Source organism: Streptomyces sp. NPDC048473 (genome assembly GCF_043200155.1).
Classification (GTDB): Bacteria; Actinomycetota; Actinomycetes; order Streptomycetales; family Streptomycetaceae; genus Streptomyces.
Map to the genome: position 1 here is coordinate 1 of NZ_JBICXE010000018.1, position 55,948 is coordinate 55,948.

Consider the following 55,948-nt stretch of genomic DNA (forward strand, 5'->3'; position numbering starts at 1 on the left):
GTAGAGAACTCCATGATCACGCGGGCCTGTGCCCGTTCTGCTGCCACCCCTCATCGCGACCGTGCTCCGCCACCTACTGCCGGACGCTCTTAATCACCTGATGGACACCCACGACGCGTATCACCTGTGGGCCGATGCCCACGCCTTCTACGACACCCCGCTGTTACCCGACACCCGCGACCAGGCGGGGCCCCTTGCCGAGCAGTCCGCCCGGTGGGAGCAGCGGCTGGCCGATGAGACCCCCCACGGCGCGCTCCTGCGGACGAACGCTCTCTTCGACACCCTCAACGGGGATGGTCCGCTGCACCTGCTACATGTCACCCACGCCCTGGAGGAGATCAGCCAGAACGGCTTCTTGTACCCGTCGGGCGGGTGTCTGGTCGGCAGCATCTACTGCGCGCCGCTGACTGTGCACGGCAGCGGGTTTCGGATGCACAACCTCGCCGAGTACGTCCTGAACAAGGAAGCCCCGGCGTTCGTGGCCAAGGGCGGCGAAGGCCGCACGCCGACCCCGCTGATCTTCGAGATCACCCGGCCCCGTCGCGCGTACCGCGGCCTGGCGGGCGTGGACTACCTGCGCCTGGGCGCGATCCACCTCAGCATCTACAGCGACCTCGAATACCTGCTGTCCAACGCCGAGCGGTCCGCACTGCGCGAGACGATCGTCAGCCGCATCAAGAACAGCACCGCCTTTCTCGCCCTCGCGGCAGCCATCGTCTACGAAGGCGCGGACGTCGCCGCCCCGTCCTTCCTTGAACTACTGGACGAGACGATCCCGCGCCTGCCGATCCTCGGATACCTGTACTTCGAGGCCCTGGCCGAGTACCTGATGCTCCACTCCACCAGTGACCACACCCAGCAGCTTGCCGAGCGCGGCGAGTTCAACAACTGGCTCTACAAGGAAATGCTGTTCGCCACGTTCCCCGACATGGCCGGCAGATTCGACCTCGCGAAGTTCCGCCCTGCCCCCGGCAAGTTCGACGTACTCCTTGCCGGCGTCGACACCACCGTGGATCCCGTGCACGCCCGCGCCTACCTCCGCGACCGGATCAGCTATCTCGTCGCCGCGCGCCTCTTCACCACCGGCCAGATACCGGAAGCCTGGCGCCACACTCGCTGGGAGTTCGACAGCCTGGCCACTCAGATGGGGCCGCTGCTCGGCCACCTCATCCACCGGGAACTGCGGACCTTTGGCCGCTACCCCGACTTCTACTTCTACTTCGATCAGCACAAGGCGCTTCAGGCGTGGAACTACTGGAACCACATGGACATCATCGCGCCGTTCAACGGCACGATGCCCAAGGGGGAAGTCGGCATCAACCCGGCTTACCCCGACTTGGAGTACAGCATCTACCGGGCCGTCCGGGACGAGGCCGGCCGGGTGCACCCCGTCGAGAAGCTGGACCTGACTATCGCGCCTCGGCTCGTGGACATCAAGTACACGCTGATGCGCAACAACAAATGGTCCGTTCCCCAACCCTCACCGAACTGATCCGCCCGTCAGGAGACGACATGACCGTGCACCCCGCCGCGCCTTCGCTCGAACTCCTCCGCGAGCAGATCGCTGCCCTTCTGCAGGACCCCGCGACCGGCCACGGGCTCGCCCGGACCCTGCGGGCCACAGCCAAGGAGATCGAGATCAGCCGCTACCACCAGGCCAGCAGCCTGGCCTGGCCGAACGGCCGTATCGACACGACGCCCGAGAGGGTGCAGATCGGCGGCGGCGCCCACCGGATCGACGGCTTCTTCAACATCGAAGCCGTCCCGCCCGCCGACCTCCTGTGGGACATCCGGGAAGGGATCCCCCTGCACGATGCCAGCGTGCAGCTCATGTTCTCCGAGCACTTCCTGGAGCACATCGACTATCCCCGTTCCGTCAAGCACTACGCCCGCGAAGCCCACCGCGTACTCACGGACGGCGGGCAGCTGGTCACGGGCGTGCCCGACGCCGCGTTCCTCCTGAGGCACTACCCCGCCAACCCCGAGCTGGCCGCCGAGATGGTGGAACGGTGGTACTCGAAGCGGGACTGCCTCAGCGACATCAGCACCTTCCTCGATCTGATCAACTACACCTTCCGCGACCAGGACGACACCCCCAACTACACGCCCCACCTGTGGGCTTACGACGAGGAGAAGCTGATACATCTCTTCACCGAGGCCGGGTTCCGGGCCGTGGAACCGTGGGACTTCGACGCCACGATGGCCAATCCGAAACGGCAGTGGGGCAGCGTGTACCTGGTCGCCACGAAATAGCCCCAGCGCGAGCGCCATGAGGGTGAGCAGCACCATGAACGAGCTGACCGCGGTACTGCTCATCGGGATCAACTGCTCCGGCAAGACGAGCCTCGCCCAGGCCACGGCCGCGCGCGGCCTGATCCGCCTCAGTGTGAACGAGTAGGTCCACCGCCTTAACGGCCTCACGGTACCGACTAGCTCACTTGGACGGACGACTGAACCGGCGCACACGGCCTGGCTCAGGCGAAGGGGCCGACCCGCGAACGCATCGCAGGTCGGCCCCGCCTTGTCGTACCCTCAACCTCGACGGGGGCGAGTGACGGTCGGCGCGGACATCGCCAGGCCGATCATGTCGGTCCACGCTGCGTTGCCCACGTTGTCCTGGAGCTCCTTGGCCACGCGCTCGTCGGCCGTCAGCACGCCGAATTCCACCCGCGTGTCGTACGGCAGGAAGTCGAGCGCCAGACGCCGGCCGACGTAATCGAGAACGGATGTGGCCTGCTTGATCTCGGGGTCATTGGTCAGGCCCGCGGGCTCGAAGCGCATGCTGACGTACTCGCGCACGAACGCCTCCAGCGGGACCTGGTGCCGCAGACCCTGGGTGATGGTCGTACTGAAGCCGTCCATCAGGCCCGCCAAAGTCGAGCCTTGCTTGGCCATGAAGATTGTGACTGCGGCAGGACTGCCGTCCTCGGTGCAGGCGACCGTCAAGTAACCCTTCCCCTCGCCGACCTTGAACGACCGAGTTGTCGACTGCAGGCGCCTCGGAGATCGCGGGAGCACCTGTCCAAGGGAGTACTCTCCGACCCTCTGCGTACGCGCCATGCCGTCAACGGTTCGGTCCGCCATCGAATGTGTCCTCTGGGTGGTCGAAAAGGGCCTAACAGGTCCGACGCCTACAACCTATGGGTATCCGATGTTCGATGACCACAAGATGTGGGATTCCCACCGTAGGGGCGACAGCCGGTGGGCACCAATCGCGGCACGCCGAGCGCCTCCCGCCTTTCCTCCTGCCCTGTCTGACGGATGAACTGCAAACTCAGCCGCTGCTGCGCGGCAAGCGGTCTGGTTCCGGATCAGCTGCCCCGCCGGAGAGAATGGCGAGCAGTGACAACCACCAGATGAGAGATGCGATCAGGCCATCACCCATGCCCCGTGCGGCAGTTCGGTAGACCTCGTGCTTTCGTGACGTGCTGCTGCGAGATCTACACTCGGGGCCGGCTGCCCGAGTACGGCCGTTGGCTGACCGGGGTGCACGCGGCAGTGAGCCGTGATCGCCGGGTGCTGTGTCGCGTCCCGTTCCATCGCATTCAGGAGAGGTGCCCGTGCACGAGAAGGTCACCAAGGACAAGGTGCTGTGCTACGTCGTGCGCGCCGGAGAGCTGCTGGTGTTTCGGCACACCGACTACAGCTACGAGGAAGTCGGTATTCAGGTCCCGGCCGGCAGCATCCGCGCGGGCGAGACGCCGGAGGCGGCGGCCCTACGGGAGGCCCGCGAGGAGACCGGTTTGAAGGACTTCAAGATCGTGCGGAAGCTCGGCGAGGCCGAATACGACATCAGCCCGTACCGGTTCGAGATTCAGCACCGCCACGTCTTCCACTTGGAGCTGACCGAGCCCACACCGGAGCGGTGGGCCAGCCAGGAGGACCACGATTGCGAGCACGAACCCACCCGCTTCGAGTGCTTCTGGGTCCCGCTGGAGGCCGCCCACGTTCTACAGTCCGGCCAGGGTGCCCTGCTGGGACGCCTGTACGACTGATCCCCCTCCGGTCACGGCCCGCGCGCCGCTGGCCAACAGTGTCAAAGGCTGATCCCCACGGACACCCCTCCGAGAAGCGACGCCAGGTGTTCGGCCAGGGCGAGCAGGGTCCGGTCTGAGTAGGCCGGTCCCACGAGCTGCACGCCGATCGGGAGGCCGTCCACGTTTCGCGCAACAGGTACGACGAGGCTGGGCAGACCGACGTGACTGGTGAGATTGGCCCAACCGGTCTGGTCGAAGAAGCTCCGCTCGCTGCCGTCAACCGTGAGAACGCGGGAGCCAGCCGGGATCGCCGCAGTGGGAGCAGCGGGGATCATGAGGACATCGTGCTCGGCGTCGGCGAAGAATCGATGCCACGTCTCCCGGAGCCGGAGGCGCTCTTCGTTGGTGCGGAGCCAAGCGCGGTGTGTCTGCGTTCGGTGGCGGAGGAAGGTGGCCCGCGGGCTCGCGTCATCCTCGTGCAGGTCGCGCGCTGCCGCGAGTTCGGCCGCGCCGGCTTTATCGTCGGTGGCGGCCGTCGTGGTGGCGTGGAGGAGTCGCTCGAAAAGGCGGAGAGAGTCGGTAAAGCCAACCGGTCCCGTGGTGTGGCGGACGTTCGTGCCGGCGGAGGCCAGTGCCTTCTCGACGGTGGCGAGAGCATGGGCAGTCTCACGGTCGACGGGGCAGCTGGTGTCCTCGGCCCACACCGCCACGCGGAGCTGGCCGACCGCGCAGCGCGCCATGGGCAGCTTCACGAGCCAGGGGCTGTTCTCGCCGGGTGACGGTGTTGTCAGCGCGTCGAGGAGCAGGTCGAGGTCGCGGGGGTGGCGGGCCAGGGGGCCCGGGGTGACCATGTCGCTGCTGGTGATCCATCCCGGCGGGCGGGGGATGTGGCCGCGGGCTGGGATGAGTCCGTGCGTGGGGCGCAGGCCGTAGACGCCGCAGTAGTGGGCCGGGAGCCGGAGGGAGCCGGCGAGGTCGCTGCCCAGATCGGCGGGGGTCAGGTGGGCGGCGACTGCGGCGGCGGGGCCGCCGGAGGAACCGCCGACGGTGTACTTGAGGTCGTGCGGGTTGAGCGTGGGGCCGAACAGGACATTGTCGGTGTGCAGGTCCTGGCAGTACGCCGGGGTGTTGGTCTTGCCCATGATGACGGCGCCTTGGTGGCGGAGCCGGGCGACCGCGTCGGCGTCGCGTGCGGGGACGTGGTCGGCGAGCTCTTCGGCGCCGCTGGTGGTGCGCAGGCCAGCTGTCTCGAAGCTGTCCTTGATCGTGAGGGGAAGGCCGTCGAGGAGGCCGGTGCTCTCGTTGCGGGCGCGGCGTTCGTCGGCCGCGTGCGCGGCGGCTCGGGCCGCGCTGTCGTCGCGGGTGACGACGGCGTTGATCTGGCTGGCGTCTATCTGGGCGAGGTGGAGGTCCAGCAGTTCGCGGCTGGAGATCTCGCCGTGGTCCAGGGCCTGAAGCTGGGCGTGCGCGGGCTGGCGGGTGAGGTCGTTCGTCATGCGGAGACTCGCTCAAGGTGGGGGGCTCGTGCGGGCTGGCGGGGCAGGTGGCGGGCGACGTCGAGGAGAGCGTCGATGTCGTCCATGGGCCTCGTGGTCTGGCGTTCGGCGTCGGCGAACTCGGTGAGCTGCTCGGGCTCCGGGCGGGCGTCGGTGGCGCGGGCGGCGATTCCGGCGAGGATCTGGTCGGCGGTGACGGCTGCGGACAGCTCCTGGCCGTGCAGTCCTCGGGCCCGGTGGTGGGCTTCGCTTGCCTCGCGAACCGCGGCATCGAGATACCTGCGAATCACGAACCGGCCGTCCCGGATCTCGACGGCTCGGCGGTAGAGCCGGATCGAGATGCGGCGGAAGCGGCGCCGCTGGGCTGGGTCGACTCGGTCGATGGGCAGCTCGATCTCGGGTGCTTCGCTGTAGAAGGCCAGCCACAGGGGGCGCAGGCCGTAGTAGCAGCGGTACTGCCTGATCCGGTACTGGACGCTCTGGGTCTGGTCGCTGATGGTGGGCACGAGCCAGCCGATCAGCGTGAGCATGGCGCCGACATCGCCGCAGGTCCAGGCGAAGCTCTCCCATTCTGCGAGGGAGGTGTCGAAAGCGCCGGCGATCACGTTGCCGATGCGGACCGCGCTGTATCCGAGGGTGACGGTTGCGCCGAGGGCGACGATGCGCAGGCCGACCCGGACGGACTCCCGTTTGCTGCGGCGGGCCAGACGCCAGCAGGCGCGGGCGAGGAACAGTTCCCCGATGGTGTAGGCCGTGACGTACAAGGTGAGGTACGCGGCGTACCAGTCGTCGTGCGCGTAGTAGAGCGTGAAGTCGATGGGGTGCGGCGCGCTGGGCGTCAGCAGGGCGAACAGCACCAACAACCCGGCGATCACGGCAAAGCCGGCCCCGAGCCACCGGCGACTGCGCCGGCGGGCGACGTCGGGCGAAGACCCCCAGTACGTGAGAACCACCTGCTGACAGGCGAGGAGCGCGACTACGCACCCTTGGGCGAGGGGTACGGAGAGGTTGACGGTGCCGAGCACGCGGTCGAGGTAGTTCCACATCGGGGTGATGGAGAACAGGAACGACAGCCCTGACAGCAGGAAGACAGCGGCCAGCGCGGTGGAGGCGGGATCTCGGCGGCGGGTCGGCACGTCCCGCAGGAGGCAGAGGAAGCCGAGTGTGGCGACAACGAGGCTGATCGGATGGAGCAAGTCCTTCACGGCCGGGCCTCCCGTCGGCGCAGGAGTGTGTGCGTGACCCGGTCCTGGACTTCGTCCCCGGAGGACTCGTCGCTGCGGAGCCACCGGTCAATGATCCTGCGCTGGAGCAGCGAGGCGAGAAGCTCAGTGTCCCGCTCCTCGTCCTCGTCGTACTTCGTGCGCCCCAACATCATCTCCACGGTGGCCGAACCGACGCTGGTGAAGATCGTCGTGGAGAGCGCGGACGCCGGGCGGTTTTTGTGATGGCCGAGCAGCAGATGGCTGAACTCGTGGGCGATGATGTGGTCCTGGTGCAGACAGCTGGTCCGCGGGTCGTAGTACACGTAAAAGGCACTCTCCGTGACGGCGCATGCCCCGCACACGGAGGGTGCCTGCTCACGGGGCTCTAGGACCACATTCCGTCCCGTGCGGCGTGAGACCTCTTCGCTGAGATCGCGGATATTGGTGACGTGCGGGAGCCGCAGCTCGGCCAAGAGGTCAGGCCGGCGCAGCCTGCGTACAGACCACATTATTTTTCCTTGATCACTTACTGAACTAAGGCCGTCTTACGCGCCAGTTGAGGGTGGCAACCCCTCGGATTTTCGTACGCTCTCGACGATCCCCAGGACGGCGTCCTTTCCGTCCGCTGAGACGTCGGATAGGCGAAGAAGAACGTTCTTGATCTTCGCGTCGCGAAGCAGTGCGAGCAACTCCAGCTCCTGCACTGTCTTTTCGGCAACGGCATCATCGAACCAATAAGCGGGATCCACCCCGAAAAACCCTGCGAGCGCTTCAAGGTGACGCTTCGTCGGGTTATCGCGCTGCCCGGTCCGCAGGAGCCACAGGTACTGCGCGGACAACTTGCCCAGCCCTCGCTTCTCCATCAGCTCGGCCACTTCGGCGTTGCTAAAGGGGCCACGATCGGGCGGGTGCACCGTATCGAACAGGCGGTTTAGGCGGTCCATGAGCCCCTGGGGGGTCACCTGGTCTCCGGTTGGCTCTTCCATGATCCTTTTCTGGGTGGACTTCGTCGTCACTTCGACCACCACACTACCTCGCCATAAACACCAGTTGACGGCGCGATCCCGCGTATGGAAAGTTTCTTCCTCACCAGCACGTTTCCGTTGGCACGCACCGTCCATTCCTGGTCGGCCTGTCCTTTTCTACCGGCAGGAGCGCGCCGGGCGACGTGGCGCGAGCCACATTTCCCTTGCGGTATACGTCACGTCTGGCACCCCAGGATTGATCTTCGACCGGAAAGCGCGGAGTGACCGTGGAAACACCTCATCCACACCGTGTTCCTGTCGCGGGAGGTATCAGACACCCGCTGCAATTCGGACACAATGACACGCTCTCGACGTTCGGGGCAACCGCGGCAACGGTGCTCCTGAACACCGGGGGGCGGCCCGCACCGAGCCCTGCACGCGACTCCGGCGACCGATCACACGGTGACTTTCTGCTACCAGCACAGGGCTTAAAGACCGTGCCTGGACCTTGTCGCCGGTGCGTGCGCATGTACCCGGGCAGCCACCAGCACAGGCTTCGCTAGTTGGTCCACAAACCGTGGTCGCATGAGACGCGAGAGGGCGCTGCGGTGACCATTTCCAAGTCCGTCGGGGCGATCATGGCGCTGCCCGCGTCCCAGCCCGCCGCCCCCACTTGCAGGCGCAGGTTCCGGCGCCCTCCCACGCGACTTGTAGAGAGTCCTTTAGCAAGGTCTGGATCTTGCGCCACAGCCTGCATATGTTCGTCGTCCCCCGCCGGGCACCCCGCCCAGCAGCAGACGGCATAGGGAGCCATATGCGGAACGCGCGACCCAGCAGGGCTGCATAGCCCCGAAAACAGCGACGGCGCCCATGGAGCCACTAACTCCCGGACGCCGACCGCCTGACGGCACTCCCGCCCCGGCAAGGGCGGTGATTACCCACCTTTACCGCACCGGACCTTTCCTACGGGCACCCCGGCGCGGCTTTCACTACGGAGGAGAGTCTTACATGCCGCCTGCCCTGCGCAAAAGGCCAGCGTTCCCGGCCTGCGCGGCAGCCACCCCCGCTCACCTGTCTCCCGCGTCGTCGACACCCAATCTCACGCATCTCGTGAAGGCGGTGTCCCGATGAGCGGGCAGGCACGTAAGTGGGCCTGGGAGAGCAGTGCCAGCCGTGGCACGGCCCGCTTGGTCCTCCTGTCGATCGCCGACCGGATCCCCGACGAGCAATGCGTCGCCTATGCGGGCCTCACCGAGCTGATGGAGCGGACGCACGCCAGCCGCAACGCCGTGCGCGGCGCCCTCACCTCGCTGGTAGCGGCCGGCGACCTGGAGATATGCGTCGACTTCCAGGGCCCCCAGCACAGCACGGTGTACCGCATGCCGCGCCCCGCTGCCTGGCTCGCGAAGGTCGCGGCTGCCCAGAAGGTCGACCCCGAGCTGCGCGTCGAGGACGTCGAACCGCTGGCGGACACCGATCCCGCTCCCGACCTGGATGACCTGGACGAGGAGCGGCTGCGCAAGCACCGCATCTGCCGCAAGGCCGGGTCGGAATCGGGCCCCCCTCGTCAGAATCTGACCGGGTCAAAATCTGCACCCCCTCGTCAGAATCCGACCCCTCCCCGGGTCAGAAAACGACCCCCCTCCGGGTCAGAAACTGACCCCCAGAACTGTAGTGAACCGAAGGTGAACCGTAAGTACAGCAGCAGTAGTGCTGCCGACCTCACCTCGGCCACCGACTGGCAGGTCGACGACGCGAGTCTGTCCTGGGCCCAGCAGCAGGGACACCTGGAACGCCTCGGCGAGCAGGGCCTGCAGGCCGCCGACGCGAAATGGCGCCACTACCGCGCCGCCTGGAGCCCTCGCTCCGCCGCTGTCTGGGCTGCCGACTGGCGGTCCTGGATCGACCGCGAGCACACCCCCACACCACAGCGCCCGAACCTCTACGCCCTGCCCGGCGGCAGCCCCGCCCCACAGGCCGGCATGACCCGCTCCGAAGCGCACATGGCCGCCCTGCTCGCCGCCGTCGACGAACCGACTGGAACGGAGTAACTACCTTGGACCGCCGTGAAGTTGCTGCCGTACTCACCTACGTCGGCCGCCTGGACCCGCGCACCATCCGCACCAATGCGGGTGAAGCCCGCGACCAGCTCGCCATGTGGCACGAGCTGCTCGGCGAGGTACCCATGACCACCGGCCAGGGCTGGGATGTACGCGACGTGGTGCGCAAGCGCGTCGTCGCCTCCCCGTACCCGATCCTGCCCGCCGATGTGGCCCGCGAGTGGAACGCCCACTACCGCGACCGCCTGGGACGGCACACCGATCCGACGCCGATGGCCGACCCCGACGACCCGCAAGCCTGGCGGGCGGAGCTTGTCGCGACCCGCGACGCCGTCGTGACGGGGCGGATCGCCCCGTCGCCGCACCGCGGAGTGACGACCGGGGAACCCCACCCCGGCCTGAAAAAGATGCTCAAGGCCGTCGGCACCTACGTCCCGGACGCCGTACGAGCCGAACTGGCGCCCTTCCGTCCGGCCCGTGCCGCCCGCGAAGCCGCCATCGCCGCCGGCGGACCCGACATCTTCAGCGTCCCGTGCGAGAGGTGCCGCGCCCCGAAGGGCGAGCCCTGCCGCGAACGGAGCGGTGGAGGTGTCCGCAACCGGAACACCAAACCGCGCATCGAGCCGCATCCGACCCGCGTCGAGGACGCCCTGGCCGCTCAAGCCCAGGCCATACCTGCCTGACCCGGCCGCCACCTCCCCGCAGAAACGTTCCTCCAAGCGGTACGGCCCGCCGCCGTGCCCCAAGCCCGCCTCGCCAAGCTCCGCCGCACCCCGCCACCACCGGTGCCGAGCGAACCGCGCCGACCGAGGCGCCCTTCGGAGACTCCCTTGCGCCACATCACCACCAACGACTCCCCGGCCCCGACCATCCGTGGCATCGCCGACCACAGCTGGCAGGCCCGGGGACTGTGCCACAACATGCCGCCCAAGGTCATCGACGCGCTGTTCTTCCACGCGGCCCGCGACCGCGCGGCCATCGACGAGGCCAAGTCGATCTGCGGCCAGTGCCCCGTGAAGAAGGCGTGTTTCGACTACGCCCTCGACAACGAGATCCGGCACGGCATGTGGGGCGGCCTCACCGACGACGAGCGCCGCCCCTGGCACGCCAAGGTCAACAAGCGCCTGGACTACAGCCGGGTGAAGGCGGCCTTCGAAGGGCGCGACATCCACCTCAGCGACGCCGAACGTGAGGCCGTCACCCGCCACGCGTACGTCCGCGGCTGGAGCCCCGAGCGCCTCGCCTTCACGCTGCGGCTCGACCTGGACTGGGCGCGTGACCTGATGCGCAACGCCGCACACGCTGTCGCCGACCGCGACCGCTACTGGGACCAGGACGACGAGACCGAGCCGGCCGACGACGAGACGGCCGAGGACGAGGAGGCCGCCTCGCCGGTGCAGGTGCCCCGCCAGGTTCAGACCCACTCCCTGATCGCCGCTCTCCGAAAGGCCGCATGACTCACCCCATCGCCATGTCTCTGCCACTCGGTATTGATCCCGTCTACGCGGTCGCGGCTGTCGGGGTGCTCGCCCTGGTGCTGGCCGGATGGTCGATCCGACGCAACCGGACACGGGCAGGCGCCCCGCGCGCCGGCACCCCCACGGTGTGGGTCGCTGCCCTCGCGGCGCTGGGCTGCACGGCATACAGCGCGGAGACCAGCTGGTTCTTCGCCGCTGACTACCTCGGCATGACCGACACGGTGCAACGGGCTGCCTTCTTCTCCACAGCCGAGCTGGCGCTGTTCGCGAACGCTCTGCTGGCCCGCCAGAACCTGCGCAATCAAGGCGCACCCGGCGTTCCCGGCACCCTGGTCTGGGTGCTCACCGGGGTACAGATCATCCCGGCGTACGCCGAATCAGGGCCGGTCGGCGGCACCGTGCGCGCGATCGTCGGTCCGGTCATGGCGGCCATGCTCTGGCATCTGGCCATGGGTATCGAGCTGCGGCTACACAAACCGGACGCCTCCTCGCAGGGGCTGCTGGCGACGCTCGGACGCGAAGTACGGGAACGTCTCCTCTCCCGCCTGGGTGTCGCCACGCGGAACCGCGATGCCGCCCAGATCACTAGGGAGCGCGCCACGGAGCGGGCAGGGGCCCTCGCGTCCCGGCTGGCCAAGATGCCGGAGAAGGATCGCACGAATCGTCACGGGCGCCGGATCGAACGGCGGCTCGAGACGGCCCTCTCACGATCCGGGGTCGGCACCGATCCTGACCAGCGTCGTGCGCTTCTGGAGCAGCTGGCCGCCCGCCGGCATGCTGCGGCCCTCGCCTCTGTCGCCCTGCCGTCCCCCTGGACTCAGCCCTCGTGGGAGCAAGACGACCACCGTGGGGACCGGTCCCCACGCGGTACGGCCCTGGGGACTCGGACGCTCCCCGAGGAACAGGTGAGCCCGACGGGGACGGTCCCCGAGGCCGGTCCCCGAACCGCAGCCTCGATCGGGGACCGCGCTGTCGGGGACGCGGCCGAGCCCGTTGGGGACGGTCCCCACACCGTCCCCAACGACAACGGGGACCGGGAACACCCCGACACCGAAACGGGGACCGAGCCCAACGGGGACCGTCCCCACACCGTCCCCCTGCGTCGCAAGCCGCCGCAGAAGGGCTCCCGAAACCGTCCGGGCGCCGGGCAGGCCAAGCGTTCGCGGAACGGGCCCCGGCTGACCGTCGAGCAGATGGTCGAGCGGGTTCGCCCGCACGTGCCCGCGCTGCTGGAGCGGGACGGCAACGCGTCGGTCACCCGTCCCCAGCTGCGGGAGATCCTCCGCGCCCAGAACATCCAGGGCGGCCGGAACGAGCGCCTGACGCCGGTCCTGCAGCTGCTGCGGGACGAGGCGGCCACCACCACGACAAGGAGCACGGTCCGATGAAGACCTGCCATCGGTTCGCCACCATCAAGTCCGGCTTTGAGCAGGACATCCGGTTCCTGCGCGGTCACTCCGAGCGTCATCAGGGGTCGACGTCGGCGAAGACGAGCGCGAAGAACGCCTTCTCGGTGAAGCGGAACATGGCGCGGGCCTTGAACCGGCACCTCGACCGCTGTCCCGAGTGCGGCTGACACCAGCAAAGGAGCAGGTCACGCGCCTGCCTCCGTATTCCGCCGGGTGGCCCGGCCTCGGTCGGGCCCCCTGTGATGGAAGGATCGCCATTCCTGCCCGCAATCCGCGTACGCGCACCCCGTCGACCGCCGAGGCCGGCGCCTGGGCGGAAGTGCTCGTACGGCACCAGCTCCTGCACGCAGCCGTGCTGGCCCCCAACGGCCAGTGGCTCACCCAGGACCGCCCCGAGTCCCCTGTCCGCGTCCTCAACGGCCCGACCGCCATGGTCGAACTCGCCGCCGAGATCCAGCACCGCATCCGCACCACGAGGAACCCCACCCGATGACGAACCCGACGACACCCCCCACTCACGCGCACGGTGAGCCGGAATCCAACTCGACTTCACCGCGAGCAAGTTGGTGCGAGAGTAGTACTCCCGTTGGGAGTACTACTCTCGCGTCCTCCGCCCCAGGGGTGGCGGAGGCGGTCCAGCGCCGGGGGGCGCCGGACCGTGGGGATGCGACCGAGGGCGGCCGGCATCCCCAGGAGGAGCAAACAGCCACCCACCCGTGCCACAACCCGCACTGCACGTACCACGCGAGCGCGCCGTCGAGCCAGCTACCCGCACGCAACCGCACGCCGAAGACCAAGTCGAGCAAGCGCAAGCACCTGATCGCCAGCCGCTTCAACGACGACGAGAAGCAGTCCGTCCTCGATGCCGCAGCCGCGTGCGCCATGACTCCGTCCGGCTTCCTCGCCCACGCAGCCCTCAGCGCCGCGCGCGACCTGACGCGCACGGCAGCCGAGATAGCCGGCGAACGCGAAATGATCGCCGAGCTGTTCAGCCTGCGGCGCCACCTCGGACAGATCGGCAACAACGTCAACCAGGTTGCCAAGACGTTCAATTCAGGCGGTGACGCCCCGCACGCCGAGGCGGTCCTCTCCGCCGTGCACCGTGCCGCTCGACGCGTGGACGCCTTCACCCAGCACTACCTGGACAGCGAGCGCCCGGCTGCATGATCCCCAAAGTCCACGACATGGGCACGGATACCCGCGGTCTGGTGGCCTACCTGTACGGTCCCGGCAGGGCCGAGGAGCACATCGATCCGCACCTCGTCGCCGCGTGGGACAGCCAGGCCCCCGACCCCGGCCGCGATCCGGAGGCAACGTACGGCGACCTGCAGCGCCTGCTCGACCAGCCCGTCATGGCGCTACCCGAGAGCGCCAGGCCCGCCGAGCACGTATGGCACTTGTCCGTACGCGCCGCGCCGGAGGATCCGATCCTCACCGACGAGCAGTGGGCGGATATCGCCCGCCGCATGGTTGCCGCCACCGGCATCGCCCCCGAAGGCGACGACGCCGCCTGCCGCTGGGCGGCCGTTCGCCACGCCGACGATCACATCCACATCGTCGCCACCGTCGTACGCGAGGACGGCCGCCAGGCCCGCATCCGCCAGGACGGCGCCCGCTCCCAGACCGAAGCCCGAAAGGTCGAAATCGACTACGGTCTACGCCGGTTGAACGTCGGCGACGGAACCGCCGCCAAGCGCCCCACCAGCGCCGAACGCCACAAGGCTGACCGCCAGGGCAAGGAACGCACCCCCCGCGAGGAGCTGCGCGAGACCGTGCGCCGCGCCGCAGCCGGAGTCGCCAGCGAGGAGGAGTTCTTCGACCGCCTGGCCGCCGCCGGCCTCCTGATCCGCCAACGCACCGCACCCTCTGGTGATCTGCTCGGCTACAAGGTCGCGTTGCCGGACGACCGCAACGAGGACCAGGAGCCGATCTACTATTCCGGCTCCACCCTCGCGCCCGACCTCTCCCTGCCCCGCATCCGCAAGCGGTGGTCCTCCGACGCCTCCGGTCACTACAGCGACTCCGCCACGGACCGCTCTTCCGACTCGCCCCGTATCAGCCCGTCGGCCGCTCGGCGGCAGGCGACGACAGCGGTCTGGCAGACCGTGCTGATCCTCGACCAGGGCGACGACGGACAGATCGCCGCGCACCTCGCCGCAGCCGGCGAGGTCCTCGACGCGCTCGCCAAGACCTCGGCCGCGCACACCCGCCGTGAACTGCGAGATGCCGCATGGGCGTTCGAGCGGGCGACCCGCTCCCACGTCCAGGCCGAAGCAGGCCACGACCGTGCCCTGCGTCAGGCTGCCCGCGATCTCGTCTACGGCGGTCCCGCACTCGGCCGCGGCGAGGACGGTGCCACCACCGCCATGCTCATCGACATGGCGTTCTTCCTGGTCAGCGCCGCCGCCCACTGGCACGGGAAGAAGGAGCACGCCCAGCAGGCCGCTGCTGCCCGCCAGGCCGCCGACCACCTGCGTGCCGCCTACCAGGCCGCCGCGCCGCTGCACCTCGGCGTGATGCACCAGCGCGGTCGCCGCCTGTCCCAGCCCCTCCAGCGCAAGCAGGCCGCCTGTCTCCGACAGGCGGTGCCGGAGCTGGCCGGGCAGGTCCTCGCCGAGCCCGGCTGGTACGCCCTGGCCGCCACCCTCGTCGACGTCGAGAACGCCGGCCACGACCCCGCCGCGCTCCTGGCGGAAGCCGCGGAGCGGCGCGAGCTGGAGACCGCAGAATCGATCAGTGACGTGCTGGTATGGCGGCTGCGACGAATGGCGGACCTGCCCGCGGACGCCTCGACTGCGCCGGAGAGCGGTATGACAAGGACCGCGTCGAAGGGACAGACGCGGAGGAAGTCGACGCCGCCGTCGGGGAACGCCTCGGCCAAGCGAGGAGGCGGCACGAGAGAACCCAGACGCTGAGCGCCGCGCCTAGGAGCTCGGCTTCTGCCACGGTTTCACGGTCGACGAGAGGCTCCGGCGGTCTATGTCGAGTCGGGGCATGTCTGCAGTTCAGCGGCGGTGCAAGCGGTCTGCAGGTACTCCGTCGGCACTGCATGAGAGTGAAGTCCGCGGTGGGAGGTGAGTCGTCCTCAAAGCTCAGGCTGCCACTCCGTCGGGGTCCTCGCCCTCGTCCTCCGAGGAGCCGCCGCGCTTGTAAGGCGGAATAGGGATGACGCGCCCGTCAGCGAGCGTCCTGGTGTGCTCGGCCACTAAGTGTCTGACAGGGGGGCGGCGCTTGTCCTTGGCGTCCTGGTCATCGTCGGCGTACTCGGTGGCCTGGTCATCGTCGGCGTACTCGGTGGCCTGGTCATCGTCGGCGTACTCGGTGGCCTGGTCATCGTCGGCGTACTCGGTCACGTTCTGCGTCATGACGTGCTTGACGACCATGATCGCGACGGCTGCGCCCACAGTTGTGCCCACCGCTTTGACGACGCGGACAGCCGTCTCGTGCTTCTCGGCCCAGCTCCTCGCCTTCTCGCGGAAGGAGGTGGGATCGCCGTCCGCGGGAGCGGGTTCGCTGGGCATGGAGTCATTCACCCGCACAGATCTACCGGACACATCCCTCAACTGTCAGGCAATCAACCGACATCGCTTCTGTTCGTCAGGCTGAAGTACCTCATGTACATCTTCGCGAAGGTTCGGCCCATCGATCGACGCAGCCGCTCGCTCTCTTCACGCTGGCCGCCCTCCGTGCGGTACCGCTCCTTCGGCGCGGAGGACCGCATCCATTGCACCCTCGCCGGTCTGCCTACCGATGCGCATGAGGGTATGAGCCGGCACTGACCAGGGCGGGCCGATTCGGCGCCTTAGCACGGGACTCACCAGTAGTGTTATGGCGATTCTGGTATGACCGACGAAGCGCGCGGACGGGCGCGCTACTGACTGTGATGGGGTGCGAATCGCGTTGAGCGGGATCACGACTGCGACGACGGTGCACGACGTTCTCAAGGCGATCCGTGAGGGCACCACCGTAAACCGGGATCGAGGGACCCGCTTCGAGGAGCTCATGGTGCAGTACCTGGGGGCAGACCCGGACTGGTCCGAACAATTCACCCAGGTATGGATGTACCACAACTGGCCCGGCGCGGAGAGCGATAAGCGGGACGTCGGTATCGACTTGGTGGCGCAGGACCGGAAGACCGGCGGCTACTGCGCCATCCAGTGCAAGTTCTACGAGCCGCATCACACCGTCCAGAAAGCCGACCTCGACTCCTTCTTCACGGCCTCGGGCAAGGGCGCCTTCACCCGCCGAATGATCATCTCGACGACGGATAGGTGGGGGCCGAACGCCGAGTCCGCCCTGGATGACCAGCAGATTCCAGTCACTCGGATCGGGCTGGCCGACATCGAGGCAAGCCCGGTCGAGTGGCACGTTCCCGCCGCTCCCGAGGGCCCGGTCGAGCTGCGGCTCCGGGGCAAGAAGACTGTGCGCCCACATCAGCGTGACGCGATCGACGCGGTCTTCGAAGGCTTCACCTCCCACCAGCGCGGCAAACTGATCATGGCCTGCGGCACAGGCAAGACCTTCACCGGTCTGAAGATCGTCGAGCGACTCCAGCAGGAGCGCGCGAAGCGCGGCGAGGGCGACCACACCACCGTGCTCTTCATGGTCCCCTCAATCGCACTGCTCTCGCAGACCCTGCGGGAGTGGTCGTACGAGACCGAGACGCCGATGCGGCGCTTCGCCGTCTGCTCCGACATCAAGGTCGGCAAGCAGAAGAAGGTTGACCCCGACAGCACGGACATGTCGACACACGACCTGGCACTGCCCGCCACCACCAGCCCTGCGAAGCTCATCAATCAGGTCGCGAGCGTGGAGGCTGGGCCCGGACTGACCGTGGTCTTCTCGACCTACCAGTCCATCGAGACCATCGCCCAGGCGCAGCAGGCCGGCCTGCCCGATTTCGATCTCATCCTGTGCGACGAAGCCCACCGCACCACCGGCGCCACCCTCACCGCCGGCGACGAGTCGAACTTCGTCAAGATCCACGACAACGGCTACATCCGCTCCGCCCGCCGCCTGTACATGACGGCCACCCCACGCCTCTTCAGCGAAGAGGCCAAGACGGACGCGAAGAACACCGAGACCGTCCTGTGCTCCATGGACGACGAGGACCTCTACGGCCCGGAATTCCACCGCCTCGGCTTCGGCAAGGCCGTCGAGCAGGGCCTGCTGACCGACTACAAGGTCCTCATCCTCACCATCGACGAGGGCAAGGTCGCCGAATCCCTCCAACAGCAGCTCGCCGACGACAACAACGAGCTCAACCTCGACGACGCCGCGAAGATCGTCGGCTGCTGGAACGGAATGGCCAAGCGCACAGGCAAGCTCGCCGACGGCTCCGGCTTCGAACCGGGTGAAGCACCCATGCAGCGGGCCGTGGCCTTCGCCCGGAACATCAGCGAATCCAAAGAACTCGCCAAACGCTTCCGCGAGGTCGTCCAGGCATACGACGGCGCCGACGAGGAAATCCTCCAGTGCGACGTCGACCACGTCGACGGCACCTTCAACACCCTGCGCCGCAACGACCTCCTCGACTGGCTGAAGCAGGACCCCGGTCCGAACAAGGCCCGCATCCTCTCCAACGCCCGATGCCTGTCCGAAGGCGTCGACGTCCCCAGCCTGGACGCCGTCCTCTTCCTCCACCCCCGCAACTCCGTCGTCGACGTCGTCCAGTCCGTTGGCCGTGTCATGCGGCTGGCCGAGGGCAAGAAGTACGGCTACATCATCCTCCCCGTCGCTGTCCCCGCAGGGATGCCACCGGAGCAGGCCCTGGCCGACAACCGGCGCTTCCGCACTGTCTGGCAGGTCCTCCAGGCCCTGCGCGCCCACGACGACCGCTTCAACGCCACCGTCAACCAGCTCGACCTGAACAACCGCCGCCCCGACAACATCATGGTCGCCAACGCCACGGACGACCGCGAATCCATCTCTGGCGAAGGGGACGGCGGCAACGGGCAGGGTGAGGCGAGCGCGGCCCAGTACGTCCAGACCGCACTCCACATGGAGGACTGGCGCGACGCGATCTATGCCCAGATCGTCAAGAAGGTCGGCCAGCGTCAGTACTGGGAGGACTGGGCCAAGGACATCGCCCAGATCGCGGAGCGCCACAAGACCCGCATCCAGGCCGCCCTCGCCCTCCCGGACAAGCAGGCCGCCTTCGACACCTTCCTCGGCGAGCTGCGCGCGAGCATAAACCCAGGCGTCACCGAGACCGACGCGCTCGACATGCTCACCCAGCACATCGTTACCAAGCCAGTCTTCGACGCGCTCTTCAAGGGCTACGCATTCGCCGAACGTAACCCCGTCTCCCTGGCCATGCAGCGCATGCTCGATGTCCTGGACGACCAAAATCTCGACGCCGAAGCCAAGACCCTCCAGGGCTTCTACGACTCCGTACGCAAGCGGGCAGAGGGCATCGACAACCATGAGGGCCGCCAGCGCGTCATCATCGAGCTGTACGACAAGTTCTTCAAAACCGCCCTGCCCAAGACCGCCGACGCCCTCGGCATCGTCTACACCCCCGTCGAGATCGTCGACTTCATCCTCCGCTCAACAGACCAGGCCCTCGCCAAACACTTCGGCACCTCCCTGTCCGACGAAGGCGTCCACATCCTCGACCCCTTCACCGGCACCGGCACCTTCATGGTCCGCCTGCTCCAGTCTGGCCTCATCAAGCCCGACGACCTCCTGCGCAAGTACGCCAGCGAACTTCATGCCAACGAAATTGTGCTGCTCGCCTACTACATCGCGGCGGTCAACATCGAGGCCGCCTTTGAGGACATGGGCGGAACGGAGGCGTACACCCCCTTCGAGGGCATCGTCCTGACGGATACCTTCCAGCTCGCCGAGGGCAACGCGGAACGCCTCTTCGGGGGAATCGAGGGCAACAGCGAGAGGGTCCGGAAGCAGCAGGCGCAGGATATCCGGGTCATCATCGGAAACCCGCCGTACTCGGTGGGGCAAGACAGCGCCAACGACAACAACCAGAACCTCAAGTACGCTGCGCTGGACGACCGGATCGCTCAGACTTACGCGGCAAGGTCATCAGCGACACTGAAGACCTCTCTGTACGACTCCTATATCCGCGCCATCCGTTGGGCCTCGGATCGGATCAAGGATGAGGGCATCGTTGCCTACGTCTCCAACGGTGGCTATATCGACGGCAACACTGCCGACGGGTTGCGCCTGTCTCTCGCAGACGAGTTCGATGCGATCTACTGCTACAACTTGCGCGGAAATCAACGCACGGCTGGTGAGCTGTCCCGCCAGGAAGGCGGCAAAGTCTTCGGCTCAGGCAGCCGCAGCACCGTCGCCATCCTGATCCTCGTCAAGGGCGGCACCACAGCCGGGACGACAGAAGGCTGCCAGCTCCACTATCGGGACATCGGCGACTACCTCAGCCGCGAGGACAAACTCCGCATCGTCGCCGGCCACGAGCTCAACACCGTGGAATGGCAGCGGATCACTCCGAGTCCGGAGGGAGACTGGATCAATCAGCGCGATGAACGGTTCGTGTCCTTCCAGGCCATGGGTGAGAAAGACAAGGCTCTGCGGGAGAATTCGATCTTCGCTCTTCAAACCAGCGGCCTCAAAACCGGCCGTGACTCCTGGCTCTACAACTTCTCTCATCAGAAGGTCACAGAGAATACCGAGTCGACGATTGATTTTTACAACGAGCAGGCGCACGGCTTCGAGGCGCACTGCGAAGAAATGTCGCTGGCTTCTCCGTCACCAACCGACGTCGACCGTTATATCGACAACGATCCCAAGAAGATCAGCTGGGATCGTGCCGACAAGGCCCGAATTGCCAAGGGGGAGCGGTACGAGTTTCACAGTGACCGTATCTTCATCGCCACATATCGCCCCTTCACTCGACAGTTTTCATACTTCGATCGGAAGCTGAATAACACCGTCTACCAACTCCCTCGTCTTTTTCCGACGTCGGAGCACAAAAACCTCGGCTTTTACACCACGGGCACTGGATCTGAAGAGCCATTCTCCGTCTTGATGACTGACGCGCTCCCGGATCTGCACGCGGTGGGAACAAAGAGCGTTGGTCCGCACTTCGCGCGTTATACCTACCGCGAGCTTGGGCAAGGAGACGACCTCTTCGCCGCCGCTGAGGAGGACGCCGACGATGGTTACGAACGCGTAGACAACATCACCGACGCCGCCCTCCGCGCCTACCGCAAGTCGTACGCCGACGGCACGATCACCAAGGATGACGTCTTCTACTACACCTATGGCCTCCTCCACTCCCCTTCCTACCGCACACAGTTCGCCTCGGACCTGAAGAAGTCCCTGCCCCGCATCCCCAAGGTGCGCGACTTCCGTGGCTTCGCCGCCGCCGGCCGGGCGCTCGCCGATCTCCACATCGGGTACGAGAGCGTGGAGCCGTACAACGGGATCGTGGAGCAGATCAGCGGAAGCGTCGACACTCCGCCCTCGGAGCTGTTCCGGGTGACGAAGATGAAGATTCCGAAGAAGGGTGGCGAAGCGGACCGGTCCACGATCATCTACAACAGCCGTGTCACGCTCTCCAACATCCCGGAGGAGGCGTACCGCTATCAGCTCGGTGCGCGTTCCGCGATCGAGTGGATCATCGATCGATATCAGGTGAAGGTCGACAAGGCCAGCGGAATCGTGAACGACCCCAACGACTGGTCGGACGACCCCCGTTACATCGTTGATCTCCTCCGCCGGATCGTGACCGTCAGTCTGGAGACGATGAAGATCGTGGACAGTCTTCCCGAGCTCGACATCCTGGAGTAGTCACACGCCTCAACCGACGGCGCAACACGCTCGCCGTCACTCTGACCAGCGGAAACCGTCACGACGTCACCCAGCTCATACTCCTGCTGGACGCTATACCCCCTGCATCCGCGGCCTGCGTGGCCGGCCACGCCTCTGGCCCCGGCAGCAGTTCGCCCACGTTCACGGTGGCGCCCGCGGTGCACAGCATGACGGTGCGCGCCTCCGGCACCCGATGATCCCGCAGTTCAGGCTGCGGCTCGCGGGTGCCGGAGCACCGGCAGCCGGTCGCGTGCTCCATGACCGGCGACTCCAGCCAGTACGCGCCGCTCAGCTGCGTCGGGAACGTTGAAGAACCTGTACTTCGCATGCTCGGGGCAACGCCCGTCCGCCCAAAACGGCCCGTGCCGTAACCGATCTGGAATGAAAACAGAGGCCCACGCCCTGCGCGGAAGTGCCGTGCCGAAGTCCTCCAGCAAGTCGTCCGCGTTCAACATTTCTAGAGTTGCAGCAGGTCAGGGGATTGCGGCACTCTCCTCGTGCAGGCGAGACGAGAGAGATGGAGACGGCATGTTCCGACGCAACCGTGCGGACCGAGAATTCCGTGAAGCCCAGCGGGCCGGCCAGGCAGTGCTGGCGATGCACACCGAGCTGCCGCTGCCGGACTGCCCCGGCCCCCGCGCAGCGCCGGCACCTGCCGCGCCGGAGTCCACGGTGGTGCCCGACTTCCTGCCGGCGGACTTCCGGGCGCCGTCCCGCCAGGACGTCTCGGGGTTCATGATGCGCTGGGACCTGCCGCTCGTCATCGACGGCGAAGTCCACCAGTGCCACTGCGGCGCGTACCGGAACTGGATCGTCTTCAACATGCGTGACGACTCAGTGTGGCTGCGCTGCGAGGCTGGCCACGAGGCCAAGGAGTCCCGCCTGGACACCGCCTGGTACAACCGCAACTCCGGTCCGGTCGACCACTTCCACCCCACCCTCGACGAGGGCCTGCGCCACCTCGGCCACTGAAGTCGCGAAACCCCTTCCCCCACCCCTGCGTTCGTCGGCACCCGGAGGGCCGACCTGGTCAGACCATCCATCTCGCATCACAAGGGGTTTTCGCATGCGCCGTTCCACCACGACCGCCCTCGCCCTGAGCGCCCTCACCGTCCTCGCCCTGACGGGCTGCTCCCGCAGTACCGAGCCCGCCGACACCTCGGCCGCGTCCTCCGCACCCGCGCACCGGGGCGGTAACAGCGCCACCGCGTCCGCGCCGCTCTCGTCGGCCAAGCTGAACGAGCGGCTGCTGAACGAGAGCGACCTGGGCGAGGGCTACACCCGCAAGCCCCAGGCCGCTGACCAGCACGACGACGTCACCGTCATCGGCTGCCCGGAGCTGGAGAAGCTCGGCAGCGACGCGGCCACCGGAGCCACCCTCGACTTCACCCGCAAGGCGAAGGCGTCCTTCACCTACGCCGGCAGCACCAACTCCGAGGTGAGCGAGGAGCTGTACAGCGACAGCGCAACGAAGCTGTCCAAGGGGATCGGGAAGGTCTTCAACGCGATGGTCTCCTGCCCGTCCTACCAGGTGGCGTCGGGCAGCACCGTCATCGACATGAGCGCGCAGAAGACGGCCGCGCCCGACCTCGGCGACGAGCAGTGGAGCCAGCTGCTCACCTACTCCGCCGGCGGGCAGCGCAGCGTCGTCAAGCAGACGGCGATCCGCTCCGGCAACGTCCTGGTGATCGTCTCCGGCTCGCCGGGCCTCGTGGACGCCCACCTGGACAAGGCGCTCACCAAGGCCCGCACCGCACACTGACCCGCTCCACCGTCCGAAACCCCGGTGTCCGGGCCTGTCCGTCCAACAGGCCCGGACACCGGGGTTTCGGCTTATGAGCCGATCAGCCCGCCAGGCGCAGTTCGCCGGGCTCGTAGCGCAGTTGGAATGTCTGCGCGTGCTCCCCGTCCATCCAGTACAGGGTCATGGTCGAGAGCATGCTTCTTTTTACATACCGGGTTCGTGAGGGCATTCCTTCGTCCTGTTCGACGATCCAGGATTCCACCCGTTCCGGCAGGCTGAACCTCAACGCGTATACGTCCGGGTGCTCGGCCGAGCGCAGTTCCCAGACGGGATGCGAAGCCGACTGAGACAGTCGCCGCACGCGCACGGCGTGCGTGGGGTGTTCTCTCGCGTAATTCACGAACCCGTACAGGTCATTCGACGCCAGCCCCAGAACGAACGGTGCTGCGGGAAAGGCCAGCACAAGACCCAACGTGGACCGGCTGTGCAGCGCCTGGGCGAGTTCATCGAGCGGCTCGCGGAATTGATCGGGCAGATATGCGTCCTCGGCGTACATATCCAGCAGTGGGCCGCGAAGGTACGCGCGTATCTGGTGCACCTTCGGCCGCTCGCCCGCGGGCGCGGCTTCGAGCGCTGCGTGAATCGTGTCGGCCGCGATTCGGACAAGGTTCCGCAGTACGGCGAAGTCCGGAGCAGAGAGGTCGATCAGGGATATCTGATGGGCCAGCGCGTAGTCCTGGGCTTCCTTGCTGAAGCCCGACGTGGAGAAGATCGCGTAGTTGTAGCGGTACCGCGTCCTCGGCCGGCCCGTACCCGCAGCGGTGAGCGTAGTGGTCTCGCCTTCGTTCACGTCGTGAATCACGCCGTGACCGTTGCGCACGGTCGGCAGACCTACGCGCGTCGAGGTCAGATACTTCGCCTCGACGAACAGGCGGACAGGCAGCGAGAACGGCGGGACGTACCTGAACTGCCCGAGCGCGTCGACCTGGTGCCACGCCCCGCGCCCACGGACCAGCAAGCCATTCTTGTCCTCTTTAAGGACCTTCCAAGGCTCTTTGTCCTTATCATCGTTGGCCGTGAGCACTTCGAAGCCGCTGGATCGCAGCAACCAGGCCAGCACCTCCTCCAGGAGGTAGCCGCGCAGTGGTCCTTTGCCTATCAGTTTGACTGCCACGGGAGCGATCCTATTCAGGGCCCGGATCCTGGATTCACGGCGCCGCCTCCCCGACACGGGTACGGCGAAGGCCCGGCGGTTCCACCCCCCGAGGGGAGAGGGAAACCACCGGGCCTGGAGGGGCGGGCATCACCCCATGTATCCCGTTCTTCGACCGCCCGCGATCGTCGTCAGCTGCGGTGAACGACCGTGAGGCGGTCCTCCGCGCCTTCGGGCAGCCGTCGGCGCGGCACCGGGCCGGGTGCCGCGAGCGAGGAGGCGAAGGCGGCGACCAGCTCGTGCGGGGCGCTCGCGCTGAAGCTCGCACACCACAGGTACGGCGCTCCCAGCACGGGCTCCGCCCATGCCTGCCACCCCAGAAGGTCGTCCCGGGGGTCGGCGTCGTGGATGAGCGGCGGAAGCATCTCGAGCGAGACGCTGGCGGAGAAGCCGGGGTCCGTCGCGGTCGTGCAGGGACGGTCCATGTCGCGCAGCCAGCCCCGCGCACCGAGCGCGGTGAGCACCGCCTCGGCGCCCTCGAACCCCGCATCGGGTGTGGCGCAGGCGTCGAGTGCGAGCAGGAGGTCGGCGAGGGCCTCGTGCGGGACGCCGGCAGTGAAGTAGGCGTTCCACTCGGTCATCGCCGAGACGGCGTGGGGACGCGCCGACAGCTGCCAGGCCACCGGGAGTCCGCCCAGCTCGAACGGGTAGGCGGCGAGGATCCACTCGGCGCCACGCAGTCCGTCCGGGCTCACGTAGAGCAGGGTGTTGCGGGAGGTCGGCCACATGCGCCAGCCGAGGTCGGTCAGGGTGTCGCCGATCCGCTCGGCAAGGGCTCCGTCATCGCCTGCCAGGTGGCGCGGGGTGACCCAGTACAGCGGGTCCGGCGAGTCGGGGTGGGAGGGCTCGATGGGGTGGTGCGGGTGCAGGGGCGCCTCCGTAAGCTCGGGGATGGATCACTGGCCGGTGTTCGGCCCGGTCGCGCCGCGTCGGCGGCGCCGGGGTGCCTCGACCGGCTCCTGCCAGGTCAGAGCCACAGCCACCGCAGGCGGCAGGGGGCCGAACTGCTCGGCCTCCTCGGACTCGGCGATGTAGACCATCGGCCGGCCGCGCTCGTCGACCGTGTTGTGCACAGCGCCCAGGCGGTGGGCCATGGGGAAGAAGGGGTTGATGGCGAGCCGGACAGGCGTGTCACGGTCGCAGGCGGACAGCAGGTCGAGGATGTCGCCGACGGTCATCTCGGGCGAGTGCGGGTCCAAAGCGTTCTCCTAGCGGTGGCGGACAGGGCCGCGAGAGCAGAGGCAGCGTACGCGTCACGTACGGAGGGAAGGGGGCTGCAGGTCACAGGGGCCGGGAGGTGGCCATGATCCGGGCCACGATAGCGGCGACGATCTCCGCCGGCGTGTCCGTACCGAAGGCCATCCGGTACCCCGGCACATCCGCGGTACCGGTGACGGCGATCACCCAGCCCTCGCCCGTCACCCAGTCCTCGTCGGCGCCGCCGGGACGGCCGTCGGGGAAGTAGCCGAGATAGAACCGGCCGTCGCGCGAGCTGACGTGCACATCGGCCCGGTCATCCACGATGTGGGTGAAGTCGGCGTCCGTGAACTGGTCGATCACCTCCATCGGCTGGCCGGCACCCAACTTCCAGGAGCGGAGCCGCAGAGCCGCGACCGTCGTGGCGAATCCAGGTTGCGTCGCATTCAATGCCACAGCATCACCTCTCTGACCTGGGGTTTTACGGGAAGGTCGTTTAGGTTGACATGCCGTGGCAGCGTCCACCAGTCCTTTGGGCGATCTTCCTTGTCTGCCACCGGCGAACTTGTCCGCTGTCGCTTGTGGGATCTCGGAGGCGTGCCCAAATTCCGCGGCCGATGCCCACCCATGGCCGATTGGTCACGGATCTGAGGCTTTCTGGCCGCTCTGTGCGCTCTGGAGGATGAGGGCGCGGTGGCGCAGCCCTCCTCTGGACAGTCGTTCGACAGTCCGGACTCCCGGCTGCTCCCGGTGAGCGCTTACCTCGGTGCCAGGCTGCTGCCCCATGAACACGTCGGGTTGGGGATCTATACCACCACCGTCGCGTTGGAGACGCGTCTAGGGTGTCGCCTCATGACGCTGCTGATCGTGGGTGGATCCGGATTCCTGGGCACCGAGCTCGTCCGGCAAGCTGTATCGGCGGGGCACCCGACGGCCGCGACCTATACGACTAGGCCCGGCAGCGCTCCGGGGGTTACTTGGCGCTCCCTCGACCTGCGAGATCCAGGAAGCGCGGAAGCCGTCGTGGCCGAGGTGAACCCCCGCGTCATCGTTAATGCATCGAGTGGCGGGGCCGACTGGGCAGTCACAGCCGAGGGACCCGTCCGCCTCGCGATCGCCGCGGCGAAGGCCGGATGCAGAATGATCCACGTATCCAGCGACGCCGTCTTCTCCGGCAAGAGCCATGTTCCCTACGACGAACACTGCAGGCCCGACCCCATCACCCCGTACGGAGCGGCGAAGGCTGCCGCGGAGACGGTGCTTCTGCTCCATCCGGACACCGCCGTGGCCCGCACCTCGCTGATCATCGGCGACGGACAGTCCGAGCACGAACGCACCGTCCATGAACTGGCCACCGGCACCCGCGAAGGCGTCCTCTTCACAGACGACTTCCGATGCCCGGTCCACGCGAGCGATCTGGCCGCAGCGCTCGTCGAACTCGCATCGGGCGACACGACCGGCGTCCACCACCTCGGTGGGAACCGAGCTCTCAGCCGACACGAGCTGGGCGTGCTCATCGCCCGACGCGACGGACTCGACGCATCGCGACTGCCCACCGGCCTACGGGCCGACAGCGCCCTTCCCGGGCCCCTCGACATCCGCCTCGACAGCCGCTCGACACAGCGCAAGCTGCGCACCACACTGCGTGGTGCGCACCAGTTCCTCGCCCCCACGGCCTGAACGCCGCAGCCGGAGCAGATGACGCTGCCGACTGGTGAACGGTTGGTCAACCGGCCGTGCTGTGCTCGGTCTCCGGCACCGGGGGCAGCCAGTGAACAGCGTTATCTCGGAAGGACACGTGGATCGGCACGAGGTCTGGGCCGCAGGTGTCGTCGAGAGCGGTGACGTTGATGCCAATCTCCGGGATATCGCTATCGATCGCCGCGAGGCGGCTGCCGCAGGTCGGGCAGAAGCCGCGTTTTGCCTCGCCTTCGAAGGTCTCGTACCAGGTCGGCTCGCCGCCTTCACCGGTCCAGGTGACCGTCTGGAATCCCACCCACCACATCACCGGTGTACCGCCGAGCTTTTGACAGTGGCGGCAGGCACAGGTGTGGGGGAAGACAGCTGGACCTCGGGTGGTGAAACGGATACGGCCGCACAGACAGCCGCCGGTACGTTGCCCGGCTGTTTCGGCTCCCTGGGCGTCGGCGGCGGGGGTGGCGTTCATAAGGTGATCTCCCGGGATTTCAGCAAGTTGGGCCCTCAGCGTGCCATCGCTTCTATGGTCGCCAGGGCGCTCTTAGTACGGCCCTGGGACTGGTGGGCTCGCATGTTCGGTGCCGCGTGTCTATTCATATGGACGAACGGCCGCCCCTCGTGGGCGGGGATGCGGGGCAGCAGGGCGGGCCGGGGACCTGAAGGCACCGCGCACCGTCCACCAAGCCGATTCCGACAACTTCCACCCGAACGCACCATGAAGCCCCTGCCCAACAGCCCGGGAATCTGTCAACGAGACCCTCCCTCCTATGCTCCGGCCGTGCTCTGTCAACGGCCACCGGGACGCCCAGGCGAGGGTCGTGGGACAGCCGGGCGGCGGCGATTGCGGTGGAGCGCGGCCTCGGGGACCGTCAGTGCGCCAGTCTGAGACGTGCCGACTCTGTGGCATGGGAGGCGGCTTCGATCAGTCCGAGTTCTCCGGCGAGAGTTCCCACGAAGGCATCGACCGCCTCGATCGCGTGACCTTCCATCGTGTCGGGCTCTGCGAAGTACGCCGCGAACTCTCCTGCACCGATGGTTGCCATGGTGGGCCGACTGGCCTGGTAGTCGGCCCAACTCGGCCTGTATACGGTGCGTACTCGGTCGAGTTCGGTTTCGTCGATCTCCTCGTGCCGGAGGCTGCGGAAGGTTTGCTGGCGGGCCTTCCACACGGCGATGTGGTGTTGGACAGAGATCGGCCCGAATGGGCCAGGAAGCGCTCGTTCGATCCTCGGCATACCCGGCTGAGTCGACCAGGGCGAGTTCAGCTCCGTGAGGACCGAGGTCAGTCTGTTGATGTCGATCCGCCCGGTCCGCTCGCCCTCCTCGATGACGAGCTGGGCGGCGCGCCGTTGCTTATGGGTGGCTGAGGGGTGGGCAAGTTGCTCGACCAGGGTGCGAACGTTCTGGCCTCGTCGGACCGCGGTCGTCTGCCCGGCGGCGCGTGCATGGGTACGCCAGGCTCGGCGCGCCTGCGGGGTGGGCACGATCGTGTCGTCGATCAGCCACAAGAACAGCACGACGCGGATTAGAGCGCGCTGCGGGATGCGCCCCAGGGGGGAGCGCTCCCGGGCCTCAAGAAGTCTGGTGAACAACTCGCGTCGCTCGGGCGGGAAGATCCGCGGATCGCTGCCGTGCGCGCTGGTCTTGCGCGGCTCGGGGTTGGCTAGCATGCCGTCCTCGACCCAGGAGGTCACCATTCTGAGACTGGCTTTCACACCCATCGCGAGCGCGTCGGCGACCAGGTCGGCCGACGTTCCCTCGGTCCACGTGGTGGCCTGATCGCCTTTCATGGGGCCGAACTTACATCGAGATTCGAACCCTGAAAGCTGCGTTCAGCACACGTCACCCGTAAGGCTTGGGTCCAGCAGAAACTGCGCCCCGCACCGTATCCCTGCCAGGAACACGCGGTGCGGGGGCAGCCGACACATCCCCTGAACGGAGACCGTCATGTCCCACCGTACGCACCGCCCCGCCCCGAAGCGGCGACGCGCCCGCCACCGTCTTGTCGTGGGCCTTGGGCAAGCAGCGCTCTACGCCGCTACCGCCACGTTGGCCGGCGGGCTGGTCCGCGAACTCCTCCACCTGGTCCACATGTCTGTCTCCTCGTGCTGACCTGAGCAACAGGGAGATGTCGCGTCCGTGCCAGCCGTGTGCGGCATCTCAGCAGCGTCCGGCTACGGGAACCGACTCGATCGGGCTGTCCACCCCACGCGCCCACGCAAAAGCCCCCGGAATCATGGAATCCGGGGGCCTTCAGCGATGGGGGCGGGCAGGTTAGTTTTCGTCGGTGGAGTCGTCCGTACGACGTCGGCGGGCCGCGAAGAGGGCACCCCCGCCGACGGCGATCAGCACTCCGGCGCCGCCAATCATCCACGGGGTGGCGTCCGCGCCGGTGTGCGCGAGCGAGCCCGCGGGGGCGGGGGCCGCGGTGCTCGACGCGGTCTCGTCGGTGGTCGGGGTATCCGAAGCCGAAGCCGACGCAGCCGGGGTGCCCTCGTCCTTGCCGGGCTTGTCCGGCGTGGGCCGGTCACTCGGCTTGTCGGTGGGCTTGTCGCTCGGCTTGTCGGTGGGCTTCTCCGTGGGCGGCGGGGTGGTGGCGGTCTTGGCGTTGGTGACGGTCACCGTCACGGGATCGCCCGGCTTGGCCTTGAACGCCTTCGACGGCTTGTAGATCTCGTAGCCGTCGGGCGCCTTGACTTGCTTGACCCAGAAGTCGCTGTTGGTACGGGAACTGGTGGGCAGCTTGCCGCTTGCAGTGCCGTCGGAGCCGGTGGTCAGCGTCAGGAGGGTCTTGTCACCGCTGCCGATGTTGACCGTGGATCCGGCCAGCAGCTTGCCGGTCTTGTCGTCCTTGGCCTTCAGTAGGACCGAGGCGTCCTTGAACGGATCCACGATCGTCAGCGGCGTGTCGACGCCGGGAGTGACGATCACGTCCTGGTCGTCGACAGTGTCATGCAACGGACTGCCGCTGGAGGTCTCCTTGAGACGGTAGACCCCGGGAGCGAGGTCCTTCAGGGCGAGCTGCCCCTGGGCATTGGTCTTGCCGCTGGCAGCCTCTTTCCCCGCGGAGTCGAAGAGAGTGAAGGCCGCCCCGGCGAGGACGTCGCCGCCGGCGTCCTTCTTCAGGATGGCCACGCCGCCGGACTCCGTCTCGGCCGCGCTCTTCGGAGTCGAGGACGCGGAAGTGGACGGGGTGGGATCGGGGCTCTGGGCCGAGGCGGTCGGCGCCCAGGACAGGCTGCCGGTCACCGTAGCGGCGACGGCGACAGCGGCTGGAAGGGTGCGAACGGAACGGATGCGCAAGTAGGAACTCTCCAAGGGAACACGTGCGGTTGATGGAGCAGGGTGGTGATTCAGCGGGAGCGGCCAGGCGCCGGACGCGGAGGTGCTGTTGCCGGGGTGGCCGGTGAACGGGAAGGCGCGGTGATCGCGTATCTGCGGGCTGCGGCACGGACGAGCTGCTGTTGCTGCTGTACGGGCAACTGCTCGATGCCGGACAGGCCCTGGGCGATGGCCAGACCGAAGGGGGAGCCGGCGTCGAGGCCGGCGGCCTGCACGATCTGCGCTGCGGCCTCGGCTTCGACCAGGACGCCGTAGGTGCTGGGGACACCGAGCATGTGCTCGGCGTGGTCGCGGGCACCGCCGAGGACTTCGGTAAGCGGGACGTCGTCATCGTTCAGACAGTCCTCGACGATGTCGAGGAGGGTCAGCGTCGCGCTGTGCAGCCGGTCACGGAACGCAGGATCCGTGATCCAGAATCCGTTCGGGCCCGACGGCGGAGGCGGGCCAGAGACCGCGGTGGCCGGCGGTGGCTGTCGGTGCGAGGGGAACCATCGGGGCGGGGACATCCGGAACTCCGTGGCGAGGTGGGTGGTCAGCGGCTGCGGGGCGAAAATGCGGTGGCGGGTGTGGGCTGGGCGACCGGTCGGGCTGGCGGTCGGGACACGGCAGGCTCCGGGAACCAAACGTGGGCGTACTGCTCGATCGCGGTGCGCAGCCCCGTGCCGTCCGCGCCGTGCCACGGCGGCTGGCTGCTGTTTGCGTGCCAGTCCCGGATGACGGCGTAGCCGTCGCGGCCGGCCACGAGCCCGCGGGCGGTGTCGCGGCGTTCAAAGGTGCCGTGGTCGGCGAAGCGAAGGATCGCGGTGTCGAGGACACCCTGCTCGGGGTGGACGACACGCAGGCGCAGTCCGTCGTACTCGCCGTGGCGGATGGTCGGGGCGAATCCGATGCACAGCCGCAGCTCCGAGTTTGGCTGCGGGGCTGCGTACAGGGCGTCGCCGACGATGGCGTACTGGTAGAAGGGCAGTTCGAGGACGTCATCGAAGAACTGCTGTGCGTGAAGGGGCACATGACCTCACAGGCAAAGGGGGCGATCTGGCAGTCAGCGGCGCGGGCTGGAGGGACGGGCGGGCAGGAGCGCTGAAGGGGTCGTGGTGGTGCTCCAGCGCGGGACGCTGCGCGTGGTGAGTGCGGGACGCCGTCTCGGCGCGGTGCGGTGGACGTCGAGGGGTGTGGGCACCGGGGGCGGCGGCGGTGTGACGGGCACGAGCTGGGCGTGATCACGCAGTCCGCGCGACAGGAAGTCCTTCCAGCGCGGCAGCGGCGCGGGGTCGGACACGCTCTGGGTGATGGCCTTCACCAGTGGCGTCGGGGTGTTCGTGGAGGCGGTGGCGTACCAGCGGGCGTATCCGTTCTTCGGGCCGCCCCACATGTACCAGCGGGCCTCCAGCGTGGTGAGTTCCCTCTCCGCGTCGAGCCGGCCGGTGGCGTATTCCAGGCCGGCCATCCCGTCCGGGGCCTGCAGTTCCATCACACCCCACCGTGGATGCTGGATCTGCCAGCCGCGGTTGATCAGAGGGGCGACCGCGTTGAAGGCGGCGAGTTCGGGGGCCGTGGGGTCGGGCTGGGCGAGGTAGTGCTCGGTCCCGTCCTGGTATGCCTGTGCCAGGGCCGTGGTGAAGGCGGTGACGAACTCGGTGGGGCAGCTGTCGTTGAAGCTGACGCCCCAGGCGGGCGGCCCGAAGCGATCCACGTAGGCGTTGATACGCCACAGTCCGTCGTCGTCGCCTTCGGGCAGGAAGCCGAGACGGACCTTGTGGTCGGGGGCGTTGAGGTAGGCGTTGCCGAGGTCGTCGTGGGTCAGCTCCCAGCCGAGCTGCATCAAGGGCTCAAGGGCGGGGTCGCCGATGCCGGTGGTGCCGGCCAGGTAGCGGGGGAAGACGTAGACATCGCCGTCGATGTCGAGGTCGGGATCGGTCAATTGGACATCCGGGAGGGTCGGGGCGGGCGCGCGGGGAGGCTCTAGGCGGGGGTGACCTGGACGGCCAGGTGCCGGTACGCCTCGGTGGAGCGGGCCTGCGCGTCTGCGGCGTTGGCGCCGGTGGTGATCAGGTAGCCGATGCGGGCGGTGAACATGTCGCCGCCGTCCTGCGGCAGGACGAGGCGGTCGCCGACTTCCCGCTGGAAGCTGACGCGCTCGAGCCAGGGGAATGTGTCGTCGAGACGGCGCTCGGTGAGGGTGCCGGAGTAGGCGGGGTAGACCAGCCGGATCGCCGCCGCCCGGCTGCGTGTCGAAGTGAGGTCGGGAGCCAGTCCGCAGGCCACGTCAGCGGCGGCGCGGGGGAGGTCGACGCCGGTGGCCAGGCGCACGAGGTGGCCGATCATGTCGCCGCCCAGGCGGGCGTTGACCTCGACCAGGCGCGGGCGCCCGTTCACCAGGCGCATCTCGACGTGCTGGACGCCGTCGGTGATGCCGAGCGCCTTGACGGCTGCCGCCGCGACGGGGGCGACCTGGGCGAGCAGTGGGTCGGCCGCGTCGACGCAGTGGGCGACCTCTTCGAAGAACGGCGGGTCGCCGAGGGTCTTGCGGGTGACGGCGACCGCGGTGGTGTGGCCGCGGTACGTGACGCACTCGACGCTCACTTCCGGGCCGTCGAGGAATTCCTCCACCAGGACGTGGGTGCTTTCGATACCGTCGCGCGCTCCCGCCGAGGCGAACTCGAAGCCGGCGGGCAGTTCCTCCACGCGGTCCACGCGGATGACGCCGATGCTGGCGGCGCGGGCAGCGGGCTTGAGGACGATCGGGTAGCCGATGGTCTCGGCGGCAAGCGCTGCCTCCAGCAGTGTGCGTGCGGTCATGGAGGAGGCCGAGGGGACTCCGTGCCGGGCGAACAAGGTGCGGGCGGTGGCCTTGTTGCGGGCCGCCTCCATCACCTCCGGGCTGTTCGTGGGCAGGCCGAGCCGGCGTGCGAGGCGGGCGGTCTGGGTGAGGTACCACTCGGTCCACGTCGCCACGCCAGCCAGCTGGTGGCGGTCGGCCAGGGCCCGACCGGCCTGGGCGAGCGCCTCGGCGTCGTCGGGGTCGGCGATCTCGAAGTCGCTGATGAATTCCTTTTCCCACGTGGGCTCGCCGGGGGTAATCAGCACGATGTCGTAGGACGCGGCGACGCTTTCGAGACAGTAGCCGCGGTACGCCTGCGCCTCCGATCCGGAGGTCGTCGTGACGAGGATGGTGCGAGAGGGCAAGGAGGCACTCCAAAGTGGATGAGCTGAGGCGTAGTTGAGAGATGACGCGCAGGAGTTCAGGGGGTGCGGCGGCGGCGCAGCTCGAAGGCGGGAGCCCAGTGGGGGTGGTCCTCGATCAACTTGCGGGCGTAGAACGCGGTGTAGTTGTTGTTGAGGCCGCGCACGCCCTGGGGCAGCCGCCACCGCAGTTCTTCGAAGAGGCCCTTGAGCCCGATGCGGGTGGCGCCGGCGGCTATCCGCTCGGCGGTCAGCCGCTCCAGGGCCCGGTAGACGTAGGGGTGCTCGCAGTCGAAGGCCAGGAACTGGTCGGTGAGCGTAGGCCGGGAGCCGGCGCGAAGCGAGGGACGAAACACCGGCAGTACGGTCTGGGTCGCCGTGGCGTCGGTCGTGGGCATCGGATGGGTCTCCAAGGTGAACGGTGGGGCGGCCGGCAGGTCAGGCGAGGGAGGCGCGCAGGCCGGGAAGGGTGCGCAGGCGCGCGAAGGCGATGAACAGGCCGAGGGCCTGCAGAACGGCGCAGCCGGTGATCACGTGGCCGAGCAGGGTGGGCGGCACAGCGGCAATGAGGACGCCGGCCACCGGAAAGGGCAGCAGGAGGACGAGGATCGTCAACGAGAGGGTGCTGCCGAACACCTCGGCGGGGATGAGGTGGGAGCGCAGGGTGCGCAGTACGACGGTCATGCCGCCCTCGCCGGCCATGAGCACCGCGATCAGCACGAGGTACGCGGTGTAGGTGTGGGTCAGTGAGACGGCCAGGCAGGCGCTGGCGGCGATGGAGGCGGAGAGAGCACCGACCGGCCATAGGCCCCACCGGTCGATGGCGCGTCGGCAGACGGCGACCGTGACCAGTGTTGCTGCGGCGGCTACGGACCAGATCACACCCACGTCGGCGCTGGAGTGTCCGAGCTGCTTGACCACGATGACCGGGGCCGCGGCCTGGAGGAGGCCGACTGCCAGGTTCGACAAGGTCAGCCCGGTGATCAGCCAGGCCAGCGCGGGGAGCGACTTGAGCGTTGTCCAGCCGGTGTGGAGCCCCTTGAGGATGGGCTCCGGAGCGGTGGTGCGCTGCTGGGCGGGTTGCCGGGGGGCGAACGCGCAGGCGAGGAGGGAGAAAGCGGCGATCGTGGTCAGCATCCCGGATGCCCCGGCCTGCTCCAGGAGCAGGCCGGCGAGTGCGGGGCCGGCCAGGGTGCCGACCTGGTCGATGCCGAGCAGTACGGACTGCACGCGGTGGGCACGCTCGCCGGCCGCGCGGCTGGCCACGCCGCCCGCGGTTTCGGCGGCGACGTAGGAGAACTCTGTGAGCACGCCGGTCAGGGCGGCGAGCGCCATGACCGTGATGGTGGTGCTGAGACCGCCCTGTAGTTCGGGCAGGGCCAGCGCGGCGGCCAGGACGACGACTGCTCGTGACCCGGAGGCGAGGCGGAAGACGCGGGTGGTGCCGTAGCGGTCGGTCATCGCCCCGGCGAGAGCGAAAGCGCCGAGGCGCGGGATCCACTCCAGCGCGAACGCGAGACCGGTCAGTGCGGCGGAGTTTGTGGTGGCGAGCACCAGCAGGGGGATGCCGTACGTGGTCATGGCGAACGCGCCGGCGTCCATGCTGCGGGGCAGGTAGATGCCGCGCAGCAGGGTGGGGACCGGGCGGCGGGCATGCCGCGGTCCGACACGGGTTCTCACGCAGCGCGCCCGCCTTCCGCCGGCTCCTGAGAGGAGCGGGCGTCGGCGTGATCCAGGGCGCGGGGGTTGGACTGCAGCCAGTCGGTCAGGGCATTGCGAGGTGCCGATGGCTCCGGCGTCGGCCCGCTCGGGTGCGGGTCGCGGCTGTGCAGCTGGAGGGTGTGCTGGACCCGGGTGACGAAGTCGACGGCGACGGCCGGGAATTGGCGGGCGCGGGCCCAGCGGGCCGCGGTGTCGTAGACCTCGGCGAGGGCCTCGCCGCTCTCGGTGAGCCGGTAGCGGTCGGGGGTCGTTTCGTCGGAGTGGACCAGGTGGAGGGCGCGGGCGGTGTCGATGGCGTGGCGCAGTTGCCCGGGAGTGAGGTCGCCGAAGGCACCTTGCAGGCTGCCGCGCCGGTGGCTGATGGGCCCGTTGTCGTCGATCTCGGTGATCAGGCGTATCAGGCCCGGCAGGGTAAGGGTCCGAATGGCGCGGCGTTCGTGCAGGAGGCTGTCGGGCAGGGCGCGGGTCATCGGCGCGGGCCTCCTGTCGGGGAGACCGGACGGGCGGGTATCTGATGGGAGAAGAGGTCGCCCGTTTTCCACGCCGGGCTGTCCGGGGCCGTGGTGGTCAGGGCGGGGCCGGCGGACCGTACTGCGGGAGCTGCGGGTGTCGTACGCCGCGACGGGGTGGTCGCCCAGGGGCCGGAACGGTTCTGCGAAGGGGCCGGGCCCTGCCCCCGAGGTCGGCGGGCATCGGTCTCGGCGGGCGGGGCCGCGGCCCAGGCGGAGACCGCCTGGAAGACGGGGGAAAGTGCCCGGCCGCTGGCGGACAGCTGGTAGTCGCCGGAGCCGCTGGCCGTAATGAGGCCGTCGGCGGCCAGTCGCTCTAGCGGCTTGTAGACGGCGGTCAGCCCGTAGCCGGGCATGGCTTCGGTGGCCAGTGTCTTGGCGGTCGCGCTGCCCCTGGCCTGCAGTGACCACAGGATCGGGGTGGCGTGCCGCGGCGCGATCAGGGCGAGCGCATCGTCGATGTTCTGGGCCGGCGGCATCCGCTCGGGCTCCATCTCGCCGGTGGTCTTGTTGGCGACCATGCCCTTCTCCAGATACGTGTCGCCCCAGGACGCGATCGTGGCGAGGACCGGCATCAGCGCAGCGCCGCGGCTGGTGAGGCCGTAGGTGACGTGGCGTGGGGCGTACTCCGTGCGCTCGACCACGCCGGCGCTGGTGAGGTGGCGCAGCCGGGGGTGGAGCTGGCCGTCCGCGAGCCACGGGAGCCGGGGCTTGATCTCGGCGTAGCGCAGTGTCTGCGAGGAGAGGGTCATCAGCACCCACACGCTCCAGCGCGGGGCGAGGAGATCCAGGGTCTTGGTGACGCCGGAGAGGTCGTGCGATGCGGAGGGGGGCGGCGCGGTGGTGGCCAAGGAAGGGGCTCCTCAAGCGGTACGAGTGGATCAGCGGGTGCGGGAGGCGGCGGCCGTCGGGGCTGCGGGCACGGGCGGAGCCGGGGGTTGGGTGTCCGGGGCCGTGGCGCGGCGCAGGCCGCCCAGGACGGCGCCGGTGCTCTTGGCGTAGGCGTCGCGGGTGGCGACGGACTCCGCGATGCGGCGGGCGCAGTCGAGGATGTGGCCGGCGTCGAACTGGCCGATCTCCCTGTCGGGGGAGGTGAGTTCGCGCAGGCGTTCCAGCTGGAAGGCGATGTTGCGTTCGGCGAAGGCCAGGGCGCTGTGGTTGCCGGTCAGGGCGGCGAGCAGGGTGCTCTCGGGGGCGTCGGCGAGGGCTTCGAGTTCAGCGAGCGGCTGTCCGTACAGCGCCTCGATGCGCTGGGCGATGATCTGGGAAACGGCGTGGGCGGGGTCGTCTGGCTGGGGCAATCGGTTTGGCTTTCAGGGGCGTCGGGCCTGCACCGCCCCGGCTCGGGGTCCGGCCGGGGCGGGCGGCGCTGTGGCGGTGACCTTGGGTCGCGGCCCGGCGCGCGGAACGTTCGGGTGGCTCGGCGGCGGTATGGTGAGGAGCAGCTCGTCGAGGGCGGATCCGTAGAGGTCGCAATTGGCCTCAGCGGCCTCAATCCACTGGTCGTGACGGTGCAAGTCGTCGCTGGACAGCTCGCCCATCTGGCAGTCGGACTCGGCGATGTTGTGCACCCGCTCCAGGTGCTCCTCGGCGACGGCGAGGAAGCTCCGCAGCTCCAGTGCGCACTGGAGTGCGGCATTCGCCTCACCGCAGGCTGACTGCGCGTACAGCGCGTCCACTTCGGCGCTGAACGCTTCCTGCAGTGCCGCATCGCGGCTGGTCGATTTGTCGATGACGCTCACCGCGCTGCCCCTCGCGCCGTCGTGTTCCGCGCGCTGGGCAGCGTGGGCGGGGAGGTGGGCAGGGCCGGAGCACGGCGGGCTGCGGGGGACGCACCGCGCCACGCGCCGGGGCCTCGCTTGCCGGGTGCGTTGGGGTCGAGGAGGTAGTTCACGACCATGGCGCGGCCGTCGCGGGAGGCGACAGCGGAGTTGACCTGGTGGGCCAGCTCCATGACGGGATCGTCCAGTACGTCGGCCGGCTGGGTGCCCAGCGCCTCGACGAGCGCGTCTTCCGCGGTGTCGAGTGCCTGCTGCGTTTCGGTGAGCAGGCCGTGCCAGTGCACGAGGGTGGTGGCCTCGGGGTTGGCCTGCGGTGCCGCCTCAACCGCCCGGCGCAGGTCGGCGATCGGCATCTGGAATCGGTCTTCGATGCGCTCGGTGAGGACGCTCATCACGTCTTCGCTGGTGTCGGGCACAGCGTGGCTCCCTTCATTTCGAGGATTCCGGTGCAGGAATGGGAAATTGGGGCGCGGCTGGTTAGTCCAGGCACATGTAGACGGTCCGGTAGACGTACGTGCCGGACACCCAGCCCGTTACGCCGGTCTTCTTGTCCGTGATGTAGACCCACGAGCCGGTCTTGGTCTTCTTGTGGACGGTGAACTTGTGGGTCCGGTAGAGGACTCCGACGGCGGTCGATTTCGACGACGCCGTCGAGCGGATGGTGACCGCGCTGGTCCCGTGCACCTTGTACGGGTCTGCCTTGTGGCACGAGGCGGAGGCAGCGACGGCGCCCGGAGCTGCGGCGTTGGCGGCCGTAGCGGTGACGGCGGGCAGCGAGAGTGCCGCACAGACCGCTGCGGCAGCGGCAACGCGAGTAATGCGCACGGAGTTTGTCCTAACTGACGATGGAGAGGGAATGCGGAAATAGCCCCAGACGGATGCCGTACGGGCTGATAACAAGAGTCCGCAGAATCCCCGGTTTCGGTAACCGGGTATTGCGTGCTATGTTCCGCGCCGCCTCACACGCACCGTGCGGCATTCCGTCGGTTTCGAAGACAGAAAGGCGTGTGCGCTGAGGGGAGTTCAGCGGCTCGGTCCGCGCGGCGGTGCGGGGCGGGCCGGCACGCCGGTAGCCGCAACAGTGGTGTGCCGGGCCGCAGGTGAGGCTGCGGGCAGCGGCGGCTTGTCGCCCCTCCAGTGCGCTTCCCACCACTGTGTGGCGGCCTCGAACGTCTGGAAGCCGCCTTCGCGCAGCGTGTGTGTCCATGCGTCGCTATCGACCTCTTCGAGCAGCACGCGGAAAGGCAGCGCCGCCTTCTCGTCGAGGGCCCGCAGCAGCACGGTGGTCTCGATCGGCTCGCTGTCGTACGTGTAGCTGGTGAGCAGCGCGAAGTGGTCGCCGTCACTGCGCAGACGCTTCTCCAGCACGCGGGTGGCGTCGTTCGCGGGGGCGGTGCCCATACCGTCGGGCAGGAGGATCTCCTCCTCGGGGCAGCCGCGGGCGACGAGCCAGGACTGCGCCATGGACGGCAGCGGCAGCATCTCGCTGGCGAAACGGAAGGTGCGGGTCGCCGGGTCGCGCTTGAGGTGCAGGGCGGCGATCTGGGGTTCCCCGGGGATACCCCAGGTGACGGCCCGGTTGTGCATGACGAAGAAGCTGTGCTCTCCGTCCGCGCTGTGGTGCTCGGCGAGCACGGTCATATCGTCCTGCTCGATGCCGATGCTCCCCCAGAACTGTTCGGCGACGTTGTTGTTGACGGCTTCGTATCCGTCGAGACGGAAGTCGGGTTCGTAGCTGGGCATCGTGGCTTTCGTTCGATGACGCCTGGGCGCCGTGCGCGTGGCGTGCACAGCGCCGTTCAGCGGCGGGGACGGGAAACGGCTGGAAGGGCCGGTGGCGGAGAGGGCGCGGCACTGGGTGGGCCGGCGCGGCGGGGAGCGGTCAGGGCGGCTCGGCCGGCGTCGGTGAGGGTGACGGGCTGTCCGGCCTGCATCGGGTGCGAGCTGTCGCGCTCCACGAGGCCGTTCGCCTCCAGGCGCTGCAGCTGGGCGTAGGAAATACGGGTGAGCGTGGGCGTCGCCACGGCCAGCCGGTGGGTGACGAGGTGTTCGTGGAGCTTGGCGCCCTGGGCGATGGCCAGCAGGGCCGCGACGTCCTTGGTCGGGATCTGTCGGGGCACCTGCCGGGGAGCGGCGGCCTCGATCGGCTCCAGAGCGGCGGCGGCAGTGGTCTGCTTCGCCTCTCGTAGGCGGGCGGCCTGGGCCAGCTGGTCGAGGGTGCGGTCGATCCGGGCGAACAGTGCCTGGTCCACGGGCAGATCGCTGTAGGCGAGACGGGCGAGCCGGACGCGGTAGAAGCCGACGTCCCGCTCGGCCGCCACGAGGTCGCGGTGAGCATCTGCCAAGGCGGCGTGCGTTGCGTCGAGGAGACCGTCGTCGCGGTGCTGCCGCAGCTCCTCGACGCTCCGGCCCACCGCGGTCTCGATCCGGTGATCGAGGGCGGTCCGGGTGAGCCGGTCGGGAGGGGATGAGGTCATGGCGGAGGGATTTCTGGATCCGGAGCAGACGCGTCCAGAGCGACACGGACCTCGACGTACGCGCCGTCGCGGGTGTGCCGGGTCGGGCCCAGCCTGTCCATGAGGCGGAGCATCGCTGTGTTGGACGCCTGCGTGAACGCGGCGAGGGTGTGCGCTCCGCGCGCGCGGGCGACGGCCGATGCCTGCCAGGCAAGGGCCGTGCCGATGCCCTGACGGTGCCGGTCGTCGGCGACTTGCAGTCCGAGGTCGGCGACGCCTGGCTCCCGGCTGACGGGCCCGACGCAGACGAGGGCCAGTGGCCGCCCGTCGGCGCCGAGCCCGATCCAGCATCTGACCTGGTCGAGCAGCCGTGTCAGGTCACGGGGCAGAAGGCGAGTCCGGCCCCAGCGGCGCAGCAGGTTCGCCTCGGAGCACTGCTCGTGGAAGGCGGCGACCAGGTCCCCGTCCGCCGCCGTCACCAGGCGGGTCTGCGCAAGGGCGGGGTGCGTCAGCAGGGTCAGTCCGCGAGGGCGCCCAGCAGGTCCGCGCGCCGGAACGCCCGGTAGCGGCTGCCGTCGGCCGCCCGCGGCCTGTGGGACTGGACTCCGTGGGAGCGCCGCAGGATCAGGGACAGCCGCAGAGCGTTGAGGTCGGAGTAGCGCCAGCGCGCATCGGCGTGACCGGGCAGTTCACGCAGGCGCTCGACCAGCTCCGCGGAGCTGACGTACTCCGGGGAGCCGTGGGCGTCGAAGACATCGAGGCAGGCGTGGACGATGGTCTGCGGGCGACTGGGACAGGACAGGAAGTCCTCGACCGCCTCCTCGTGGAGGTCGTCGAATTCGTCCATGCCCTCCAGGTCCTCGAAGTCCTCGAAGTCCTCGAAGTCCGGGTCGAAGTCGGGCTCGTCGTCCTCCGCCGGGTCGTACTCGCCCGGCGGGTCGGGCTCGAACGCGGCGGCGCAGCAGCAGGAGGTGGACAGCAGTGCGCTCAGCTCGGCCCCCGCTGCCATGCGCTCGACGAGCAGGTCGGTCAGCGTGTCCAGCTGCTCGCCGGCGCTGACCCCGGGCAGGTCGGCGGCGGCCAGCTCGGCGAGCTGCCGGTCGAGTTCCTGGATCTCGACGAACACGTTGAGGATGGCGCGGTGCTGCGGGTTCTCGGTGACCTCGGCCGGCGCCAGTACGGCGGCGGCGATCTGGTCGATCAGGGTGGGGAACTGCGTCAACGAACAGGGCCCTTCAGGGGTGGGGAGGCGGGTCGGGGAAGGCCGGGCACCGCATAGGGCGGTGGACCGGGCTTGGGTACGGGCTGCCGCGTAGTCAGCTGCGGTGAGCGGGTGCGAGCGGCATGGGGGCGCTCTCCGAGCGGGCGCCGCCTGATGCCCAGGCGGGCACGGGCGGTGTCGTACACGTCGTGGGCCTCGCGCGGACGTACGGCCACGACGTGGATCTCGGTGGTGTGCGTGGAATTCGCGGGCGCCGGCCGCTGGGCGTAGACGATGCGCCAGGCGTTGCGGTGGTCGACGTAGACCTTGCGGCATCCGACGAGATCGCGAGTGAGCTTGGTGCCGAAGAGGCGTGCGTCGACCACGTCCTGGAGCTGGGCGAGGGCCAGGTCCCGGATGTCGCTGGGGGCTTGGAGCAGGTCGGTCAGGGCGCGGGGGTCGAAGGAGAGGCCGAAGGCCGGCCGGTCCTCGCGGCCCGTCATCCGTCGGCCTGGCCGAGTTCGCTGTTCTCCTCGGGCTCCTCGGTCGTGGTGGTGGTCCGGTTCGAAGGCGGCGGGCCGGGCAGCAGGCGGTGCGCGGGCCGGCCCGGGTCGGTCATGCACGCGGACAGCGGACCGCCAGCCGCCCGCACGGTGGCCATGGCGTGGGTGAGGAAGTCCCGGTGCCAGACGAACAGACCGGCCGGCCCCGCCTCCGGGTCCTTGTGCTGCTGGTAAGCGAGCCATAGTGCGTGGAGCCAGGCGACGACATCGGCGTGTTCCTGCCACTGCTCGCACCACGGGGCGGCGGTCGTGACCTCCGCCCCGTAGACCCGGACGAGGAAGTCATCCACCCAGTCGGACAAGGAGTCCAGTTCGTCTTCGTACTCCTCGCCCTCCAGCTCAAGGATCGGGCGGGGCTCGGGCGGGGCTGCCGGAGACGGCAGGCCCGCGAACCCCGACATGCCCGGCATCCCGAAGGCGCCGAACGGCGAGTCCGCAGGCGGTGGCGCGGAGGCGAGGCTGTCGAGCTGGCGGGCCTGCTCCGCGGACTGGTCCAGCAGTTTGCGGACGCTCGCCTCGATGCTTTCCAGGTCGGAGTCCGGAAGCCGGACCGGTTCCATCTCCCCGTCGTCCGGGGGGGTTATGGATTCAGGCACGAAAAAGGGCCTCCTTGAGCCGCAGCCATAGGGCTTGAATTACGGCTCCTACCATCCGGAGAATCCCCGGTTTCGGTAACCGGGACTTGGCTGCTATAACTCTGCGCGCGGCACGAGCGGGCACATACAGAGCGCACTCCGAACCGCGCCGACCGCGCAGAAGACGCCTCAGACCACGAGGGTCAAGTCGTCCTGGGTAAGGGTCTGTTGCTGCGCCTCGGTGAGCCGGTCGGCAGCGATCTCGGCATAGGTCTTGCTCTTCTCGACACCGATGAAATCGCGGCCCTCCAGCAGGGCCGCGACGCCGGTCGAGCCGGATCCGCAGGTGAAGTCGAGCACCGTGCCTCCCGGCGGAGCGATTTGCACCAGCTCACGCATGACAGAGACGGGCTTCTGTGTGATGTGCTGCCGAGCCTTGCCGCTGGGCTGCGAGGCACTGTAGAGGCCGGGCAGGTAGACCGGGTTGCGGGCCGCGTCGATCGGTCCGTTACTGGCCCAGATGATGAATTCGCAGTTCTGGGTGAAGCGTCCCTTCTGCGGCCTGGCCTGCGGCTTGTGCCAGGCGAGCACACCGCGCCAGAGCCATCCGGCGGCCTGGATGGCATCCGTGGTGATGGGCAGCTGCCGCCAGTCGGTGAACAGCAGCGCCGTGCCGCCGACCTTGGTGAGCCGGTGCGCCTCGGTCATGATCTGGGTCAGCCAGAAGCCGTAGCTCCTCTGGTCCATGTTCTCGCCTGTGAAGTCCGGCAGCTCGTGCCCGGCGTCGGCGGAGGTGTACTTCTGCTTCGCGGACCGGGAGGTCCTCTCCTTCGCCGTCCGCCCGCCGCTGTTGTACGGCGGGTCGGTGATCACGGAGTCGACGCAGTTGTCCGGCAGCTCGGCGAGGACGCCGAGTGCGTCGCCCTGGTGCAGGGAAAAAGGCAAAGAGATACCCCAATTCGGTTCGGGTGGAGGGGGATAGACGCTCCGGCTCGCCTGGATGAGACCCGTTGGACCAAATGCGGGCAGGAAGGCTCCGCGGTCCGCGCAGCGGGGAGGCGAGGGGAGGAGCCAAAACTGTAGGGCACGATCCCCGGTTGAGCGCTATCGACGCCGAAACCCCCGAGAAAGAGCCTCGATCAGATGCGATTTCGGCAACCGGGGATCCGCCCTTACTGTTTTGGAACTGCCCGACGAACACCGTCGATGGCACATCCCCGTCCCTGCCTTCACGGAGATTTCCCATGTCCTGGCACACCTGACCCGACGCCCCGTGCCGGTGCGAGCGGCAACTCGCACCCGTGCACCCGGGCCCCGATCTACCCACCATCCCGGCCGTCGCGCCCTTTCCTCAACGACGCACGCGCCTCCGGGACTTCACCAAGGACCTCGCTTGTGACATCGCTCTACCCTCCCCTGCCCGCTCCCCGTCCGCCGGCCCGTGACCCTCTGCCGGGAGGCAGGCCGGATTGAAGGGCATAGCCGCCGGCATCGGCGTCGTCGTCCTCTCCCCCCTGTTGCTCGCCGGCACCGCCATGATGATGGCGTCCTCCAGCGAAGCCGCGACCACCGCTTCGTTCAGCGGATGCCTGACCGGCCTCGACACCGCCGAGGTGACCAAGGAAGTCACCAAGATCCTCGACGGCGCCTCCGGCAAGGACATCCACATCCAGGGCCTGGACCTTCCGGCCGAGCAGATCCCCAACGCACAGACCATCGTGGCCACCGGCCTGAGCCTCGACGTGCCCAAGAAGGGCCAGATCGTCGCCATCGCCACCGCGATGCAGGAGTCGCGGCTGCGCAACCTCAACTCCGGAGACCGGGACAGCCTCGGCCTCTTCCAGCAGCGCCCCAGCCAGGGGTGGGGCACCGCGCAGCAGATCCGTGACCCGGTGTACGCGTCCGAGCAGTTCTACAAGCATCTGCTCAAGGTCGACGGCTGGCAGCAGATGAAGGTCACCCAGGCCGCACAGGCTGTCCAGGCGTCCGGCTACCCGGACGCGTACGCGCAGTGGGAGGACCTCGCCACCGCGCTGCAGAAGGCCATCGCCAAGACGTTCCCGAACGCCGGCAAGGACGAGCCCGCCAAGGACACGGAGTCCGCGTCCGGCGCTGGCATGTGCACACCGGACAAGGACGGCACGTCCTTCGGGCGGATCCCCGAGGGCAGCGTCCCGAAGGGATACAAGATCCCCAAAGATGCCGACCCCAAGGCACGCGCGGCCATCGAGTGGGCCATGCACCAGCTCGGCACGCTCTACCAGTGGGGCGGGTCGTGCACCGACTCCCACGGGCCTGACCCGATGGGGCGCTGCGACTGCAGCTCGCTGATGCAGCAGGCGTACGCGCACGCCGACGTCAAGCTCACCCGCACCACGTACACGCAGGTCAACGAGGGCAAGTCCGTCTCGGCGAAAAGCCTCAAGCCCGGAGACCTGATATTCAGCCGCGGCACCGCCGCCCGGCCCGAGCATGTCGGGATGTACATGGGCGAGGGCCTCGTCATCGAGGCACCACGCACATCAAAGCCCGTCCGGATCACTCCGATCAAGGACTGGGACATCCTCGCCGCGCGCCGCGTCCTCTGACGACGCACGCCGCCCGGACACCACCCGGGCGGCCCCGCCGGGCCCGCCTCTCGCGCCCCGCGCGCCACTCCCCCCTCCCTTCACCTCTCTTTCGCCGGCCTCTGCCCGGCCCGCGCACGCAAGGAGCCCTGCCACACCCATGCCCATACCTCTTGCAGACCGCGCCGTCGTCTTCCTCGCGTACGACCCAGGCATCTCACCCAAGGGCGGCGGCCTGCCCGGCCTGGCTGTCCTGAAGAACGTCGTCAACTCGATCAATATGTTCGGGATCATCGCCGTTGTCGGCGCCCTTGCCGTCTCACTCGGCGTGTGGGCATGGGGCCACCACACCGGCGGTCACCAGGCCGAGGCCAACGGCAAGAAGGGCGCCGTCGTCGCGGCCGGCGCTGCGCTCGGCCTCGGCGCCGCCAACGGGATCGTGGCGTTCTTCTCCGGCCTGGGGTCACAGGTCCACTAATGCAGAAACGATTCCCCTCCCTGTCCGGGTACGGCGTGACCTGGTCGGCCAACAAGCGCGTCGCGATCGTCGCCCTGGTCATCACCGCGCTGCTCATCATCGCCGCCACCACCGCGTGGTTCACCGGCCGCGGTGAGCACAGCGAGAGCACCAACGCACCGTCCCAGGAGAGCAGTTCCTCACCCCCCGAGGCCGCCCCGAAGCCCGCGGCCGGGTCGGGTTCGGTCCCCAAGCCACCGCAGATCAGCGAACCGGTCGCCTTCGCCAAGGCAGCAGCGGCGATGCTCTGGTCGTACGACACCCGCGACACCGACCGCGACCAGCAGCTCGCAGGCATGGGCGCGTGGATGACCAAGGAGACCAAGTACGCCGACTGGGCGTCCGTCTCCGGCCAGGTACCCGACCCGCTGCTGTGGTCACGCATGGCCGACCAGAACCAGCACGCCACCGGCACGGTCACCGAAGGCCACTACCCCGGCGCGTTCAAGCAGGCGCTCGCCGAGGACCCCTCCGCGATCACCGAGGCGTACATCTACGTGGTCACGGTCAACGGGCGGCAGCAGATCGAGTGGAAGAAGGGCGGCGGCGGAGCCGAGGAGCGTGCCGTGACCCTCGCCGTGCAGTGCCGGCCCAGCCACGACTGCCGCCTGGCCGGCATCGCCCCCAGCGTCACGCAGTGACCCACCCCGCCGATAAGTAAGGAGGACGACTTCCCTTGGGTTTCTGCGACTTCCCTCTCGCGGACAAGCTGTGCGCTGTCGGTGAGGCCGTCGATTTCGCGAGCGATCCCGGCAAAGCCATCGGCGACTGGATGGCCAAGAGCGCCGGCGAACTCGCCGCCGCGGCAGCCGACCTGGCAGCCAAGGCCGTCAACGCCACCACCAAGGTGGATTTGAACGCCGGATGGTTCCGCGACAACTACGAGATGCTGCTACCGATCGGCCTGATCATCCTGGTCGGGACGTTCTGCGCGCAGCTCATCCGGGCAGCCGTCAAACGCGACGGACAGGCCCTTGCCCAGGCATTCACCGGCACCATGTCGGGCGTCTTGTTCGCCTTTTGCGCCATCGCGCTGACGACGGTCGCCATCGAAGTCGTCGATGCCTTGTCCGACGGCCTGTTCGCCGCATCGCACCTGAACATCGAAACTGCCGTCCGCCGCATCGTGAAGGTGTCCCAGATCGGGGCCCTGTCCGGCCTGGGCTGGCTGGTCGCGGTGTTCGCCGGACTCGGCGCCGCCTGCGGAGCCTTCCTCTACTGGTGCGTCATGATGGTCAGAAAAGTGGGCATTCTGGTCATGGTCACGCTAGCGATCTTCGCCGGCGCGGGCGGCGGCTGGGAGGTCGCCCGCCGGTGGCGCCGGGGCTGGATCGAAGCCACGGCCACCCTCGTGGTCAGCAAGCTGCTGATGACCATCATCTTCGTGCTCGGCATCGCCGCCATGGGCAAGACCGAGGCCAAGGACGGCCTCGGAGCGCTCGCCGACGTCATGGCGGGCATCGTGATCATGGTTCTGGTTCTGCTCTGCCCGTACGCCACGTTCAAATTCGTGCACTGGGCGGCCGAGGGCACGGACGGAGAATCGATTCACCGCGCTGGTGGCGCCGGCGCTCAGCTCGCCCGGCAGCACGCCGAGAAGGCCGGCCGCAAGGCCGCCGCCGCTGCGGCCACCGCCGGCACGGGCGGCGCGGCAGCCGGAGCAGGAGCGGGTGGCGCCCCGCAGGGCCCCGATGCCGCCGGAGGCGGCGGGTTCCCGGGCGACATCGCCGCCAACCCCACCGGGGGCGACAGCGGCAAGGAAGGCCAGGGTTCGCAGGGTTCTTCCGGGGCCGAAGGGCTCAAGAACGGCCTGGAGAAGGCCGTCCAGCCGCCCCCGACCAGTCCCAGCGACGACACCAGCGGTCAGGTAGGCGGTGCCCCCGGAGGGGGCGGCGGTTCCGGATCGCCCTCCGGCGGAGGCAGTGGCTTCATGTCGCAGCCCGGCGCCGGAGCGTCCTCGCCCCCGCCCCAGGGCGCTCCACCGGCACCGGACTCAGGCAGTACCTCCAGCGGGACCGGCGCGCCGCCGCCCCCGCCGGCCGGCCTGTAGCCCCTGCCCGACTCCGGGGCGGCACGCGCCGCGCACTTGCCGCCGCGTGCCGCCCCGGCCACCGCCCGCGCACCCCCGGAACGGCCCTTGTCTGATCTCACCGTCACACCGCTCACCGTCAAATTCCCCCACCGGTCGAAGCGCGGCATCCTGCTCGGCCTGTCGCTGCCCCAACTCGTCCTGGTCTCATGCGCGTTGGCGCTTCTGCTGGCCACCGTGGTCTCCACCGGCCTGCTCGGCGCCATCGCCCTGACACCGCTGTGGGCCGTGGTCGCCGCCTTGGTCGCCATCCGTCGACACGGCCGCTCGCTGATCGACTGGGCGCCGATCGTCGTGCGCTTCGCCCAGCGGCGCCGCACCGGCCAGACCCTGTGGCTCGCCCGGCCCGTCACCCGGCCCCGCCAGGACGGCGTCCTGCATCTGCCCGGCACCGCCGCCTCGCTGCGGGTGGTCACCCCCGGCGACTCCGTCAATGGCGCCGCCGCCGTGCATGACCCGCACCGGCAGACCCTGACCGCCGTCGCCCGGGTCTCCAGCAGGGCCTTCGCCCTTCTCGATCCCGCGACCCAGAACCACAACGTGAGCAGCTGGGGACGCGCGCTCGCTGGCATCGCCCGCACCGGACACGTCGCAACCGTGCAGGTGCTGGAGCGCACCGTGCCCGACAGCGGCGACACCCTCTCCCGTCACTGGAGCCAGCAGGGCCACCCCGAGACACCGGTCGCCGGGCAGGTCTACAGCGATCTGGTCGCCTCCGCAGGGCCCGCCGCCGCCCCGCACGAGGCATACGTGGCGATCTCCCTCGACCTCAAGGCCGCCAAGCGACTCATCAGCCAGGCCGGCGGCGGGCTACCCGGCGCCTTCACCGTGCTTGAACAGACCACCAGCTCCATCGCTCAGGCCGCGCGCAGCGCCGGACTCATGGTGACCGGCTGGCTCTCGGCGCGCGAGATCGCCGCCGTCATCCGCACTGCCTACGACCCCAAGGCACTGTCCGCACTGCAGCAGTGGTCGGAGTCCGGACGGGCAGAAGCCGACCCGGCCGCCGCCGGGCCCGTGGTCCAGGTCGAGGAGTACGACCGGCTCGCCACCGACTCCGCCCGGCACGCCACCTACTGGGTAGAAGACTGGCCCCGCACGGAGACATCCGCCGGCTTCCTGCACGGCCTGATGTTCACCGCCGGAGTCCGGCGCACCCTCTCCCTTATATACGTGCCCCAAGGGCTCGAGTCCGCGATGCGCGACGTCCAGCGCAAGAAGGCCGCCATCATCGCCGACGCGAACGAGAGGTCGCGGCGCGGACAGGTCGACTCCGAGGCCGACAGCGTGGAGTACGCGGACGTCAAGACCCGCGAGCGCCAGCTGATCGCCGGACACGCCGATGTGGCCCTGACCGGGCTCCTCACCGTCTCCGCCGAGACCGACGCCCTGCTCGACGCCGCCTGCGCGCAGATCGAGACCGCTGCCGTCACCGCCCAGGTCGACCTGCGGCGCTTGAACTTCCAGCAGCCCGATGCCTTCACGCTCGGCGCCCTGCCGCTCGCCCGCACGGCCCTGTAGCCCACGCCCGGCCACCCGCCGACGTCCTGCCACCGCGGCAGGAAGGAACTCTTCCCCTTTGACCTCTGCCATCCCCATCGGCGACGCGTACCCGTACCTACGGGCCGCCAGCGCCGGCATCCGCCACCACACACGCGCCCGCGCCCCGCGCGCTGAACGCCACGCCTCACCTGCGGACCGCGTGCACCTCGACGTGCTGCACGCCCATCTGACCTCGCTGCACCAGCTGCTCGACCAGCTCGCCGACACCACCCGGCCGCCGCATCCCGCCGCCGGCCGACATCTGGCCACCGCGCACACCCGGCTGTGGCAGGCCACCGCCGCCGTGCACGACGCCTTCCACCTCCTGCCCGTGGCGGACGCGGCCCTGACGGAAACCGAGTGCCACCCGGAGCGGCTCCCCGAGGGACCGCCCGTCCTGACCATCTGCCAGCGCCACCTCGCCGCCGGCCACGTCGTCCGCCGCAAGACCACTCCGGCCGACCTCAACGCCCCGGCACCCGGCCACACCACCACCTGCGCCCAGTAACCCGCTCCACCGAAAGGCCCTGCATGCGCAAGCTCAAGCGCTTCACCTCCACCACCGCCCTCCTCGCCAGCCTCGCCGGCACGGCCGCGCTGGCCACCGCCACGCCTGCGTCCGCCGCCAGCTACCACTGCACGACCAGCAGCTACACCGTCGACGACCCGTCGTACACCGGCCCCGACTCCGACAACTGGGACTTCGACGTGCGGCTCTGCGCCAAGCGGAGCGGCGGCTACATCTACACCACCGCCACGGTCAACTGGGACGGCCCCTACGCGGCCAACCAGCACAGCAGCCTCACCTTCAACAAGGCGCGCTTCCACCTGGAGACCAAGAAGTCCACCGCCGGCACGGACCCGGTCGTGAAGTACGCCAACTACACGGGCTTGGAGCACGCGCTCGAACACAGCAGCGGCAACGGCAACGGGAGCTACAAGACCGGAACCCTCAAGACCAAGGCCAGCGGCCGGTACCAGTACCTCGCCGACGGCTACATCGAGCTGGACTGGTCGGGCGACGGCACGGGCTACCGCAAGCCGCTCCTGTTCAGCGCCTCCCCCCGCGTCTGACCCCCGCACCGCTCCAGACCGCCACCTTGTGAAAGCCGCCCTGCCATGAGTCACCGGCCCGCGCGCCGAGCCCGCCGCGCCAGCGCCAGCCCCCTGTTCACGCCGCATGGCACCGACCGCGCCGCCCGAAAAGCCGCCCGCCGGCAACTCGCCGAAGCCGCCGCGAAGGCCCGCGTCGAAGCAGCCGCCCACACCACCGGAGCCGGGGCGGAGGAGCAGGAGATGCCGTCGCCGCTCTTCCCGCCCGCAGGCCGCCCCGGCCCGGCGTCCTCCCGCAACAACAAGATCAAGTTGCCTGCCCACCGCATGACCACAGCCACGGCGAGCGGGGCGTACCCCTTCCTCGCCGAGGGCGGGCTGGGGGCCGAGGGCATCTACATCGGCCGCGACGTGCACGCCGAAGCCTCCTTCTGTTTCGACCCGTTCGCGCTGTACGGCAAGATCGACGGCTTCACCAACCCCAACGTGCTGTTGGCCGGGGTCATCGGACAGGGCAAGTCCGCGCTCGCCAAGAGCTTCGCGCTGCGCTCCATCGCCTTCGGCTACCGCGTCTACGTCCCATGTGATCCCAAGGGAGAGTGGACGCCCGTGGCGCAGGCGCTGGGCGGCACCTCCATCGCGCTCGGACCGGGGCTGCCAGGCAAGCTGAACCCGCTGGACGCAGCGCCGCGGCCCAACAGCGTCTCCGAGGCCGACTGGGCGGGCGAGATCCGCAAAAGGCGTCTGCTGCTGCTCGGCTCCCTGGCCCGCACCGTGCTCGGGCGGGACCTTCTGCCGATGGAGCACACCGGCCTCGACGTCGCCCTGGACGCCGTCGTCACCCGCGCCGCCGCGAGCGGACGCACCCCGCTGCTCGGCGACATCGCCGCCACCCTCAACAACCCCGACGAACTCGACACGGCCGGCGGCGTCATGTCCGGCCGCCTCGGCGACGCCTCCCGCGACCTCGCCCACGCCATGCGCCGCCTCGTCCACGGCGACCTCGCCGGAATGTTCGACGCCCCCAGCACCGTGGCCTTCGACCCCAACTCGCCCATGCTGACGATCGACCTGTCCCGTCTCGGCGGCTCCGGCGACGACACCGCACTCGTCCTCGCCATGACCTGCGCCTCCGCGTGGATGGAATCCGCGCTGTCCGACCCGAACGGCGGCCGGCGCTGGATCGTCTACGACGAGGCATGGCGGTTGATGCGCCACCCCGGCCTGCTCGCGAGGATGCAGTCCCAGTGGAAGCTGAGCCGCGGCCTGGGCATCGCCAACTTGATGGTGATCCACCGGCTGTCCGACCTGCTCACCGCCGGCGACGCCGGATCCCGCGGACGTGCCTTGGCCGAGGGCCTGCTCGCCGACTGCTCCACCCGCATCATTTACCGGCAGGAGACCGACCAACTACACGCCGCCGCAGCGCTGTTGGGGCTGACCTCGGTGGAAGCCGACGCGATCTCGCATCTCAACCGCGGCAGGGGCTTGTGGAAGGTCGCCGGACGATCCTTCATCGTTCAACATCTGCTACATCCGCACGAATTGGCTCTTTTCGATACGGATGCCCGAATGCATTGATCGTCCGTCGAGACGTGCCAGCCCTCCCTCAATCCCCGGATCCCCACCTTCATGGAAAATCCAACCAGCCTTCCACCATCCGCCGGCCCCGGCTCCCAGATGGTGCACGAATCCCTCGGCGCCTCGCCTCGGTTCCTTGGTCGCCTGCACACCGAAGGCCCCGAGCTGGTCATCGCCGATCTCGTCCACACGGCCGCGCGCCACCTGGACCACGTACACGAGCAGTTCACCGCCGCCGCCCAGAACGCGGCATCCGTTCTTACGCGCGCCGCTGCCGGGAACACGTCGATCAACTCCCTGGGTGTCCTGCAGAACAGAGGCACACAGATCGACATCCTCGCCGCACGTCGGGACGACGCAGTCGACCGGCTCAAGGAAACCATCGATGCCTACCGGCAGGTGACAGCCTCCGAGGACGCCGCCTCCCGGGCGCACCGCCCAAGCGCCGTGCCCGCTTCGGCGCCCACGATCACGCCACCTGCCCGCGTGGCGCGCGGCAGATAGGCCCGCCTCACCACTCCGTCAGGAGCCCATGCCCTCAGCACGCACCGACCTGGACATCTTCGCCGCCGGCCTGGCCGACCGCCTGCCGGGCGCTTGGACCAGTGAATACCACCGTCACCTCACCTACCCCGACCAGTTCCCCGTGGCCGAACAGATCTGGGGCACCGGCCACGTCAGCTACGTCGCCACCGGATTCGTGCTCGGACACGACGCTGTACTGCACGGCCCGGATCAGCAGCACCTCTATCTCGCCGACCGGCCGCGCTATCCGCACCAGTTCGTCGTCGCCCCGCTCGAGCCCGACGACGCCGCCATCAAGCCGCACCATTTCGACGGGGTCGAAGAGCCGAACGGCATCGTCGTCCCCAACGATCCCGCGCGCGCCGCAGCCCTCATCGCCCGCAGGGTCCTGCCCCGCTATGAGCAGGCCCGCCAGGCGGTACGCCGCAACGCCGCCGAGCAGCCCGAGCCCCCACATCGGCAGGCTCCGCCGCAGGTCGCCCAAGTGGTAACGCTGACCTGGTACGACGACGGAGCGCTCGGCACGCCGTACGCCAGAGTGCCGGAAGAGGCGCGCATGACGCTGTACGCCCATGGCTTCCAGTACCACCCGCACCAGGCAGCCTTCCTGCTGCCCGCTGCGTACGGCGAGGACGGTCGCGCCCGGCGAATCCAGGCAGTCGCCCTCCGCCTCGCGGAGAAGGGCATCGGCGTGAACCTGCGCCACGCCGCGCCGACCACGACCACGGTGCCACCGGCCGCGCCCCCCACGGCTGCACGCGGTGCAGCCCGCTGATCTCGCCGTCCCGTTGCCCCGTTCAGGAGCCCTTCCTGCCCTTCAATTACGACGACAGCAGTCAGCTGCACTCGCTGGCCGAGCACATCCACAACACGGCCGACGAACTGCCGCTGACCAACGCGGTGCACTCCGGCAGCGACAACCTCGACGACCTCGACGACCGGGTCCGCGACATCGCCGGACTGATCACCCACATCACCACCGCGGCAGCCTTCGCCGACCGCACCGTACGCCGCGACCGCAACCCCGAGTCGGACACCACCCGGCTCAAGGTCACCCAGCTCACGCGCGCGGTCGGCGTGCTGGGACACGCCCTGGCCGACCTCGGTGAAGCCGTCGGCCACGCCGGAGCCCTCCACCAGCTCGCCGCCTCACACCGCTCGACGCAACGCAGCGAGGCCATCGAATCCACGCGCGCCCTGCTGCACGCCCGGATCGACAGCGCCCGCGGTCGGCTCAACAAAACGGGCGCCCGACTCCACCAGGCAGCCGACTGGCTCACCGCTCCGCTGGCCCCGTCCCGCAGCACGAGCCCGAGCGTCACCACCCCCCACCCTCGGCCCAGCCCAGCCGCCTCCCGCACCCGCTGATCCATCCGCCCAAACCCCTGGAGCACCTCCATCCGCACCGCCCTCCGCGCCCTGCCCCTGCTCGTCTCCGCCGCGCTGCTCGCTACTGCCGCCACCGCCTGCACCAGCGGCGACGACACCCCGGCCGACGCGAAGTCCGCCTCCACGCCTGCCGCCCCGAAGCCGACTCCCGCACTCAGTGACGCGCAGGCTCGCGCCGTCATCACCAACTACTCGAAGATCAACAACAAGGCCAACGCGCAGCGTGACCGCGCCCTGCTCGACACCGTCGAGGACGGCCCGACGTACGCGATGTCCGTCTCCGACTACACCGAGACCGAGGGCCTGCCCAAGGCCGACCGCAAGCCGTACAAGCCGTGGTCGTACGACACCTCCAGCGCCAAGCTGTACATCCCGCGCTTCACGGCCGGCCAGGACCGCTGGTTCGCCGCCGCGCTCTCCGGCGAGAAGGGCAAGGACCCGAGCCGCATCGCCGTCTTCGCCGAGCGGCCGAAGGACAAGCGGTGGGAGATGTCCACCGTCGTCGACCTCGACAGCACGAAGCTGCCGGACATCGCCCTCGACGGAAGCGGCTACGCCACCGCGGTCGCCACCACCGGCAACAAGCAGCTCGCCGACGCCGACGTGCTGCGCACCGCGGTGATCGACAACTTCGCGACCGGCGGGACGAACACCGGCACCAAGGTCTTCGCCCCGACCAAGGCCAGCCAGCAGCAGATCAAGGTCCACGAGGAAACGACCCGCAAGTTCGGGAAGTTGGGCACCACCACCTTCGCCGGCGGCACCAACCGTTTCAAGGATGCCTACGCGCTGAAGACCGCCGACGGCGGCGCACTGCTGCTGTTCGCCCACACCCACACGCAGACCGACGCCGTCGCGCACTCCGGGCTGCAGATCAACCCGGACAAGGACGACAACGCCTGGCTGCACGGCATCCCGCGCACGTCGGTGACGTACACGTTCGTCTGCGCCGACGCCGCCACCGTGCCGGCGAAGGCCGCCCCGTCACGCCTGATCGGCTACAAGTGCGCCCGCACCGACGCCTCGGGTCCGCCCGTCGGCTCCGCTCGCACGGACCGCGCCTAGCCGACCGGGAGAGCCCCTTGTCCCTGCCCCACCCTGATTTCGAGCTGTACGACAACGTCGGCCGCGCCACCGAGCAGGTCACCGCCCATCGGGAGAACCGGCCGACCGTCGACGACCTGCACCGTTGGGCCGCCTACGACGCGCGAGAGTTCAGCGAATCGCTCCCCACCGGGGACGCCGGTCACAGCATCAGCAACTGGACCCAGCAGGTCTACCGTGCGCGCTCGTCCGCCGAGTTGAACACCGTCGCGCAGGCCGTCCTCGGCGACGGGCACAGCGGTCTCGGCGAGCTGCACCTGTTCTTGGAGACCGCGGCCGAGTGGTGCGAGCGCAACCAGGAACCGGGCTTCGCCGCCCGCTACCGCCAGCACGCCGAGGAGCTGTCCGCACTCGGTGATCAGCTCGCCTACCTGAGCGAGGACCACCTGGCCAGCATCTACCGGCGCCCGAACCGATCAGCACCCGCGCAACCCGCGCCGTCCGTGGCGGCGGCACCTGCCACGCCGGCAGCGCCCACGCGCCGCACCTCCCGCTGACCCACCCCGCCCATGACAGGAAGATCCTCTGTCCACTCGTTCTGTCATCGCCCGCCCCACCGGCACCACCGGCTACGCCGGAACGTACGTCCACTGGGACGGCTACCCCAGTCATCAACTGCCGCTGCTGCTCGCCGCACACCAGAACCGGTTCGCCGGCGACACCGACGCCCTGGCCGCATACCTCATCGCCGACGCACCAGAAGGCTGGTCCTACCTCGGCACCGAACTCCTCGACGGAGCACCCGAGGCCCTGCGCCAACACCTCGTCGGCGAGCACGACGAACCCGGCAAGCGATACCCGGCCCGCGCGAACGAACCGCCGCTGATCTACACCGAGCGGACGGCATCGCGACTGAACTGGGGTTATGTCCTCCACCCGCACGGCATCGAGGTGATCGGCGAGCCCGGCGCGGGACGCGGCCCCCTCGTCGCATGGGGCACCGACCCCCGCGTGCGGTTCCGCGACACCGCCTGCCTCTGGCGGCCCGACCAGCCGACCCCCGCCACCACGCCG

General features: G+C 68.9%; 62 protein-coding genes (1 of these 62 cut by a window edge). 30 read left to right on the top strand and 32 right to left on the bottom strand.

Features of this window, described 5'->3' with window-relative positions:
• Positions 1-100: 100 nt before the first annotated feature.
• Entirely contained in the window at positions 101-1,492 is a 1,392-nt protein-coding gene (locus tag ACGFU7_RS26020) for a hypothetical protein (protein WP_393698719.1), read from the top strand.
• Between the two features lie 20 nt (positions 1,493-1,512).
• Positions 1,513-2,253: a class I SAM-dependent methyltransferase gene (locus ACGFU7_RS26025; RefSeq protein ID WP_393698721.1), complete on the top strand. Its 741-nt coding sequence runs from the start codon at positions 1,513-1,515 to the stop codon at positions 2,251-2,253.
• 279 nt (positions 2,254-2,532) lie between these two features.
• Here ACGFU7_RS26025 and ACGFU7_RS26030 read toward each other — a convergent pair whose 3' ends face one another.
• Complete coding sequence (locus ACGFU7_RS26030; RefSeq protein ID WP_356723121.1) at positions 2,533-2,895, bottom strand: hypothetical protein; 363 nt, start codon at positions 2,893-2,895, stop codon at positions 2,533-2,535.
• Positions 2,896-3,560: 665 nt separating this feature from the next.
• Between ACGFU7_RS26030 and ACGFU7_RS26035 the strand changes: the two genes are divergently transcribed.
• Entirely contained in the window at positions 3,561-3,995 is a 435-nt protein-coding gene (locus ACGFU7_RS26035) for an NUDIX domain-containing protein (RefSeq protein WP_097921540.1), read from the top strand.
• Between the two features lie 41 nt (positions 3,996-4,036).
• Here the strand turns inward: ACGFU7_RS26035 and ACGFU7_RS26040 are convergent, their stop codons facing one another.
• Genes ACGFU7_RS26040 through ACGFU7_RS26055 form a run of 4 tightly spaced genes read right to left on the bottom strand, consistent with a single transcriptional unit; the run spans position 4,037 to position 7,694 of the window.
• Positions 4,037-5,473, bottom strand: a complete 1,437-nt coding sequence (locus ACGFU7_RS26040) for an amidase family protein (protein WP_097921539.1) — start codon at positions 5,471-5,473, stop codon at positions 4,037-4,039.
• On the bottom strand, positions 5,470-6,678 hold the full coding sequence (locus tag ACGFU7_RS26045; RefSeq protein ID WP_097921538.1) for an MAB_1171c family putative transporter: 1,209 nt from the start codon (positions 6,676-6,678) through the stop codon (positions 5,470-5,472). Before ACGFU7_RS26045 ends, ACGFU7_RS26040 begins: the two co-directional genes overlap by 4 nt.
• Complete coding sequence (locus tag ACGFU7_RS26050; RefSeq protein WP_393698723.1) at positions 6,675-7,187, bottom strand: hypothetical protein; 513 nt, start codon at positions 7,185-7,187, stop codon at positions 6,675-6,677. Before ACGFU7_RS26050 ends, ACGFU7_RS26045 begins: the two co-directional genes overlap by 4 nt.
• Before the next feature lie 36 nt (positions 7,188-7,223).
• Positions 7,224-7,694 (bottom strand): XRE family transcriptional regulator, encoded by a 471-nt coding sequence (locus ACGFU7_RS26055; protein ID WP_393698725.1) that lies wholly within the window; start codon positions 7,692-7,694, stop codon positions 7,224-7,226.
• 1,076 nt (positions 7,695-8,770) lie between these two features.
• Here ACGFU7_RS26055 and ACGFU7_RS26060 point away from each other — a divergent pair.
• The 8 genes from ACGFU7_RS26060 to ACGFU7_RS26095 all read left to right on the top strand — a co-directional run bounded on the left by ACGFU7_RS26060 (position 8,771) and on the right by ACGFU7_RS26095 (position 15,505).
• Positions 8,771-9,694, top strand: a complete 924-nt coding sequence (locus ACGFU7_RS26060; RefSeq protein WP_393698726.1) for a helix-turn-helix domain-containing protein — start codon at positions 8,771-8,773, stop codon at positions 9,692-9,694.
• A gap of 5 nt (positions 9,695-9,699) precedes the next feature.
• On the top strand, positions 9,700-10,386 hold the full coding sequence (locus tag ACGFU7_RS26065; RefSeq protein ID WP_393698727.1) for a hypothetical protein: 687 nt from the start codon (positions 9,700-9,702) through the stop codon (positions 10,384-10,386).
• A gap of 147 nt (positions 10,387-10,533) precedes the next feature.
• The gene (locus ACGFU7_RS26070) at positions 10,534-11,160 is read left to right on the top strand and encodes a WhiB family transcriptional regulator (protein WP_393698729.1); all 627 of its coding nucleotides are present in this window, start codon (positions 10,534-10,536) and stop codon (positions 11,158-11,160) included.
• A gap of 14 nt (positions 11,161-11,174) precedes the next feature.
• Positions 11,175-12,569, top strand: coding sequence for a hypothetical protein (locus tag ACGFU7_RS26075; RefSeq protein ID WP_393698731.1), 1,395 nt, complete (start codon positions 11,175-11,177; stop codon positions 12,567-12,569).
• On the top strand, positions 12,566-12,757 hold the full coding sequence (locus ACGFU7_RS26080) for a hypothetical protein (RefSeq protein WP_053558947.1): 192 nt from the start codon (positions 12,566-12,568) through the stop codon (positions 12,755-12,757). Before ACGFU7_RS26075 ends, ACGFU7_RS26080 begins: the two co-directional genes overlap by 4 nt.
• A complete protein-coding gene (locus ACGFU7_RS26085; protein WP_393698733.1) occupies positions 12,748-13,083 on the top strand; it encodes a hypothetical protein in 336 nt (111 codons plus the stop codon). The genes ACGFU7_RS26080 and ACGFU7_RS26085 overlap by 10 nt, the downstream gene beginning before the upstream one ends.
• A gap of 128 nt (positions 13,084-13,211) precedes the next feature.
• Complete coding sequence (locus ACGFU7_RS26090; RefSeq protein ID WP_257134758.1) at positions 13,212-13,757, top strand: plasmid mobilization protein; 546 nt, start codon at positions 13,212-13,214, stop codon at positions 13,755-13,757.
• Entirely contained in the window at positions 13,754-15,505 is a 1,752-nt protein-coding gene (locus tag ACGFU7_RS26095; RefSeq protein ID WP_393698735.1) for a relaxase/mobilization nuclease domain-containing protein, read from the top strand. The genes ACGFU7_RS26090 and ACGFU7_RS26095 overlap by 4 nt, the downstream gene beginning before the upstream one ends.
• A gap of 177 nt (positions 15,506-15,682) precedes the next feature.
• Here ACGFU7_RS26095 and ACGFU7_RS26100 read toward each other — a convergent pair whose 3' ends face one another.
• A complete protein-coding gene (locus ACGFU7_RS26100) occupies positions 15,683-16,111 on the bottom strand; it encodes a hypothetical protein (RefSeq protein ID WP_393698736.1) in 429 nt (142 codons plus the stop codon).
• A 367-nt stretch (positions 16,112-16,478) separates the two neighbouring features.
• Between ACGFU7_RS26100 and ACGFU7_RS26105 the strand changes: the two genes are divergently transcribed.
• From ACGFU7_RS26105 to ACGFU7_RS26115, 3 genes are all read left to right on the top strand, one after another.
• On the top strand, positions 16,479-21,362 hold the full coding sequence (locus tag ACGFU7_RS26105) for a DEAD/DEAH box helicase (RefSeq protein WP_393698738.1): 4,884 nt from the start codon (positions 16,479-16,481) through the stop codon (positions 21,360-21,362).
• Positions 21,363-21,911: 549 nt separating this feature from the next.
• Positions 21,912-22,355 (top strand): hypothetical protein, encoded by a 444-nt coding sequence (locus ACGFU7_RS26110; RefSeq protein WP_097921529.1) that lies wholly within the window; start codon positions 21,912-21,914, stop codon positions 22,353-22,355.
• Between the two features lie 94 nt (positions 22,356-22,449).
• Positions 22,450-23,145 carry a hypothetical protein gene (locus ACGFU7_RS26115; protein WP_097921528.1) on the top strand — a complete coding sequence of 232 codons (696 nt, stop codon included), beginning with the start codon at positions 22,450-22,452 and terminating at the stop codon, positions 23,143-23,145.
• A gap of 82 nt (positions 23,146-23,227) precedes the next feature.
• Here the strand turns inward: ACGFU7_RS26115 and ACGFU7_RS26120 are convergent, their stop codons facing one another.
• The 4 genes from ACGFU7_RS26120 to ACGFU7_RS26135 all read right to left on the bottom strand — a co-directional run bounded on the left by ACGFU7_RS26120 (position 23,228) and on the right by ACGFU7_RS26135 (position 25,993).
• Positions 23,228-24,301, bottom strand: coding sequence for a hypothetical protein (locus ACGFU7_RS26120; protein WP_179888483.1), 1,074 nt, complete (start codon positions 24,299-24,301; stop codon positions 23,228-23,230).
• 170 nt (positions 24,302-24,471) lie between these two features.
• Entirely contained in the window at positions 24,472-25,158 is a 687-nt protein-coding gene (locus tag ACGFU7_RS26125; protein WP_097921527.1) for a DUF317 domain-containing protein, read from the bottom strand.
• Positions 25,159-25,236: 78 nt separating this feature from the next.
• Positions 25,237-25,518 (bottom strand): hypothetical protein, encoded by a 282-nt coding sequence (locus tag ACGFU7_RS26130; protein WP_097921556.1) that lies wholly within the window; start codon positions 25,516-25,518, stop codon positions 25,237-25,239.
• Positions 25,519-25,621: 103 nt separating this feature from the next.
• Complete coding sequence (locus ACGFU7_RS26135) at positions 25,622-25,993, bottom strand: DUF317 domain-containing protein (protein ID WP_330830028.1); 372 nt, start codon at positions 25,991-25,993, stop codon at positions 25,622-25,624.
• Positions 25,994-26,389: 396 nt separating this feature from the next.
• Here ACGFU7_RS26135 and ACGFU7_RS26140 point away from each other — a divergent pair, with 396 nt between their 5' ends.
• Positions 26,390-27,217: a sugar nucleotide-binding protein gene (locus ACGFU7_RS26140; protein WP_366505242.1), complete on the top strand. Its 828-nt coding sequence runs from the start codon at positions 26,390-26,392 to the stop codon at positions 27,215-27,217.
• Positions 27,218-27,263: 46 nt separating this feature from the next.
• Here ACGFU7_RS26140 and ACGFU7_RS26145 read toward each other — a convergent pair whose 3' ends face one another.
• Together ACGFU7_RS26145 and ACGFU7_RS26150 are read right to left on the bottom strand one after the other, a co-directional pair.
• The gene (locus ACGFU7_RS26145; RefSeq protein ID WP_366505241.1) at positions 27,264-27,704 is read right to left on the bottom strand and encodes a GFA family protein; all 441 of its coding nucleotides are present in this window, start codon (positions 27,702-27,704) and stop codon (positions 27,264-27,266) included.
• A 400-nt stretch (positions 27,705-28,104) separates the two neighbouring features.
• Positions 28,105-29,025 (bottom strand): hypothetical protein, encoded by a 921-nt coding sequence (locus tag ACGFU7_RS26150; protein WP_393698740.1) that lies wholly within the window; start codon positions 29,023-29,025, stop codon positions 28,105-28,107.
• A gap of 157 nt (positions 29,026-29,182) precedes the next feature.
• Here ACGFU7_RS26150 and ACGFU7_RS26155 point away from each other — a divergent pair, with 157 nt between their 5' ends.
• Positions 29,183-29,347, top strand: coding sequence for a hypothetical protein (locus ACGFU7_RS26155; RefSeq protein WP_179888481.1), 165 nt, complete (start codon positions 29,183-29,185; stop codon positions 29,345-29,347).
• Between the two features lie 162 nt (positions 29,348-29,509).
• Here the strand turns inward: ACGFU7_RS26155 and ACGFU7_RS26160 are convergent, their stop codons facing one another.
• The 20 genes from ACGFU7_RS26160 to ACGFU7_RS26255 all read right to left on the bottom strand — a co-directional run bounded on the left by ACGFU7_RS26160 (position 29,510) and on the right by ACGFU7_RS26255 (position 43,512).
• Entirely contained in the window at positions 29,510-30,538 is a 1,029-nt protein-coding gene (locus ACGFU7_RS26160; RefSeq protein WP_097921554.1) for a SpaA isopeptide-forming pilin-related protein, read from the bottom strand.
• 50 nt (positions 30,539-30,588) lie between these two features.
• Positions 30,589-31,083, bottom strand: a complete 495-nt coding sequence (locus ACGFU7_RS26165) for a hypothetical protein (protein ID WP_356723078.1) — start codon at positions 31,081-31,083, stop codon at positions 30,589-30,591.
• A gap of 26 nt (positions 31,084-31,109) precedes the next feature.
• Positions 31,110-31,586 carry a hypothetical protein gene (locus tag ACGFU7_RS26170; RefSeq protein WP_356723076.1) on the bottom strand — a complete coding sequence of 159 codons (477 nt, stop codon included), beginning with the start codon at positions 31,584-31,586 and terminating at the stop codon, positions 31,110-31,112.
• 33 nt (positions 31,587-31,619) lie between these two features.
• Positions 31,620-32,498, bottom strand: coding sequence for a DUF317 domain-containing protein (locus ACGFU7_RS26175; RefSeq protein ID WP_356723074.1), 879 nt, complete (start codon positions 32,496-32,498; stop codon positions 31,620-31,622).
• Between the two features lie 41 nt (positions 32,499-32,539).
• On the bottom strand, positions 32,540-33,763 hold the full coding sequence (locus ACGFU7_RS26180; protein ID WP_393698742.1) for an ATP-grasp domain-containing protein: 1,224 nt from the start codon (positions 33,761-33,763) through the stop codon (positions 32,540-32,542).
• Positions 33,764-33,819: 56 nt separating this feature from the next.
• On the bottom strand, positions 33,820-34,158 hold the full coding sequence (locus ACGFU7_RS26185) for a hypothetical protein (RefSeq protein ID WP_097242940.1): 339 nt from the start codon (positions 34,156-34,158) through the stop codon (positions 33,820-33,822).
• A gap of 40 nt (positions 34,159-34,198) precedes the next feature.
• Complete coding sequence (locus ACGFU7_RS26190; protein ID WP_356723070.1) at positions 34,199-35,440, bottom strand: MFS transporter; 1,242 nt, start codon at positions 35,438-35,440, stop codon at positions 34,199-34,201.
• Entirely contained in the window at positions 35,437-35,952 is a 516-nt protein-coding gene (locus ACGFU7_RS26195; protein WP_356723068.1) for a hypothetical protein, read from the bottom strand. Before ACGFU7_RS26195 ends, ACGFU7_RS26190 begins: the two co-directional genes overlap by 4 nt.
• A complete protein-coding gene (locus ACGFU7_RS26200) occupies positions 35,949-36,842 on the bottom strand; it encodes a winged helix-turn-helix transcriptional regulator (RefSeq protein ID WP_393698743.1) in 894 nt (297 codons plus the stop codon). Before ACGFU7_RS26200 ends, ACGFU7_RS26195 begins: the two co-directional genes overlap by 4 nt.
• A gap of 30 nt (positions 36,843-36,872) precedes the next feature.
• Positions 36,873-37,292, bottom strand: coding sequence for a hypothetical protein (locus ACGFU7_RS26205; RefSeq protein WP_097242942.1), 420 nt, complete (start codon positions 37,290-37,292; stop codon positions 36,873-36,875).
• A 12-nt stretch (positions 37,293-37,304) separates the two neighbouring features.
• Positions 37,305-37,733, bottom strand: coding sequence for a hypothetical protein (locus ACGFU7_RS26210; RefSeq protein WP_356723062.1), 429 nt, complete (start codon positions 37,731-37,733; stop codon positions 37,305-37,307).
• Positions 37,730-38,188, bottom strand: coding sequence for a hypothetical protein (locus ACGFU7_RS26215; RefSeq protein WP_097921516.1), 459 nt, complete (start codon positions 38,186-38,188; stop codon positions 37,730-37,732). Before ACGFU7_RS26215 ends, ACGFU7_RS26210 begins: the two co-directional genes overlap by 4 nt.
• A gap of 61 nt (positions 38,189-38,249) precedes the next feature.
• The gene (locus ACGFU7_RS26220; protein WP_393698745.1) at positions 38,250-38,597 is read right to left on the bottom strand and encodes an SH3 domain-containing protein; all 348 of its coding nucleotides are present in this window, start codon (positions 38,595-38,597) and stop codon (positions 38,250-38,252) included.
• 198 nt (positions 38,598-38,795) lie between these two features.
• Complete coding sequence (locus ACGFU7_RS26225; protein ID WP_366505232.1) at positions 38,796-39,515, bottom strand: hypothetical protein; 720 nt, start codon at positions 39,513-39,515, stop codon at positions 38,796-38,798.
• 56 nt (positions 39,516-39,571) lie between these two features.
• Complete coding sequence (locus ACGFU7_RS26230) at positions 39,572-40,249, bottom strand: hypothetical protein (RefSeq protein ID WP_393698747.1); 678 nt, start codon at positions 40,247-40,249, stop codon at positions 39,572-39,574.
• Positions 40,246-40,707 carry a GNAT family N-acetyltransferase gene (locus ACGFU7_RS26235; RefSeq protein WP_356723053.1) on the bottom strand — a complete coding sequence of 154 codons (462 nt, stop codon included), beginning with the start codon at positions 40,705-40,707 and terminating at the stop codon, positions 40,246-40,248. The genes ACGFU7_RS26230 and ACGFU7_RS26235 overlap by 4 nt, the downstream gene beginning before the upstream one ends.
• A 38-nt stretch (positions 40,708-40,745) precedes the next feature.
• On the bottom strand, positions 40,746-41,450 hold the full coding sequence (locus tag ACGFU7_RS26240; protein ID WP_393698749.1) for a DUF3631 domain-containing protein: 705 nt from the start codon (positions 41,448-41,450) through the stop codon (positions 40,746-40,748).
• Positions 41,447-41,932 carry a hypothetical protein gene (locus ACGFU7_RS26245; RefSeq protein ID WP_097921513.1) on the bottom strand — a complete coding sequence of 162 codons (486 nt, stop codon included), beginning with the start codon at positions 41,930-41,932 and terminating at the stop codon, positions 41,447-41,449. Before ACGFU7_RS26245 ends, ACGFU7_RS26240 begins: the two co-directional genes overlap by 4 nt.
• Positions 41,929-42,552, bottom strand: coding sequence for a DUF4913 domain-containing protein (locus ACGFU7_RS26250; protein WP_393698921.1), 624 nt, complete (start codon positions 42,550-42,552; stop codon positions 41,929-41,931). Before ACGFU7_RS26250 ends, ACGFU7_RS26245 begins: the two co-directional genes overlap by 4 nt.
• Positions 42,553-42,756: 204 nt before the next feature.
• Complete coding sequence (locus ACGFU7_RS26255; RefSeq protein ID WP_097242951.1) at positions 42,757-43,512, bottom strand: site-specific DNA-methyltransferase; 756 nt, start codon at positions 43,510-43,512, stop codon at positions 42,757-42,759.
• A 524-nt stretch (positions 43,513-44,036) separates the two neighbouring features.
• Between ACGFU7_RS26255 and ACGFU7_RS26260 the strand changes: the two genes are divergently transcribed.
• The 14 genes from ACGFU7_RS26260 to ACGFU7_RS26325 all read left to right on the top strand — a co-directional run.
• Positions 44,037-45,155 (top strand): C40 family peptidase, encoded by a 1,119-nt coding sequence (locus ACGFU7_RS26260; protein ID WP_366505228.1) that lies wholly within the window; start codon positions 44,037-44,039, stop codon positions 45,153-45,155.
• Between the two features lie 139 nt (positions 45,156-45,294).
• Positions 45,295-45,612, top strand: coding sequence for a DUF6112 family protein (locus ACGFU7_RS26265; protein WP_054102483.1), 318 nt, complete (start codon positions 45,295-45,297; stop codon positions 45,610-45,612).
• Positions 45,612-46,292 carry a hypothetical protein gene (locus ACGFU7_RS26270; protein WP_356723045.1) on the top strand — a complete coding sequence of 227 codons (681 nt, stop codon included), beginning with the start codon at positions 45,612-45,614 and terminating at the stop codon, positions 46,290-46,292. Before ACGFU7_RS26265 ends, ACGFU7_RS26270 begins: the two co-directional genes overlap by 1 nt.
• A 35-nt stretch (positions 46,293-46,327) precedes the next feature.
• A complete protein-coding gene (locus ACGFU7_RS26275; protein ID WP_366505226.1) occupies positions 46,328-47,701 on the top strand; it encodes an ATP-binding protein in 1,374 nt (457 codons plus the stop codon).
• A gap of 87 nt (positions 47,702-47,788) precedes the next feature.
• Positions 47,789-49,261 (top strand): SCO6880 family protein, encoded by a 1,473-nt coding sequence (locus ACGFU7_RS26280; protein ID WP_097922835.1) that lies wholly within the window; start codon positions 47,789-47,791, stop codon positions 49,259-49,261.
• A gap of 58 nt (positions 49,262-49,319) precedes the next feature.
• Positions 49,320-49,790, top strand: a complete 471-nt coding sequence (locus ACGFU7_RS26285; RefSeq protein ID WP_393698752.1) for a DUF6238 family protein — start codon at positions 49,320-49,322, stop codon at positions 49,788-49,790.
• Positions 49,791-49,813: 23 nt separating this feature from the next.
• The gene (locus ACGFU7_RS26290) at positions 49,814-50,356 is read left to right on the top strand and encodes a hypothetical protein (protein ID WP_393698754.1); all 543 of its coding nucleotides are present in this window, start codon (positions 49,814-49,816) and stop codon (positions 50,354-50,356) included.
• Between the two features lie 45 nt (positions 50,357-50,401).
• Complete coding sequence (locus ACGFU7_RS26295; protein ID WP_097242956.1) at positions 50,402-51,916, top strand: ATP-binding protein; 1,515 nt, start codon at positions 50,402-50,404, stop codon at positions 51,914-51,916.
• A gap of 99 nt (positions 51,917-52,015) precedes the next feature.
• Positions 52,016-52,420, top strand: a complete 405-nt coding sequence (locus tag ACGFU7_RS26300) for a hypothetical protein (RefSeq protein ID WP_366505223.1) — start codon at positions 52,016-52,018, stop codon at positions 52,418-52,420.
• A 28-nt stretch (positions 52,421-52,448) separates the two neighbouring features.
• The gene (locus ACGFU7_RS26305; protein ID WP_393698756.1) at positions 52,449-53,216 is read left to right on the top strand and encodes a hypothetical protein; all 768 of its coding nucleotides are present in this window, start codon (positions 52,449-52,451) and stop codon (positions 53,214-53,216) included.
• 125 nt (positions 53,217-53,341) lie between these two features.
• Entirely contained in the window at positions 53,342-53,809 is a 468-nt protein-coding gene (locus ACGFU7_RS26310) for a hypothetical protein (RefSeq protein ID WP_393698758.1), read from the top strand.
• A gap of 291 nt (positions 53,810-54,100) precedes the next feature.
• On the top strand, positions 54,101-54,895 hold the full coding sequence (locus ACGFU7_RS26315; RefSeq protein WP_393698760.1) for a hypothetical protein: 795 nt from the start codon (positions 54,101-54,103) through the stop codon (positions 54,893-54,895).
• A 17-nt stretch (positions 54,896-54,912) separates the two neighbouring features.
• Positions 54,913-55,431 (top strand): hypothetical protein, encoded by a 519-nt coding sequence (locus ACGFU7_RS26320; protein ID WP_310870729.1) that lies wholly within the window; start codon positions 54,913-54,915, stop codon positions 55,429-55,431.
• Positions 55,432-55,825: 394 nt separating this feature from the next.
• Positions 55,826-55,948 carry the 5' portion of a hypothetical protein gene (locus tag ACGFU7_RS26325; protein ID WP_393698761.1) on the top strand. The gene runs 78 nt beyond the window's last position, so only the first 123 of its 201 coding nucleotides appear in the window; the start codon lies at positions 55,826-55,828; its stop codon lies beyond the right edge, outside the window.

Coding starts and splice junctions, on each gene's coding strand:
- ACGFU7_RS26295 (WP_097242956.1), top strand. CDS start 50,402: ATGAGTCACCGGCCCGCGCGCCGAGCCCGCCGCGCCAGCGCCAGCCCC.
- ACGFU7_RS26130 (WP_097921556.1), bottom strand. CDS start 25,518: ATGACCGTCGGCGACATCCTCGACCTGCTGTCCGCCTGCGACCGTGAC.
- ACGFU7_RS26265 (WP_054102483.1), top strand. CDS start 45,295: ATGCCCATACCTCTTGCAGACCGCGCCGTCGTCTTCCTCGCGTACGAC.
- ACGFU7_RS26040 (WP_097921539.1), bottom strand. CDS start 5,473: ATGACGAACGACCTCACCCGCCAGCCCGCGCACGCCCAGCTTCAGGCC.
- ACGFU7_RS26050 (WP_393698723.1), bottom strand. CDS start 7,187: ATGTGGTCTGTACGCAGGCTGCGCCGGCCTGACCTCTTGGCCGAGCTG.
- ACGFU7_RS26225 (WP_366505232.1), bottom strand. CDS start 39,515: ATGCCCAGCTACGAACCCGACTTCCGTCTCGACGGATACGAAGCCGTC.
- ACGFU7_RS26300 (WP_366505223.1), top strand. CDS start 52,016: ATGGTGCACGAATCCCTCGGCGCCTCGCCTCGGTTCCTTGGTCGCCTG.
- ACGFU7_RS26060 (WP_393698726.1), top strand. CDS start 8,771: ATGAGCGGGCAGGCACGTAAGTGGGCCTGGGAGAGCAGTGCCAGCCGT.
- ACGFU7_RS26270 (WP_356723045.1), top strand. CDS start 45,612: ATGCAGAAACGATTCCCCTCCCTGTCCGGGTACGGCGTGACCTGGTCG.
- ACGFU7_RS26095 (WP_393698735.1), top strand. CDS start 13,754: ATGATCCCCAAAGTCCACGACATGGGCACGGATACCCGCGGTCTGGTG.
- ACGFU7_RS26165 (WP_356723078.1), bottom strand. CDS start 31,083: ATGTCCCCGCCCCGATGGTTCCCCTCGCACCGACAGCCACCGCCGGCC.
- ACGFU7_RS26100 (WP_393698736.1), bottom strand. CDS start 16,111: ATGCCCAGCGAACCCGCTCCCGCGGACGGCGATCCCACCTCCTTCCGC.
- ACGFU7_RS26250 (WP_393698921.1), bottom strand. CDS start 42,552: ATGGAACCGGTCCGGCTTCCGGACTCCGACCTGGAAAGCATCGAGGCG.
- ACGFU7_RS26020 (WP_393698719.1), top strand. CDS start 101: ATGGACACCCACGACGCGTATCACCTGTGGGCCGATGCCCACGCCTTC.
- ACGFU7_RS26115 (WP_097921528.1), top strand. CDS start 22,450: ATGCGCCGTTCCACCACGACCGCCCTCGCCCTGAGCGCCCTCACCGTC.
- ACGFU7_RS26230 (WP_393698747.1), bottom strand. CDS start 40,249: ATGACCTCATCCCCTCCCGACCGGCTCACCCGGACCGCCCTCGATCAC.
- ACGFU7_RS26290 (WP_393698754.1), top strand. CDS start 49,814: ATGCGCAAGCTCAAGCGCTTCACCTCCACCACCGCCCTCCTCGCCAGC.
- ACGFU7_RS26245 (WP_097921513.1), bottom strand. CDS start 41,932: ATGACGGGCCGCGAGGACCGGCCGGCCTTCGGCCTCTCCTTCGACCCC.
- ACGFU7_RS26030 (WP_356723121.1), bottom strand. CDS start 2,895: ATGGCCAAGCAAGGCTCGACTTTGGCGGGCCTGATGGACGGCTTCAGT.
- ACGFU7_RS26140 (WP_366505242.1), top strand. CDS start 26,390: ATGACGCTGCTGATCGTGGGTGGATCCGGATTCCTGGGCACCGAGCTC.
- ACGFU7_RS26075 (WP_393698731.1), top strand. CDS start 11,175: ATGTCTCTGCCACTCGGTATTGATCCCGTCTACGCGGTCGCGGCTGTC.
- ACGFU7_RS26150 (WP_393698740.1), bottom strand. CDS start 29,025: ATGAAAGGCGATCAGGCCACCACGTGGACCGAGGGAACGTCGGCCGAC.
- ACGFU7_RS26145 (WP_366505241.1), bottom strand. CDS start 27,704: ATGAACGCCACCCCCGCCGCCGACGCCCAGGGAGCCGAAACAGCCGGG.
- ACGFU7_RS26185 (WP_097242940.1), bottom strand. CDS start 34,158: ATGCCCACGACCGACGCCACGGCGACCCAGACCGTACTGCCGGTGTTT.
- ACGFU7_RS26195 (WP_356723068.1), bottom strand. CDS start 35,952: ATGACCCGCGCCCTGCCCGACAGCCTCCTGCACGAACGCCGCGCCATT.
- ACGFU7_RS26110 (WP_097921529.1), top strand. CDS start 21,912: ATGTTCCGACGCAACCGTGCGGACCGAGAATTCCGTGAAGCCCAGCGG.
- ACGFU7_RS26025 (WP_393698721.1), top strand. CDS start 1,513: ATGACCGTGCACCCCGCCGCGCCTTCGCTCGAACTCCTCCGCGAGCAG.
- ACGFU7_RS26305 (WP_393698756.1), top strand. CDS start 52,449: ATGCCCTCAGCACGCACCGACCTGGACATCTTCGCCGCCGGCCTGGCC.
- ACGFU7_RS26155 (WP_179888481.1), top strand. CDS start 29,183: ATGTCCCACCGTACGCACCGCCCCGCCCCGAAGCGGCGACGCGCCCGC.
- ACGFU7_RS26315 (WP_393698760.1), top strand. CDS start 54,101: ATGTCCGTCTCCGACTACACCGAGACCGAGGGCCTGCCCAAGGCCGAC.
- ACGFU7_RS26080 (WP_053558947.1), top strand. CDS start 12,566: ATGAAGACCTGCCATCGGTTCGCCACCATCAAGTCCGGCTTTGAGCAG.